At 64.2% G+C, this 56,399-nt stretch carries 50 protein-coding genes, 1 other RNA gene and 2 pseudogenes (3 of these 53 only partly in view); 26 read left to right on the top strand and 27 right to left on the bottom strand.

All coding sequences use genetic code 11. The features are described from left to right. Positions 1–124, bottom strand: partial view of a lytic murein transglycosylase gene (locus tag ACVIN2_RS16115; protein WP_456766292.1) — the beginning only. Its footprint begins 1,274 nt before the window's first position; the window shows 124 of its 1,398 coding nt (coding positions 1–124); its start codon is at positions 122–124; its stop codon lies beyond the left edge, outside the window. 203 nt (positions 125–327) lie between these two features. On the opposite strand from ACVIN2_RS16115, the gene ACVIN2_RS16110 reads away from it, so the two are divergent. Next, positions 328–1,203, top strand: coding sequence for a UTP--glucose-1-phosphate uridylyltransferase (locus tag ACVIN2_RS16110; RefSeq protein ID WP_007599884.1), 876 nt, complete (start codon positions 328–330; stop codon positions 1,201–1,203). Between the two features lie 106 nt (positions 1,204–1,309). On the opposite strand, the gene ACVIN2_RS16105 is transcribed toward ACVIN2_RS16110, so the two are convergent. Then, entirely contained in the window at positions 1,310–2,806 is a 1,497-nt protein-coding gene (locus ACVIN2_RS16105; RefSeq protein ID WP_456766291.1) for a sensor domain-containing diguanylate cyclase, read from the bottom strand. A 144-nt stretch (positions 2,807–2,950) separates the two neighbouring features. Here ACVIN2_RS16105 and ACVIN2_RS16100 point away from each other — a divergent pair, with 144 nt between their 5' ends. Then, positions 2,951–3,214 (top strand): DUF7662 domain-containing protein, encoded by a 264-nt coding sequence (locus tag ACVIN2_RS16100; RefSeq protein WP_456766290.1) that lies wholly within the window; start codon positions 2,951–2,953, stop codon positions 3,212–3,214. 174 nt (positions 3,215–3,388) lie between these two features. Here the strand turns inward: ACVIN2_RS16100 and ACVIN2_RS16095 are convergent, their stop codons facing one another. Both ACVIN2_RS16095 and ACVIN2_RS16090 read right to left on the bottom strand, forming a co-directional pair. Continuing rightward, positions 3,389–6,265, bottom strand: coding sequence for an EAL domain-containing protein (locus ACVIN2_RS16095; RefSeq protein WP_026232774.1), 2,877 nt, complete (start codon positions 6,263–6,265; stop codon positions 3,389–3,391). 154 nt (positions 6,266–6,419) lie between these two features. Next, entirely contained in the window at positions 6,420–7,418 is a 999-nt protein-coding gene (locus tag ACVIN2_RS16090; RefSeq protein WP_007605500.1) for an NAD(P)H-quinone oxidoreductase, read from the bottom strand. A 111-nt stretch (positions 7,419–7,529) separates the two neighbouring features. On the opposite strand from ACVIN2_RS16090, the gene ACVIN2_RS16085 reads away from it, so the two are divergent. Together ACVIN2_RS16085 and rcdA are read left to right on the top strand one after the other, a co-directional pair. Further along, on the top strand, positions 7,530–7,721 hold the full coding sequence (locus ACVIN2_RS16085) for a DUF1192 domain-containing protein (protein ID WP_007605502.1): 192 nt from the start codon (positions 7,530–7,532) through the stop codon (positions 7,719–7,721). Positions 7,722–8,278: 557 nt separating this feature from the next. After that, positions 8,279–8,788: a protease adaptor protein RcdA gene (gene rcdA / locus ACVIN2_RS16080; RefSeq protein WP_007599893.1), complete on the top strand. Its 510-nt coding sequence runs from the start codon at positions 8,279–8,281 to the stop codon at positions 8,786–8,788. Between the two features lie 167 nt (positions 8,789–8,955). Here rcdA and rpmE read toward each other — a convergent pair whose 3' ends face one another. Next, positions 8,956–9,183 (bottom strand): 50S ribosomal protein L31, encoded by a 228-nt coding sequence (gene rpmE, locus ACVIN2_RS16075; protein ID WP_007599895.1) that lies wholly within the window; start codon positions 9,181–9,183, stop codon positions 8,956–8,958. Between the two features lie 244 nt (positions 9,184–9,427). On the opposite strand from rpmE, the gene ACVIN2_RS16070 reads away from it, so the two are divergent. Both ACVIN2_RS16070 and ACVIN2_RS16065 read left to right on the top strand, forming a co-directional pair. Beyond that, a complete protein-coding gene (locus ACVIN2_RS16070; protein ID WP_456766289.1) occupies positions 9,428–11,254 on the top strand; it encodes an ABC transporter ATP-binding protein/permease in 1,827 nt (608 codons plus the stop codon). Positions 11,255–11,737: 483 nt separating this feature from the next. Then, positions 11,738–12,109: a nuclear transport factor 2 family protein gene (locus tag ACVIN2_RS16065; protein WP_456766288.1), complete on the top strand. Its 372-nt coding sequence runs from the start codon at positions 11,738–11,740 to the stop codon at positions 12,107–12,109. 118 nt (positions 12,110–12,227) lie between these two features. Here the strand turns inward: ACVIN2_RS16065 and ACVIN2_RS16060 are convergent, their stop codons facing one another. Beyond that, the gene (locus ACVIN2_RS16060) at positions 12,228–12,647 is read right to left on the bottom strand and encodes a nuclear transport factor 2 family protein (RefSeq protein WP_456766287.1); all 420 of its coding nucleotides are present in this window, start codon (positions 12,645–12,647) and stop codon (positions 12,228–12,230) included. 129 nt (positions 12,648–12,776) lie between these two features. Between ACVIN2_RS16060 and ACVIN2_RS16055 the strand changes: the two genes are divergently transcribed. Next, positions 12,777–13,346 carry a bifunctional transcriptional activator/DNA repair enzyme AdaA gene (locus ACVIN2_RS16055; protein WP_456766286.1) on the top strand — a complete coding sequence of 190 codons (570 nt, stop codon included), beginning with the start codon at positions 12,777–12,779 and terminating at the stop codon, positions 13,344–13,346. 166 nt (positions 13,347–13,512) lie between these two features. After that, the gene (locus ACVIN2_RS16050; RefSeq protein ID WP_456766285.1) at positions 13,513–15,504 is read left to right on the top strand and encodes a PAS domain S-box protein; all 1,992 of its coding nucleotides are present in this window, start codon (positions 13,513–13,515) and stop codon (positions 15,502–15,504) included. Between the two features lie 422 nt (positions 15,505–15,926). On the opposite strand, the gene ACVIN2_RS16045 is transcribed toward ACVIN2_RS16050, so the two are convergent. The 4 genes from ACVIN2_RS16045 to ACVIN2_RS16030 form a co-directional block, all read right to left on the bottom strand. Beyond that, positions 15,927–16,148 (bottom strand): hypothetical protein, encoded by a 222-nt coding sequence (locus ACVIN2_RS16045; protein WP_456766284.1) that lies wholly within the window; start codon positions 16,146–16,148, stop codon positions 15,927–15,929. A gap of 110 nt (positions 16,149–16,258) precedes the next feature. Beyond that, positions 16,259–16,708 carry a GNAT family N-acetyltransferase gene (locus tag ACVIN2_RS16040; protein ID WP_456766283.1) on the bottom strand — a complete coding sequence of 150 codons (450 nt, stop codon included), beginning with the start codon at positions 16,706–16,708 and terminating at the stop codon, positions 16,259–16,261. Next, positions 16,708–17,736, bottom strand: a complete 1,029-nt coding sequence (locus ACVIN2_RS16035) for a peptidoglycan -binding protein (RefSeq protein WP_456766282.1) — start codon at positions 17,734–17,736, stop codon at positions 16,708–16,710. The genes ACVIN2_RS16040 and ACVIN2_RS16035 overlap by 1 nt, the downstream gene beginning before the upstream one ends. Positions 17,737–17,740: 4 nt before the next feature. Continuing rightward, the gene (locus tag ACVIN2_RS16030) at positions 17,741–18,763 is read right to left on the bottom strand and encodes a flagellar motor protein MotA (RefSeq protein ID WP_456766281.1); all 1,023 of its coding nucleotides are present in this window, start codon (positions 18,761–18,763) and stop codon (positions 17,741–17,743) included. A gap of 219 nt (positions 18,764–18,982) precedes the next feature. On the opposite strand from ACVIN2_RS16030, the gene ACVIN2_RS16025 reads away from it, so the two are divergent. From ACVIN2_RS16025 to ACVIN2_RS16010, 4 genes are all read left to right on the top strand, one after another. Further along, positions 18,983–20,002 carry an SAM-dependent methyltransferase gene (locus ACVIN2_RS16025; protein WP_456766280.1) on the top strand — a complete coding sequence of 340 codons (1,020 nt, stop codon included), beginning with the start codon at positions 18,983–18,985 and terminating at the stop codon, positions 20,000–20,002. 231 nt (positions 20,003–20,233) lie between these two features. Then, on the top strand, positions 20,234–21,427 hold the full coding sequence (locus ACVIN2_RS16020) for an efflux RND transporter periplasmic adaptor subunit (protein ID WP_456766279.1): 1,194 nt from the start codon (positions 20,234–20,236) through the stop codon (positions 21,425–21,427). Positions 21,428–21,589: 162 nt separating this feature from the next. Continuing rightward, the gene (locus tag ACVIN2_RS16015; RefSeq protein WP_456766278.1) at positions 21,590–24,739 is read left to right on the top strand and encodes a multidrug efflux RND transporter permease subunit; all 3,150 of its coding nucleotides are present in this window, start codon (positions 21,590–21,592) and stop codon (positions 24,737–24,739) included. A 276-nt stretch (positions 24,740–25,015) separates the two neighbouring features. Next, positions 25,016–26,152, top strand: coding sequence for an AAA family ATPase (locus ACVIN2_RS16010; RefSeq protein ID WP_456766277.1), 1,137 nt, complete (start codon positions 25,016–25,018; stop codon positions 26,150–26,152). Positions 26,153–26,178: 26 nt separating this feature from the next. Here ACVIN2_RS16010 and ACVIN2_RS16005 read toward each other — a convergent pair whose 3' ends face one another. From ACVIN2_RS16005 to tkt, 9 genes are all read right to left on the bottom strand, one after another. Beyond that, positions 26,179–26,970: an inositol monophosphatase family protein gene (locus tag ACVIN2_RS16005; RefSeq protein WP_456766276.1), complete on the bottom strand. Its 792-nt coding sequence runs from the start codon at positions 26,968–26,970 to the stop codon at positions 26,179–26,181. 85 nt (positions 26,971–27,055) lie between these two features. Beyond that, the gene (locus tag ACVIN2_RS16000; RefSeq protein WP_456766275.1) at positions 27,056–28,150 is read right to left on the bottom strand and encodes a tetratricopeptide repeat protein; all 1,095 of its coding nucleotides are present in this window, start codon (positions 28,148–28,150) and stop codon (positions 27,056–27,058) included. Positions 28,151–28,158: 8 nt separating this feature from the next. Beyond that, a complete protein-coding gene (locus ACVIN2_RS15995; protein ID WP_456766274.1) occupies positions 28,159–28,833 on the bottom strand; it encodes a thiamine phosphate synthase in 675 nt (224 codons plus the stop codon). A gap of 3 nt (positions 28,834–28,836) precedes the next feature. After that, entirely contained in the window at positions 28,837–29,862 is a 1,026-nt protein-coding gene (locus ACVIN2_RS15990) for a class I fructose-bisphosphate aldolase (protein ID WP_456766273.1), read from the bottom strand. A 255-nt stretch (positions 29,863–30,117) separates the two neighbouring features. After that, positions 30,118–31,185 carry a class II fructose-bisphosphate aldolase gene (gene fba / locus ACVIN2_RS15985; RefSeq protein WP_456766272.1) on the bottom strand — a complete coding sequence of 356 codons (1,068 nt, stop codon included), beginning with the start codon at positions 31,183–31,185 and terminating at the stop codon, positions 30,118–30,120. A 67-nt stretch (positions 31,186–31,252) separates the two neighbouring features. Next, a complete protein-coding gene (locus ACVIN2_RS15980; RefSeq protein WP_456766271.1) occupies positions 31,253–32,449 on the bottom strand; it encodes a phosphoglycerate kinase in 1,197 nt (398 codons plus the stop codon). Further along, positions 32,446–32,604, bottom strand: a complete 159-nt coding sequence (locus ACVIN2_RS15975; RefSeq protein ID WP_247406375.1) for a hypothetical protein — start codon at positions 32,602–32,604, stop codon at positions 32,446–32,448. The genes ACVIN2_RS15980 and ACVIN2_RS15975 overlap by 4 nt, the downstream gene beginning before the upstream one ends. Before the next feature lie 33 nt (positions 32,605–32,637). Next, complete coding sequence (gene gap, locus ACVIN2_RS15970) at positions 32,638–33,645, bottom strand: type I glyceraldehyde-3-phosphate dehydrogenase (RefSeq protein ID WP_456766270.1); 1,008 nt, start codon at positions 33,643–33,645, stop codon at positions 32,638–32,640. Positions 33,646–33,791: 146 nt separating this feature from the next. Beyond that, positions 33,792–35,777 (bottom strand): transketolase, encoded by a 1,986-nt coding sequence (gene tkt, locus ACVIN2_RS15965; RefSeq protein ID WP_456766269.1) that lies wholly within the window; start codon positions 35,775–35,777, stop codon positions 33,792–33,794. A 378-nt stretch (positions 35,778–36,155) separates the two neighbouring features. Between tkt and ACVIN2_RS15960 the strand changes: the two genes are divergently transcribed. The 6 genes from ACVIN2_RS15960 (at position 36,156) to ACVIN2_RS15935 (ending at position 39,468) form a co-directional block, all read left to right on the top strand. Continuing rightward, positions 36,156–36,476: a DUF4164 domain-containing protein gene (locus tag ACVIN2_RS15960; RefSeq protein ID WP_026232773.1), complete on the top strand. Its 321-nt coding sequence runs from the start codon at positions 36,156–36,158 to the stop codon at positions 36,474–36,476. Further along, positions 36,473–36,856 carry a cell division protein ZapA gene (locus ACVIN2_RS15955; RefSeq protein WP_007599950.1) on the top strand — a complete coding sequence of 128 codons (384 nt, stop codon included), beginning with the start codon at positions 36,473–36,475 and terminating at the stop codon, positions 36,854–36,856. Before ACVIN2_RS15960 ends, ACVIN2_RS15955 begins: the two co-directional genes overlap by 4 nt. Before the next feature lie 48 nt (positions 36,857–36,904). Then, positions 36,905–37,064: non-coding RNA, 6S RNA (ssrS, locus tag ACVIN2_RS15950), on the top strand. 187 nt (positions 37,065–37,251) lie between these two features. Continuing rightward, positions 37,252–37,848: a 5-formyltetrahydrofolate cyclo-ligase gene (locus ACVIN2_RS15945; RefSeq protein ID WP_456766268.1), complete on the top strand. Its 597-nt coding sequence runs from the start codon at positions 37,252–37,254 to the stop codon at positions 37,846–37,848. After that, a complete protein-coding gene (locus ACVIN2_RS15940; protein WP_166517682.1) occupies positions 37,826–38,650 on the top strand; it encodes a TIGR00282 family metallophosphoesterase in 825 nt (274 codons plus the stop codon). The genes ACVIN2_RS15945 and ACVIN2_RS15940 overlap by 23 nt, the downstream gene beginning before the upstream one ends. 140 nt (positions 38,651–38,790) lie before the next feature. Continuing rightward, positions 38,791–39,468, top strand: a complete 678-nt coding sequence (locus tag ACVIN2_RS15935; protein WP_456766267.1) for a hypothetical protein — start codon at positions 38,791–38,793, stop codon at positions 39,466–39,468. 260 nt (positions 39,469–39,728) lie between these two features. On the opposite strand, the gene ACVIN2_RS15930 is transcribed toward ACVIN2_RS15935, so the two are convergent. The 5 genes from ACVIN2_RS15930 to ACVIN2_RS15910 all read right to left on the bottom strand — a co-directional run bounded on the left by ACVIN2_RS15930 (position 39,729) and on the right by ACVIN2_RS15910 (position 46,639). Next, positions 39,729–41,072 (bottom strand): c-type cytochrome, encoded by a 1,344-nt coding sequence (locus ACVIN2_RS15930; RefSeq protein WP_456766266.1) that lies wholly within the window; start codon positions 41,070–41,072, stop codon positions 39,729–39,731. Then, on the bottom strand, positions 41,069–43,246 hold the full coding sequence (locus ACVIN2_RS15925; protein WP_456766265.1) for a molybdopterin cofactor-binding domain-containing protein: 2,178 nt from the start codon (positions 43,244–43,246) through the stop codon (positions 41,069–41,071). Before ACVIN2_RS15925 ends, ACVIN2_RS15930 begins: the two co-directional genes overlap by 4 nt. A gap of 8 nt (positions 43,247–43,254) precedes the next feature. Next, the gene (locus ACVIN2_RS15920) at positions 43,255–43,719 is read right to left on the bottom strand and encodes a (2Fe-2S)-binding protein (protein WP_456766264.1); all 465 of its coding nucleotides are present in this window, start codon (positions 43,717–43,719) and stop codon (positions 43,255–43,257) included. A gap of 434 nt (positions 43,720–44,153) precedes the next feature. Next, on the bottom strand, positions 44,154–46,034 hold the full coding sequence (locus tag ACVIN2_RS15915; RefSeq protein WP_456766263.1) for a sensor histidine kinase: 1,881 nt from the start codon (positions 46,032–46,034) through the stop codon (positions 44,154–44,156). A gap of 269 nt (positions 46,035–46,303) precedes the next feature. Beyond that, positions 46,304–46,639: a hypothetical protein gene (locus ACVIN2_RS15910; protein WP_456766262.1), complete on the bottom strand. Its 336-nt coding sequence runs from the start codon at positions 46,637–46,639 to the stop codon at positions 46,304–46,306. Between the two features lie 179 nt (positions 46,640–46,818). Between ACVIN2_RS15910 and ACVIN2_RS15905 the strand changes: the two genes are divergently transcribed. Next, positions 46,819–47,082, top strand: a complete 264-nt coding sequence (locus ACVIN2_RS15905) for a hypothetical protein (protein ID WP_456766261.1) — start codon at positions 46,819–46,821, stop codon at positions 47,080–47,082. A gap of 1,096 nt (positions 47,083–48,178) precedes the next feature. Here ACVIN2_RS15905 and ACVIN2_RS15900 read toward each other — a convergent pair. Next, positions 48,179–49,603: a methyl-accepting chemotaxis protein gene (locus ACVIN2_RS15900; protein WP_456766260.1), complete on the bottom strand. Its 1,425-nt coding sequence runs from the start codon at positions 49,601–49,603 to the stop codon at positions 48,179–48,181. 109 nt (positions 49,604–49,712) lie between these two features. Then, positions 49,713–51,461 carry a methyl-accepting chemotaxis protein gene (locus ACVIN2_RS15895; protein WP_456766259.1) on the bottom strand — a complete coding sequence of 583 codons (1,749 nt, stop codon included), beginning with the start codon at positions 51,459–51,461 and terminating at the stop codon, positions 49,713–49,715. A gap of 206 nt (positions 51,462–51,667) precedes the next feature. Here ACVIN2_RS15895 and ACVIN2_RS15890 point away from each other — a divergent pair, with 206 nt between their 5' ends. The 7 genes and pseudogenes from ACVIN2_RS15890 to ACVIN2_RS15860 form a co-directional block, all read left to right on the top strand. Further along, positions 51,668–52,414: a YebC/PmpR family DNA-binding transcriptional regulator gene (locus tag ACVIN2_RS15890; protein WP_456766258.1), complete on the top strand. Its 747-nt coding sequence runs from the start codon at positions 51,668–51,670 to the stop codon at positions 52,412–52,414. 70 nt (positions 52,415–52,484) lie between these two features. Next, positions 52,485–53,012, top strand: a complete 528-nt coding sequence (gene ruvC / locus ACVIN2_RS15885) for a crossover junction endodeoxyribonuclease RuvC (protein WP_007599969.1) — start codon at positions 52,485–52,487, stop codon at positions 53,010–53,012. Beyond that, on the top strand, positions 53,009–53,626 hold the full coding sequence (gene ruvA, locus ACVIN2_RS15880) for a Holliday junction branch migration protein RuvA (RefSeq protein ID WP_456766257.1): 618 nt from the start codon (positions 53,009–53,011) through the stop codon (positions 53,624–53,626). Before ruvC ends, ruvA begins: the two co-directional genes overlap by 4 nt. Continuing rightward, the gene (locus tag ACVIN2_RS15875; RefSeq protein ID WP_456766256.1) at positions 53,623–54,153 is read left to right on the top strand and encodes a hypothetical protein; all 531 of its coding nucleotides are present in this window, start codon (positions 53,623–53,625) and stop codon (positions 54,151–54,153) included. Before ruvA ends, ACVIN2_RS15875 begins: the two co-directional genes overlap by 4 nt. Beyond that, positions 54,150–55,203, top strand: a pseudogene (gene ruvB, locus ACVIN2_RS15870) (Holliday junction branch migration DNA helicase RuvB). The gene ACVIN2_RS15875 and the pseudogene ruvB overlap by 4 nt, the downstream one beginning before the upstream one ends. Positions 55,204–55,332: 129 nt before the next feature. Next, complete coding sequence (locus tag ACVIN2_RS15865) at positions 55,333–56,250, top strand: metallophosphoesterase (protein WP_456766255.1); 918 nt, start codon at positions 55,333–55,335, stop codon at positions 56,248–56,250. Positions 56,251–56,319: 69 nt separating this feature from the next. Continuing rightward, a pseudogene (locus ACVIN2_RS15860) lies at positions 56,320–56,399 on the top strand (acyl-CoA thioester hydrolase); its annotated part runs 1 nt beyond the window's last position; the annotation flags it as partial. Continuing rightward, a protein-coding gene (locus ACVIN2_RS15855) for a recombinase family protein (protein WP_456766254.1) crosses the window boundary here: on the bottom strand, positions 56,382–56,399 show its final stretch. 1,686 nt of this gene lie beyond the right edge of the window; only the last 18 of its 1,704 coding nucleotides appear in the window; its start codon lies beyond the right edge, outside the window; its stop codon occupies positions 56,382–56,384. The pseudogene ACVIN2_RS15860 and the gene ACVIN2_RS15855 overlap by 19 nt on opposite strands.

Genomic DNA, 56,399 nt, shown 5'->3' with positions numbered 1-56,399 from the left:
GATTTGACAGACCGTTCTGAGCCTGCGCGCTGGCGGGAAGCGGGAACAGCAGGACGGCCGCAATCATCGTCGCACCGGTCACGGACCCGCCCCGTTTCGCCAGCCCTGCCATTGATTGCATCATGTCCACACCTGTCCGGCCAAAATCCGCCCTCAGGAGGCCTGGTTACGGTTGCCAACAGCTTAACAAAGGTGAAATTTTGATGGTGGCCTTTTTCTTAACTCTGTGAGGATGAGGCCCCACATCCGCCTTTGTTGGCGGCTGCAAACAAGCTAGCAAGATGCCATTGCTCCCTTCACGTGTTCCTCAGGTATTCGATCAATCCCATGAAAATCCGCAAAGCCGTATTTCCCGTTGCCGGCCTCGGCACCCGCGTCCTGCCCGCCACCAAGGCGATGCCGAAGGAAATGCTGACGATCGTCGACAAGCCGCTGATCCAGTACGTCTATGACGAGGCCCGGGAAGCCGGCATCGAGCACTTCATCTTCGTCACCGGCCGCAACAAAAGTGTCATCGAAGATCATTTCGACCGGATGTTCGAGCTCGATGCGACGCTGGCCGCGCGCGGCAAGAAGACCGAGCAGGACGTTCTGGCGCAGAACCAGCCGGAGGCCGGCGCTGTCAGCTTCACCCGCCAGCAGGCGCCGCTCGGCCTCGGTCACGCGGTCTGGTGCGCGCGCGACATCGTCGGTAACGAACCGTTCGCGGTGGTGCTGCCCGACGAACTCGTGCTCAATTCGCCCGGCTGCCTGAAGCAGATGATCGACACCGCCAGCAAGCTCGGCGAAAAATCCAACGTCATCGCGGTCGAGCCGGTGCCCGATCATCTGACCCATCAATACGGCATCTGTGGCGTCGGCAAACGCACCGGCAAGATGTTCGAGGTCGACGGCATGGTCGAGAAGCCGGCCAAGGGCACCGCGCCCTCCAACCTCTCGATCACCGGCCGCTACATCCTGCAGCCGGAGATCTTCAAGATTCTGGAGACCCAGGAGCGCGGCGCCGGCGGCGAGATCCAGCTCACCGACGCCATGATCGGCCTCGCCAGATCGCAAAAATTCTACGGCGTCGAGTTCGAGGGCGAGCGCCATGATTGCGGCTCCAAGCCCGGCTTCCTCCGCGCCAACATCGCCTACGGCCTGAAGCGGCCGGAGCTGCGTGACGGGCTCATTGCGGAGATGAAGAAATATCTGGGGCAGTAACGCTCCCCTCGTCATTGCGAGGAGCGAAGCGACGAAGCAATCCAGGCTGCCTCCGCGGAGACAGTCTGGATTGCTTCGCTTCGCTCGCAATGACGGAACGAACCCCTCACGCCACCAGCGACAGCTTCGGCAGGCTCGCGACCACCGACTGGTTGCGGCCGCCGGCTTTTGCGGCGTAGAGCGCCTTGTCGGCGGCGGCGACCAGCAGCGGCCAGTCCATGCCCGTGGTCGGAACGAGGCTCGCGATGCCGCAGGACACGGTCGAGCTCGTGTGGTCGTCGGACCAGCCCTGCACCTTGGCGCGGATCTTCTCGGCCACCGTGAGGGCGTCGGTGACCGAGGTGCCCGGCAGCAGCACGGCGAATTCCTCGCCGCCATAGCGCGCCGCGCAGTCGCCGGCGCGGCTCACCGAATCGGAAATGCAGATGGCGATGCCGACCAGCACCTGGTCGCCGGCCTGGTGGCCGAACGTGTCGTTGTAGGCCTTGAAGTGATCAGCATCGATCATCAAGAGCGCGATCGGCGTCTGCTGCCGCATCGCGCGGCGCCATTCGACGTCGATCACCTGGTCGAACTTGCGGCGGTTCTTCAGGCCGGTGAGCGCGTCGGTCGTCGCCATCTCTTCGAGCTTGCGCTCGGCCTCGGCGCGCCGGCCGATTTCGCGCGCGAGCACCAGGGTCGATGCCAGCATGAACAGGCTGAGCGCCAGGACCACGGCGCCGATGCGGTAGGCTTCCCTCTGCCAGAGCTCGAACACGGTGTTCAGTGGCTTGCCTGCCACCACGAATAGCGGGCTGGTCCCACCGCTGCGGACATAGAGCCGCGGCGTGCCGTCGATCGGCCCCTGTCCGGCGAATGCACTGCCGACCTTCAGATTTTCGGCCTTCCAGACCGGCCGGTTGGCCAGATTCGTGCCGATCACGTCGAGATCAAACGGCCGCCGCATCATGATGGTACGGTCGCGCCTCAGCACGGTGATGGTGTCGTCGGGATCGAGGCTCAGCCGCTCGAACAATTCGTGGAAATAGCTGAAGCGGATCGAGCCGGCGACGACGCCGAGGAAGCCGCCGTCGGTGTCGCTGATGCGCCGGCTCAGCACGATCGAATAAGCGCCGCGGAACAGCATGGGACGGCTGATGAAGAGGCCTGCGTCCGGATTGTCCCGATGGGCCTTGAAGTAATCCTCGTCGCCCCGGTTCACGACAACGGGATCGAGCGTCGAGGCGTCGATGGTCAGCCGGCCGTCGGCGTCGAACACCTGGATCGCGCCGAAATGCCTCGCCGTGGTCGAATGGTCGAACAGGATCAGGTGACGGATCGGCTTCGAGACCGTGGCGATTTCCGGCAGCAGCATATTGCTGGCGACCGCCTTGAGGGCCAGGTCGTAGATCTCGATGTTGCGGCTGACGTCGGACTCGATGGTCGTCGCCAGGTTTTCCAGCGTCTGGCGGGCGAGCGCCTCCTCGCCGCGGCGCATGTCCAGCATGACGTTGACGCAAATGGCGGAAAAGCCGATCACCGTCACCACGGACGAGATGATCAGCAGCTTCGCCGAAAGCCGCCATGGCCGCCGGGCCGTGACGTCGCGCCATCGAGACAACATCGTTTGCTCCCGACACCAGTGAATGCGCCCGAAAGCTTGAGTAGTGTTTAAGCCGGGACGGCGCTGCCGGAATGAGTTAAAAATTGGTTTCCGCGGCTCACGTTTTTGGGCAAAGCGGGGCTTCGACCAGCGAAGAGGACAGCGGTGAACGACTACGACGCGTTGCGCGATTATCTGATGCGGCAGAAGCAGGCGGAATTCGTGCTGACCTATGAACAGATCGAAGAGATCATCGGCGCGGCCCTGCCGCGCGCGGCGAATCGTGCCTCATGGTGGGACAGCCTGCGCAGCCCGGACATCCAGATGCCGCAGCGCGAAGCCTGCCTCGCCGCGGGTTTCAAGGCGATGCGGATGCCGGACGGCGAGAGCGTGCGGTTCACGAAGCTGAAGAGCGACCGGCGGCGTTGATATCGAGGAGAGGTTCGCTCTTTCCCTCTCCCCTTGTGGGAGAGGGTGGCTCGCCGCGTAGCGGCGAGACGGGTGAGGAGTCTCTATCCTCACGTCAGCATTTCGATTCGTAGAGACATCCCTCATCCGGCGCTTCGCGCCACCTTCTCCCACAAGGGGAGAAGGGGAGAAGGATCAGCTCGCCGCTTCCAGACGCACTTCCGTGAGCAGGCGCATCGCGGCGTCGGCATCCATGGGTTCGCCGAAGGCAAACCCTTGCGCGTATTCGCAGCCCATCTGGTAGAGCTCGACCGCGTCGGAATCGGTCTCGGCACCTTCGGCGACCACGTCCATGCCGAGGTCGTGCGCGAGCGCGATGATGGACTTCAGGATCACCGGGCGGGTGCCGCGGTTGGTGGTGCGCACGAAGGACTGGTCGATCTTGATGGTGTCGAACGGGAAGCGCTGCAGATAGGCCAGCGACGAATGGCCGGTGCCGAAATCGTCGAGCGACAGCCCGGTGCCGAGCTCGCGGATCCGCGTCAGCATCTGCGCCGCGTGCTCCGGATTCTCCATCACCAGCGATTCCGTCAGTTCCAGCTTCAGCGTGCCGCGCGCGACCGAGGAGCGCGACAGCACGGTGCGGATGTCGTGGATCAGATCGTGGCGCAGCAATTGCCGCGAGGAGACGTTGACGGATGCGAAGATCGGCTCGCGCGAGCGCATCGCGCGCTGCCAGATCGAGAGCTGCTTGGCGGTCTGGTCGAGCACGAACATGCCGAGGTCGATGATCAGGCCGGTCTCTTCGGCGATGGTGATGAATTCCGACGGCGCCATGCGTCCGAGCTTGGGATGATCCCAGCGCACCAGCGCCTCGAAGCCGGCGACGGAGCGGTCTTCGAGCCGAACGATCGGCTGATACAGGATCGTGAGCTCCTGTCGCTCGATGGCGCGGCGCAGCTCGCTCTCCAGCGTCAGCCGGTCGGTTTTTCGCGCGCGCATCGCGGACTTGTAAACGTCGATGCGGTCGCCGCCGATGCGCTTGGAGTGATACATCGCAAGCTCGGCGTCCTTGATGATCTCGTCCGTGAGCTGAACTTGCGGATCGGACAAGGCGAGGCCGATCGAGGCCGTGAGAAAGATCTCGCGTTCGTTGAAGGCGATCGGCGCGCGGATGGTCTTGCGGATGGTCTCGGCGAAGGCGGTGATGCGGGCGGGGTCCTGCTCCGAGAGCAGGATCAGGCCGAACTGGTCGCCGGCGAGCCGCGCCAGCGTATCCTGCGGCTTCAGGATGCGGGTGAGGCGGCGGGCCAGCGTCAGCAGGATGGAATCGCCGACCGCGATGCCGACGGAATCGTTGACCTGCTTGAAGCGGTCGAGGTCGATCACCATCAGCGTGGGCCGCAGCGTCGGCATGGTCTTGGCAAAGTGCGCGACGGCGCCGAGCCGGTCCATGAACAGCTTGCGGTTGGGCAGGCCGGTGAGATTGTCATGCACGGAATCGTGCAGCAGGCGCTCCTCGGCGTTGCGCAGCTCGGTGACGTCGGTGAGGGTACCGACCACGCGCGAGACCTCGCCGTCGGAGCCGACCACCGGGCGCGCCTTCAGCGCGAACCACATGAAGTGACCGTCCGGCGTGCGCAGGCGGAAATCCTGCACCAGGCGGCCGCGGCGCTGGTCGAGCACGCTGTCGAGCGCGGCGCGGAAACGGTCCTGGTCGAGCGGGTGCAGCACTTCCAACCAGGAGGCGGCCGGACCTTCCAGCGTGCCGCGCTTGAGGCCGAGCAGGGCCTCGGTCTCGGGGCTGGTGAAGACCTTGTCGGCGGACACGTCCCAGTCCCAGATTAAATCGCCGGAACCGGCCAGCGCCAGCGCGCGGCGCTCGATGTCGGAGACGACGCCGGTGGTGGCGCCACCGCCGGCGAACGCATGCTGCATCACCGTGAAGCCGATTAGCATCACGATCAGCACGAGGCCGCCGAGCAGCGCCGGGCCGACGATGTCGTTGGTGACGGAGCCCGCGACCGTCATGCCGGCCGCGACCACCCAGACCACCAGCAGGAACCAGGTCGGGATCAGCAGCACGGCGCGGTCGAAGCCGTGGGTGGAGAGATAGACGATCAGCGCGAAGCCGGCGAAGGCAATCAATACCAGCGATATGCGCGCGATGCCGGAGGCCACCGCAGGGTCGAACAGGGCCAGCGCAACCAGGGAGCCCAGGAACGCGAGCCAGCCCACCGTGATGTGCGAATAGCGCACGTGCCAGCGACTGAGATTGAGATAGGCGAACAGGAACACCAGCAGCGTCGCCGCCAGGATCGCCTCGCCCGCCGCGCGCCAGATGCGCTCGGCGTTGTTCGACATGTCGAGCACCTTGCCCCAGAAGCCGAAATCGACGCCGATATAGACCAGCACCGCCCAGGCCAGCGCCGCGGCGGCCGGGAACATGATGCTGCCCTTGACCACGAACAGGATGGTCAGCACCAGCGCCAGCAAGCCGGAGATGCCGATCACGATGCCCTGGTACAGCGTGAACGAGTTGACCTTGTCCTTGTAGGATTCCGGCTCCCACAGATAGAGCTGCGGCAGCTTGTCGGTGCGCAGCTCCGCGACGAAGGTGACGACGGCGCCGGGATCGAGGGTGACGCGGAAGACGTCGGCGGTCGGGCTCTCCTGCCGCTCCGGCCGGTCGCCGGTCGAGGGGGTGATGGTCGCGATGCGCGACAGCCCGAGGTCGGGCCACAGCAGCCCCGAGGAGACGATGCGGTAATGCGGGGCGACGATCAGGCGGTCGAGCTGGTCGTCGGTGTTGTTGGCGAGCGCGAACACCACCCAGTTCTGGCCGCCTTCGCGGGCGCGCACCTCGATGCGGCGGACAATGCCGTCGGTGCCGGGTGCGGTGGAGACCTGGATGCGGTCGGCGTCGCTGCGCTGATGCTCGAGCACGCCGGTGAGGTCGATCGCGGGCGCGTCACCGCGGACGCTGACAGCGTCGAGCGCGCGCGCCGGGAACGCGCAGACGAGAATCATGAGGCCCAGCGCTATGGGCGCGAGGCACCTGATCAGACGCAAGGTCAGTTCTCCGCGTTCGACGCAAACTGTTCGGTGCAGGCTCTTCGGTGCACGGCGTTTTCCGAACGGAATAAGGTGGTTCGGTGCGTCGCGATAGATGCCACGAAAGCAAGGAAAATCAAAGGGTTTCCGGCTTGACCTGTGGGCCGCTGGCCTAGACCTCCAACACAATTTTGCCAATATGTGCCGAGGTCTCCATCCGCCGGTGCGCGTCGGATGCCTTTTCCAGCGGGAAAGTGCTGTCCATCAGCGGCTTGACCCGGCCTTCGCGCAAAAGCGGCATCACTTTCGCCTCGATCGCGGCCACCATCGCCGCCTTGTCCGCATTACTACGGGGGCGCAAGGTCGAGCCGGTATGGGTCAGGCGCTTCACCATCACCTTGGCGATGTTGACGGTGACCTTGGGCCCGTTGAGGGTCGCGATCTGCACGATGCGGCCGTCGAGCGCGGCGGCGTCATAGTTGCGGTCGACATAGTCGCCGGCGACCATGTCGAGGATCAGATTGGCGCCGGCATTGTTCGTCTCCGCCTTGACCACGGCGACGAAGTCTTCCGTCTTGTAGTTGATGGCCCGATCGGCGCCGAGCTTGAGGCAGGCATCGATCTTGTCCTGCGATCCCACGGTGACGATCACTTTCGCGCCGAACGCCTTTGCGAGCTGGATCGCCATGGTGCCGATGCCGGAGGAGCCGCCATGGATCAGCAGCGTCTCGCCGGCCTTCAGCCCGCCGCGCTCGAACACGTTGTGCCAGACCGTCATCAGCGTTTCCGGCAGCGCACCGGCTTCCTTGATCGAGAGCGACGGCGGCACGCTCATCGCCTGACCGTCCTGGGCGATGCAGTACTGCGCATAGCCGCCTCCGGCGACCAGCGACATCACCTTGTCGCCGATCTTGTGCCGCTTGGCGTTGCTGCCGACGGCCACCACTTCGCCCGCGATTTCGAGGCCGGGCAGGTCGCTGGCGCCGGGCGGCGGCGGATAGGCGCCGGAGCGCTGCGCGACGTCGGGCCGGTTGACGCCGGCGGCCTGCACCTTGACCAGGATCTCGTCGGGGCCGGGCTGCGGCAGCGCCCGTTGTTCCGGCACCAGCACCTCCGGTCCGCCGGGTTTCGAGATGGCGACCACGGTCATTTGCGCGGGCAGCTTGTCCATGATGTGTCCTTGAGCAAAGGTGCGGGATGGAACGAGGCCATTGCTTAGCCAGCGCCGTGCAGGCTGGCAACCGCCTCAGCCGCTTGTGAGGCGAACGCAGGAGGAACCAGGATGGCGATGGAAGACGACGACCGCCCGCGCAAGAAGATCAGCCATGACATCGGACAGGATCTCTCACTCTTATCGGTGGAGGAACTGACCGAGCGCATCGCGCTGCTCAAGGGCGAGATCGCACGATTGGAAGAAGCCGCAACAAAGAAGCGCGCCTCGCGCGATGCGGCGAATAGCGTTTTCAAGAAGTAGGCGTCGCACCACCGCCGTCGTCCCGGCCTAGTGCGCAATTGCGCACGGGGGCCGGGACCCATAACCACAGGGCGTGGTTTGGCGACGACTCGGAGTTACGCCTTCGCGCGACGACTTTTCCCTGTGGCTATGGGCCCCGGCCCCCGTGCGCAATTGCGCACTAGGCCGGGGCGACGGAGAGAGTTTGTTCCGCGGGCCCACTCGGCCACTGACCGACATGGCTAACGAACCCTCAAAATAATCGCTCGTTTACTCGACATTAAGCTTTCGAGTTTATGACTAGGAACTGTCCTTGTTTGGACACCGAGTGGCTCCTGTCCACTCTGTTTGACGCCTCCCTGTTATCAACTTTCAAAGCCGCCGGTTTTCCGGCGGCTCTTTTTTTGCGCCGACGCCCCGCTTTTTTGCGTCTCGCCGCGGTTGGATTCCGGGCAAAGACCCGCGGAAACCATATCCACGCTTGTCACTGGACTCGGCGTCTCGCCCGCGCAATGATTTGTTCATCATAAGCCGGCGCCAAAGCCGGGCAGTCACAGTTGCGTAAAGGGGCGTTAACCATGGAACGTTTGCAAGCCGAGGGCGCTCTCGTCCAACTCAGCGAGCGGTTCACCAATTCTGCGGCGTTCGGCGTCCTGTTCCGCGAGGGCATGGACCTGGTCGAGGAGACCGCCGCCTATCTCGATGGCGCCGGCCGCACCGAGGCCAAGGCGCTCGATCGTGCCGTCAGCCTCACTTACGCGACCGAGAGCATGCGCCTGACCACCCGCCTGATGCAGCTCGCCTCGTGGCTGCTGCTGCACCGCGCGGTGAAGGAAGGCGAGATGACGCTCGGCCAGGCCAACCGCGAAAAGACCAAGGTCAAGCTCTCCGCCGCCGATCCCGGCTCGACCGACAGCATCGAGAAGCTGCCGTCGCAGCTCCAGGATTTGATCCATCGCTCGATGAGCCTCCAGACCCGCGTGCGCCGCCTGGACACCACCATCCACACCCCGCCGGTCGATCATTCCTCGATCGGCAACCCGCTGGTGCCGCATCTCAACGCGCTGAAGGCCGCGTTCGAGCGGTAAGCTCCCGTCATTGCGAGCGGAGCGAAGCAATCCAGGAATCCCTCCGCGGAGACAGTCTGGATTGCTTCGTCGCAAGAGCTCCTCGCAATGACGAGCATCCCCCCAAAACAAAAAAAACGCCCCCGGCTCTCCGGGGGCGTTTTTCGTCTCCAGCCGCGAGGGGCGGATCAATCCTTTTTGAGAAAGCCCGAAAACTTCTTCTGGAAGCGCGAGACGCGGCCGCCGCGATCCATCAGCTGGGCGTTGCCGCCGGTCCAGGCCGGGTGCGACTTGGGGTCGATGTCGAGGTTCAGCGTGTCGCCTTCCTTGCCCCAGGTGGAGCGGGTCAGGTACTCGGTTCCGTCGGTCATCACGACCTTAATCGTATGATAGTTCGGGTGAATTTCGGCTTTCATGGCAATTCCTCGGCGCCCCGGCGCCTCACTTGAGTGGCTATCGAATGACGGATTTGGCGCGGTCTATACCCCACGAGGCCCTGTAAAACAAGCCATTGCAGGGTCTTGGCGACGTCTTGGCAAGCCCTTTAGGGCCTTAGGCAGAGGACCGGGTGGCCCCCTAAGGGACATCCCGGATTTGCCACTCCCGCTCGCCCGGCCTATCTGGAGCGGAGCACCTCTCTTTGTCTTTTGGTCGGATCTCATGAGCGCAGTTGAACGGCTTGAAACCGGGCCCGCAGAAGCCCCGTCGATCGAGGCCGACCTGATCGAGGCGCCGGCGAAGAGCCGCGCGAAGCTGCGGCCGCTGCTGGCGCTCGCGCCCTATATCGCCCGCTATCGCGGCCGGGCGGCGCTGGCCTTCGTCGCGCTGACGATCGCGGCGCTGACCACCCTGCTGGTGCCGGTCGCGGTGCGCAGGATGATCGATTTCGGCCTGACGCCTGAGGGCATCGAGCTGATCAACAGCTACTTCTCGGTGATGATCGCGGTCGTCGCCGTGCTCGCACTCGCAAGCGCCGCGCGCTACTACCTCGTGATGACGATCGGCGAGCGCATCGTCGCCGATCTCAGGCGCGACGTCTTCGCCCATCTGCTCTCGCTGTCGCCGGCCTTCTTCGATTCTGCACGCAGCGGCGAGCTGGTGTCGCGCCTCACCGCCGACACCACCCAGATCAAATCCTCCGTCGGCGCCTCGGTCTCGATCGCGCTGCGCAATTTGATGATGTTCTTCGGCGCCGCGGCGATGATGGTGATCACCAGCCCGCGGCTGTCCGGCTTCGTGCTGCTCGCCATTCCCCTGATCGTGCTGCCGCTGGTCGCCTTCGGGCGCTGGGTGCGCCGTCTGTCGCGCAATGCGCAGGACACGCTGGCCGAGGCTTCCGCCTATGCGAGTGAGCTGGTCGGTGCGATCCGGACCGTGCAGGCCTATACCAGCGAGAGCCTCGCCGAGAAGCGTTTCGGCGGCGAGGTCGAGCAGGCCTATGAGGCCGCGCGCACCTCCACGCAGGCCCGTGCCGTACTCACCGCCATCATCATCTTCATCGTGTTCGCAAGCGTGGTCGCGATCCTCTGGATCGGCTCGCACGACGTGCTCACAGGTACCATCACGCCGGGCCGGCTCGGCCAGTTCGTGCTCTATGCGGCTTTCGCCGCGGCCGGCCTCGGCCAGCTCAGCGAGGTCTGGGGCGAGATCTCGGCGGCATCCGGCGCTGCCGAGCGCCTGTTCGAGATCCTGCATGTGCAGCCCGACATCACCGCGCCCACCTCGCCGCGCGCGCTGCCGGTGCCGGCGCGCGGCGAAGTCGGCTTCGATCGTGTCAGCTTCGCCTATCCGGCGCGGCGCGACGTCAATGTGCTCGATGCCGTGTCGTTCACCGTGCGCCCCGGCGAGAAGGTTGCGATCGTCGGTCCGTCCGGCGCCGGCAAGAGCACGATCTTTCATCTGCTGTTGCGCTTCTACGATCCGCGCAGCGGCGCGATCTCGCTCGACGGCGTGCCGGTCAAATCCGCCGATCCCCGTGAATTCCGTTCGCGCATCGCGCTGGTGCCGCAGGAATCCAACGTGTTCGCGGCCAGCGCCCGCGACAACATCCGCTTCGGCCGGCCCGATGCCACCGACGCCGAGGTCGAGCGCGCCGCCGAGCTCGCGCACGCCGCCGAGTTCATCCGCCGCCTGCCCGAAGGTTTCGACACCCCGCTCGGCGAGCGCGGCGTGACGCTGTCCGGCGGCCAGCGCCAGCGCATCGCGATCGCGCGTGCGATCCTGCGCGATGCGCCGCTGCTGTTGCTCGACGAAGCCACCTCCGCGCTCGATGCCGAAAGCGAGACGCTGGTGCAGACCGCGCTGGAAGAGCTGATGCGCCACCGCACCACGCTCGTCATCGCGCACCGCCTCGCCACCGTCCTGTCCTGCGACCGCATCCTGGTGATGGACCAGGGCCGGATTGTCGAGCAGGGCACGCATGCGGAGCTCGTGGCCGCGAACGGGCTTTATGCGCGGCTGGCGAGGCTGCAGTTCGAGGGGGCGTGAGGCGAGGGCAGTTCGGACTGCCGCTTCATTCACGATGTCATCGCCCGCGCAGGCGGGCGATCCAGTACTCCGAGACGGTCGTGATCAATCGAGAAGCTGCGGCGTACTGGATTCCCCGCCTTCGCGGGGAATGACAGCGGAGATTTGGCGAGAGCGTCGCACCACATGGTCTCCGTTCGTAGCCGGTCGATAGCGAATATTCGTCTATCTGATCGAGCGCCACGATCCGAATGGGCCGCATCACAAGGTTGGTCGGGCTGTTTCCTTCCCGGCTTTCGTCACGGAATTCTGGCCAAGCGCGCACAGCGTGAGCCCGGAACGAATTTTACCGAAGGTTGTTAGAGGCTCAAGTTATCTGATGTCGCTTCTATCCTGGCATGAGGCCCGACAGGAAGGGCACTTCGTCCAGCTTTAGCCTCCGAGCTCTTTGTTGATGAGTGGCGCTCGGCCTTTCGTTCGGTCAAACTCTAAAAGGAAAATGGCATGACGAAAAGCACGCTCGATCTGGCACGTGCCAGGCTAAAGGCATACGTCGATAAAGATCGCACAGCGATCGAAGCGCTTCTTGCGGACGACTATCACTTCTCAAGTCCAATCGACAATGAGTTGGATCGTGCGACTTATCTGCGCCGCTGCTGGCTCAACAGCGAAAAGACCAGCTCGTTCGATGAAGTCATCGCGAGCGACGATGGAAACCGAGCAGTCATTGTCTATGAGGCAGCTGCTGCTGGAGGTCACAGGTTTCGTAATTGTGAGGTAACCACCGCGCGCGGAGACAAGATCGTTCGGGTGGAAGTCTACTTTGGATGGGACATACCTCATAAAGCTCCGAAGGGCGGCTCCATCGAAAAATGATGGCGAGGGTCACGCTTAGCGGGATTGAGATCGAGGACGCGCTTTTTGCAAGGTCCCGACTGCGATAATCGCCATTGGCTTCCGCCGATAGACATCGGCTTGTGACCCAAAGCAATTTTCAAAGCGGCTCGAAGATCATCTGCCAGCCCTTTCGGGTGTCCATATATTCGCGAACCAGCTTGATGCGGTCGCTCGAAAGGACGAAGACGAAGCAATAGTCATTCTCGTAGGGCTTGCCTCCAGGAAGAGTAGCTCGCATCCGCTCCTCGACCACCACAGTGTCACCATCGGCATGAAGGCCCAGAAACGAGATCTCGACGCTCGAGAACAGATGATGCATTTCCGTGGCAATGAAGCGGGCGATTTGGTCCGGTCCAATCATGTGGTCGGTGTGCTTGAGAGCGACTGCGGTGGCGTTTCCGGCCGGCGCAATCCATTCGGCATCGGGAGTAAACAGCTCCGCGATCAAGCTGGCATCACGTGTTTTGAAAGTCTTCCAGGCATTGATGACGATCTCTTTAGGATTCGTGCTGTTCATTTTTCCTTCTCCAAGTGCTCAGCGGATCTGGGCTCTCTTATAAGAAGAGCGCATCGACATCGCTGGCCGGAATCGGACCTGATCATCTCAGGGCTGTTCTTTTGGCGGCGGTCTACGGTAAAATGAGTCATGCTCAGTTTTGAGGTATGCAACACCGCGCGCTTGCAGCGCGACCCGCGCTATGACGGCCGTTTCTACACGGCAGTCAGGACTACGCGAATCTACTGCCGCCCCGTTTGTCCGGTGAAGCAGCCGTTGACCCGTAACGTGGCCTACTATCAAACTGCGGCGGCTGCCGAAGCTGCGGGATACCGGCCTTGCCTGCGTTGCCGTCCGGAGACCGCGCCCTTCTGTGCTGCCTGGAATGGCACGCGCTCGACAGTCGCGCGCGCCTTGAAATTGATCGATGGTGGCGCGTTGGACAACGGTTCGGTTGCTGCACTCGCCGATCGGCTCGGGGTAAGCTCGCGCCACCTTGCGCGTCTGTTCGAGCGGTATGTCGGGGCCAACCCCCAGCAGGTAGCAAAGACCAGACGTGTACAGCGGGCGAAGCGCCTAATTGACGAGACAAATGATCAATTGGCCCAGATCGCCTACCAGGCCGGCTTTGGCAGCGTGCGCCGGTTCAACGCCGCCTTTCGCGAGCTCTACGGACGCTCTCCGTCCAGCATTCGCCACCGCCGCAAAGTATCCGCGTGAGACAGGCATCGCCAACGTTGGTCAGCTCGTGGCCTTGGCCGACATGCTCATCAGCTTTTTCTGAAGTCCGATAACCGCCTTACCGGACTCCAGTCCCACAAAGCGAAAGTCGTATTGCAAAGGGCGGCAGCCAGAGCGCGGAACGATGTAGTGACTTTGCAGTTGTATGTTGTCCCCCCTCATCGGAGCCGGCCATTTGCAGACCCCTCAGTCAAAACTTGACGGGATCGACGATACCGCCCGACTTCAACTGCTCATCGATGCGATCGTTGATTACGCCATTTACATGATCGACATAGACGGCACCGTCCGCAGCTGGAACTCCGGCGCGCAGCGGCTGAAGGGCTACACGCCGGACGAAATCATCGGCAAGTCGTTCGCGTCCTTCTATACGCCCGACGATCGCACCAAAGGGCTCCCGGAGCGCGCCTTGAGCGTCGCAGCGCAAGCAGGCCGCTTCAGCGCCGAGGGATGGAGAGTCCGCAAGGACGGAAGCCGTTTCTGGGCATCGGTCATCATCGATGCCGTCCGCAACGAGGCTGGTGAGCTGATCGGCTTCGCCAAGGTCACGCGAGACGTAACCGAGCGTCAGCAAGCCCATGAAGAGCTTCTCCACAGCGAGCGGCGCTACCGTCAGCTGATCGAGGCGGTGGTCGATTACGCGATCTTTCAGCTCGATCCGCTCGGCAACGTGACAACCTGGAATCCCGGTGCGGAGCGAATCAAGGGTTACGCGCCGCCGGAGATCATTGGCCGGCATTTCAGCGCTTTTTACACGCCCGAGGACATCGAACTCGGTGTGCCCAAGCGTGCGCTTTTAGAGGCGGCGGAGCATGGGCGATTTGAAGCGGAAGGGTGGCGCCTGCGAAAAGATGGCTCCCGCTTTTGGGCGTCGGTCATCATCGATCGTATTACGGACGAGGCCGGCAACATCGTCGGGTTTGCCAAGGTCACGCGCGACGTTACGGACCGGAAGCGCGCCGAGGACGAACTCAAACACGTTCAGGAGCAACTCGCCGCATCCCAAAAGCTGGAAGCGGTGGGGCAACTCAGCGGCGGAATCGCGCACGACTTCAACAATCTGCTGATGATCGTCCTTGGCAATCTCGAAACAGCTGAGCGGCACGCCAAGGCGCCCGGAGCCAATCTGAACCGGGCGCTCGCAAACGCGAAACGAGGCGCGCAGAGAGCCGCGGCGTTGACCAGTCGCTTGTTGGCATTTTCGCGACGACAGGCGCTCGATCCCAAGCCGATCAACGTGAACAACTACGTCAATGGTCTGCAGGAATTCCTCCAGCGTACGCTGGGGGAGAGCATCGAAGTCCAAACGGTCGGAAGTGCGGGTCTGTGGCAAATTGAAGCCGATGCCAATCATCTGGAGTCGGCCATCGTCAACCTGGCAATCAACGCTCGCGACGCCATGCCTGACGGTGGAAAGCTGACTCTGGAAGCTGCCAACATCGCCGCCGACGAGGATTACTGCCGTCTCAATCCGGAATTGGCGCCCGGTCAGTACGTCGCTATCTGCGTGACTGACACAGGCGTCGGAATGTCGCGGGACGTTCTCAATCACGCGTTTGAGCCCTTCTTCACCACGAAGGAGCCGGGCCACGGCACCGGGCTTGGGCTAAGTCAGGTCTATGGCTTCGTCAAACAATCCGGAGGCCACGCAAAAATCTATACCGAGGTGGGGCAAGGCACGACGATCAAGCTGTATTTCCCGCGCTTCACCGGCAGTGTCCGACATGAGGAAGTGGCACCTGAGGAGCTCGCCGAGGGTGAGATATTCGAGACCATTCTCGTGGTCGAGGATGATGAAGATCTGCGCGTCTATATTTCTGACGTCCTTCGTGATCTCAACTACCGTGTCCTCTCGGCCCGCAGCGCCCAAGCGGCCCTGACCATTCTCCTGCAGGACGAGTCGAAGGTGGATCTTCTTCTCACCGACGTGGTCATGCCGGGGATCAATGGTCGCGAACTTGGCAGGCGCGCGCACCAAATTCGACCGGAGCTGAAAATCCTGTACATGACCGGGTATTCGCGTAATGCCGTCGTGCACCAGGGAAGGCTTGATGAAGGCGTCAATCTGTTGGAGAAGCCGATTTCCCAAGCGAAGCTTGCACTGAGGGTGCGAGAGATTCTCGACCAGAACGAATGAACTAGGCCTCAGATCGAGCGTCTTGACGATTTGAAGAGGTTAGTTCCGCCACAGATGCGCGCGCAATCGCTGGCTTCCGGAATTTCGGATAGGGCAGCACCGCCCCTGAGCCGAGTGGATGGACCTTGCAGTTCCCCCGGATGTGGCGCCTAATCAGGTATCGCCGGCCAAAGGCTCGTCCGTAGGCGTCGGTGCCTGAGAGATGATTTGTGCTCCCGCCTCAACGGGAGTGCGCCTCATGGCCCAGCCATTCAGCAAGGAAACCCGCGAACTCCTGGAGCGGGCGCAGCGCGCGATCGATGCGTCGATCCGGCTTCGCGAAGACAGCCACCGCGCGATCCGCCAGGCCGAATTCTGGCAGTTCGATCTTGAACTCCGCTTGAGCCGAGAGCGCCTCGCGGCGAGTTGCGCGACAGCGCCGCTCATCGACACTTCGGCGACAGCGCCGGCACGTTCGGCCACGGCCAGTTTTTCCAGCTCCCGTCCTCTTCAACGCAGGCCGATGGCCCAAGGCCGTTCGTCGGAGCACTCGTCGTCTTGACCGGCGTGGCGAGGCGCTGGTCGACATAGCTCGTCGAGACATAGCCGGCGACGATGACGCCGAGCAGGACCGAAGATCCCTTGGCCAGATCGCTCAGTTTCATTGGTCATCTCCATCCGCTTGCCGGCGCATCTTTCGGCACAACGACTAGCCGACGTCCCGGGATCCCGACGTGACGGGGGTCACGCCCGCCAGAATCAAGGTCGCCAGAATCTAAGGTTGCCACATCATCTTCAGCACGGGCCGGCCCGAAGTCGGGTTCACCTCGTCGCCGGCATGCGCGAAACCGCTGCGCTCGTAGAAGCGGATGGCGCGGCTGTTGTCCTTGTTGACGAGCAGCGTCACGCCCGCAGGCGACAGGCGCTTGGCCTCATCCACCAGCAGCCGCGCCGCGTCCGACCCCCAATGCGCGGGATCGACCACGAGCTGGTCGAGATAGCCGTCGCCGTCGATGGTGACGAAGCCGGTGAGTACGCCGTCCTGTTCCGCCACCACGATCGAGGCCTTCGGCACCAGATCCTTGCGCCAGCGCTCGCGCCACCAGTCAAGCCGCGCGGCGAAGTCGATCTGCGGATAGGCCTGCTGCCAGGTGCGATGCCACAGGTCGATCGAGGCGGCCTCGTCCTCTGGAAGGTAGGGACGGAGGAGGAGAGCGGCGCTCACTACCGCTCCGTCAGCTTCAGCTCGATACGGCGGTTGCGCTTATAGGCTTCCTCGGTGTTGGCGGTGTCGAGCGGCTGGAATTCGCCAAAGCCGGCGGCGACGAGGCGCTGGGCCGGCACGCCGAGCGAGATCAGATATTGCACCACCGAGATCGAACGGGCGGCCGAGAGGTCCCAGTTCGACTTGAAGTTCGGCCCGTTGACCGGGCGCACGTCGGTGTGGCCGTCGACGCGCAGCACCCAGGGGATCTCGTTCGGGATCTTCTTGTCGAGGTCGATCAGCGCGGCCGCGAGCGTGTCGAGCTCGGCGCGGCCTTCGGGCAGCAGCACCGCCTGTCCGGTGTCGAAGAACACTTCGGACTGGAACACGAAGCGGTCACCGACGATGCGGATGTCGGGGCGGTTGCCGAGGATGGCGCGCAGGCGGCCGAAGAATTCCGAGCGGTAGCGCGACAATTCCTGCACGCGCTGCGCCAGGGCGACATTCAGGCGAGAGCCCAGATCGGCAATGCGATTTTGCGATTCCTTGTCGCGCTTCTCGGAGACGTCGAGCGCTTCTTCCAGCGCCGCCAATTGCCGCCGCAGCGCGCTGATCTGCTGGTTCAGCACCTCGATCTGCGCCAGCGCGCGGGCCGAAACCGCTTTCTCGGAGTCCAGTGCCTTGCCGAGCTCGGAGGTCTTGCCCTGCGCGTCGTTGCCGGCGGCGGCGAGCCCGTCATAGAGGCCCTTGATGCGGTCGCGCTCGCTCTCGGCCGAAGCGAGGCCGGCTTTCAGCGACGAGACCTGGTCGTCGAGCGTGAGCTTGCCGAGCTTCTCCAGCGACAGCAATTCGTTGAGCTGCGCGATCTTGGCGTTGAGCAGCTCCAGCGCCTTGTCCTTGCCGGTGACCTCCTGCGACAGGAAGAACTGCACCACCAGGAACACCGACAGCAGGAACACGATCGACAGCACCAGCGTCGACAGCGCGTCGACGAACCCGGGCCAGTAGTTGAAGGAGGTATCGCCGCGGCGGCCGCGCGCCAGTGCCATGTCGCTAGCCCTTCTCGGGCTGACGCGCGATGCGCTCCAGCAGGCGCCGGATCTCGCGGTTCTGCTCGCCCTGGCCGTCGGCCCATTCACGGATCATCTGCTGCTCGGTCCGCATATGCGAGACCAGCGCCTGGATGGCCTCGGCGAGGCTCGCCATCGCCGCGGAGGTGCCACGGCTGCCGCTGCCTTCCTCGAGCACGGTGCGCAAGCGCTCGACAACGGCCTGAAGCTCGCCGCTGGCAATGCCGCCGCCACCGCTGGCGGCGACAGCCACCTCGCCGCTGCCATATTCGCGCACGGTGGTGGCAAGCCAGTCTTCGAGGTCCGTGTAGAAACGGTTCTGCGCCTGGCTCGATTGCAGGTCGAGAAAGCCCAGGATTAGCGAGCCGGCGAGGCCGAACAGCGAGCTCGAGAACGAGATGCCCATGCCGCCGAGCGGGGCGGCCAGCCCCTCCTTCAGCGTGTCGAACAGGGCGCCGGAATCGCCCCCGACCTTGAGCCCGTCGATCACCTTGCCGACCGAGCCGACCGTCTCGATCAGGCCCCAGAAGGTGCCGAGCAGGCCGAGGAAGACCAGCAGGCCGGTCATGTAGCGGGAGATGTCGCGGGCCTCGTCGAGGCGGGTCGCGATCGAATCGAGCAGGTGCCGCATGGTGGTCTGGGTGATCGACATCCGCCCGGTGCGCTCGCCGCCGAGGATCATCGCCATCGGCGCCAGCAGCTTGGGGTGGCGGGCGGGCGCAAGGCCGGGATCGGCGATGCGGAAATTGTTGACCCAGGAGACTTCAGGGTAGAGCCGGATCACCTGGCGGAAGGCCAGGATGATGCCGATGAACAGCACGCCGCCGATCAGGGCATTGAGCCCGGGATTGGCGAAGAAGGCCTGGATGATCTGCTTGTAGAGCACCACCCCCACCAGGGCGCAGAGCACCAGGAAGACCAGCATCCGCACCAGGAAGACGCTGGGCGAGGATAGCTTGGTGTATTCGATGTCGAGGGAGGAGCGGGGCGAGGCGCCTGGCGGCATGGCCGGTATCATCCGTTAACTTGCTTGCGGGGCGCACTATGGCACAGCGCCAGCCCAAAAAAAGCGCCGGATGCGCCGATTTCGGGGAGAGCTGGGGAACCCAAAGCTGAAACCGGGCTTTGGTAAGGACGTACTTTCCAAATCGTCCGCATTCCACAGGTTCAAGTCGCACTTTTCCCCCTGCCGCCCAAGATCTGGCGCCCAAGACGGAGTCGTCGCATGAGCGTCGTGTCCGCAATCATCGGGACTGCCGAACGGGTGCCTTTGCCTGATGTCGTGATCCGCGCGGCGATCCAGCGCCTGTGCTCGCGCACGGTGACGCGCCTGTCCGCGCTGGGCGGGCCGGACGATGCCGCCTTCGCCGGGCGGATGATGCTGCGGCCGATCGCCGAGGACGCGGATGCCGGGCGCGACGGGGCGCCCGCTTCGTTCTTTGCGAAAGTGCTCGGTCCCAACCGCAAATATTCCTGCTGCTTCTACAAGACCGACGCGACCACCTTGCAAGAGGCCGAGGAGGAGGCGTTGCGCCAGGCCGCCGAGCATGCCGCTCTCGCCGATGGCCAGGCCATCCTCGAGCTCGGCTGCGGCTGGGGCTCGCTGTCGCTGTGGATGGCGCGGCAGTTTCCGCACGCCAAGGTCACGGCGGTGTCGAGCTCGCAGGCGCAGCGCGCCCATATCGAGGAAGAGGCGCGGCTGCGCGGTCTTCTTAATCTGCGCGTGGTCACCGCGGACATCAACGTGTTCGCGCCCGACGGCCAATTCGACCGCATCGTGTCGGTCGAGATGTTCGAGCGCGTGATGAACTGGCGCAAGCTGATGACGCGCCTGCGGTCATGGCTCGCGCCCGAGGGGCGGTTCTTCATGCACATCGTCGCCCATCGCTCCGGCTCTCACCTGTTCGACCGGGCCGATCGCGACGACTGGATCGCGCAGCGCGTCTCAACGGGCGGGCTGATGCCCAGCCATCACCTCGTCAGGCAATTCGACGATATCTTCACGGTCGAGAAAGAATGGTGCTGGAGCGGCACGCATTATCAGCGCACCGCCAACGACTGGCTCGCCAATTTCGACACGCATCGCGATGCGCTCGAAGCGGCCTTGCGCAACATCCATGGCGAGGAGACCGCCCTGCGGATGCGACGCTGGCGCTGGTTCTTTCTCGCGACCTCGGGCCTGTTCGGCTACGCCGACGGAACCGAGTGGGGCGTTAGCCACTACCGCATGAAGGCGGCGGGGTAATTGCGATGTTCCGTCGCAGCACGCGGTGATGGAACCGGACTCACAATCGGGTGAGGCGCAAAAAATGTCGTGAACCCAGCAGCTTAAACCGTGTGACATTGAGCCGCCCGCAACGTGCGTTGCGTCGCAGCAAGTCCCCTCTATTTTGGCGGCATCGGCTGCGCGGAATCACCCAGAACAGGGTCCCGCGGCGCGTGATCAGTTTTCAACAATATCGGGGCACTTAACTTCATGTCAGGACTTCGCGCGCGATCGGCATGCGTTGCAATGATGCTCGCGGCCTTTACGCCGCTGTTGGCAGGCTGCGACGAATCCAGCTCCGCCATTTCAGCCGCCCAGCCCAACGACCCCGACGTCAGCATCGTCATCGTCAAGCCGCAACCGCGCGCCGTGGTGCGCGAGCTGCCGGGCCGCATTGCGCCGACACGCGTCTCCGATGTGCGGCCGCGCGTCTCCGGCATCGTGGTCGAGCGCCTGTTCCGACAGGGCAGCGAGGTCAAGGCCGGCGATCCGCTGTACCGGATCGATCCCCGTCCGTTCGAGGTCGAGGTGATGGCCAACGACGCCGCGGTCGCCAAGGCCGAGGCCGCGCTGATGCAGTCCCAGCAGCAGGCCCGCCGCATCGCCACGCTCACAGCCCAGCGCGCCGCGCCCGAAGCCGAAAACGAGAAGGCGATCGCGGCCGAGCGTCAGGCTCACGCAGAGGTCGAGGGTCGCAAGGCCGACCTCGCGCGCGCCAAGCTCAATCTCGACTACGCCACCGTGCGGGCGCCGATCGACGGCGTCGTCGGTGCGGCCCTGGTCAGCGAGGGCGCGCTCGCGGTCCAGAACGAGACCAATCTGGCCACCATTCAGCAGCTCGATCCGATCTATGCGGACTTCACCCAGTCGGTGAACGAGCTCAACCAGCTCCGCCGCGCCTTCGAGAGCGGCGACCTTGAGCGCATCGCGCCCGATGCCGCCAAGGTGCATCTCGTGCTCGACGACAACACCCTCTACTCGCTCGACGGCAAGTTGCTGTTTTCGGATGCCAAGGTGGACGCCAATACCGGTCAGGTGACCTTGCGCGGTGAGTTCCGCAATCCCAAGCGCGAATTGCTGCCGGGCATGTATGTCCGCGTCCGCATCGACCAGGGCCTCGATAGCGACGCGATCGCCGTGCCGCAGCAGGCGATCCAGCGCAATGGCGGCGGCGGCAGCGAGGTGTTCGTCGTCAAGGACGACAACCACATCGCGGTGCAGCCGGTGCGCACCGGCTCGGTGCAGGACGGAATCTGGTTCGTCACCGAGGGCCTGAAGGCCGGCGACAAGGTCGTGGTCGAAGGCTTCCAGAAGTTCGCCGCCGGCGACAAGGTCAAGCCGCAATCCTGGTCGGAAGCGGATGCGACCGCCGACAACCGGCACGCCCAGAAGCTGATGCGGTAACGTTCGGGCGTCCCGACTGTCTTGATCCCTCATCCTGAGGAGCCCGCAAAGCGGGCGTCTCGAAGGATGGCCACGGGCGAGAGCCGGGCCTTCATGGTTCGAGACGCGCGTTCCGCGCTCCTCACCATGAGGGACCAGTGAAACAACGAGGTTAAAGCGGTAATGGCGAGCTTCTTCATCGACAGGCCGATCTTCGCCTGGGTTGTCGCGCTGTTCATCTGTCTGGTCGGCGCAATTTCGATTCCGCTGTTGCCGATCGCGCAATATCCGATCATCGCGCCGCCCTCGATCTCGATCTCGACCAGCTATCCCGGCGCCTCGCCCGAAAACCTCTACAACAGCGTCACGCGGCTGATCGAGGAGGAGCTCAACGGCGCCTCCGGCATCCTCAATTTCGAATCGACCAGCGACTCGCTCGGCCAGGTCGAGATCATCGCCAATTTCGTGCCGGGCACCGATACCAGCGCCGCCTCGGTCGAGGTGCAGAACCGCATCAAGCGCGTCGAGGCGCGGCTGCCGCGCGCCGTGATCCAGCAGGGCATCCTGATCGAGGAAGCCTCCAGCGCGGTGCTCCAGATCATCACGCTGAACTCGACCGACGGCAGCCTCGACGAGGTCGGGCTCGGCGACTTCATGATCCGCAACGTGCTCGGCGAAATCCGCCGCATCCCCGGCGTCGGCCGCGCCACGCTGTATTCGACCGAGCGCAGCCTGCGCGTCTGGGTCGATCCCGCAAAGCTGGTCGGCTATGGCCTGACCGCCGACGACGTCAACAAGGCCATTGCCGCGCAGAATGCGCAGGTCGCATCGGGCAGCATCGGCGCAGAGCCGTCGACCTCGACCCAGCGCACCTCCGCGCTGGTGCTGGTCAAGGGCCAGCTCTCGTCCCCGGACGAATTCGGCACCATCATCCTGCGCGCCAATGCCGACGGCTCGACCGTGCGGCTGCGCGACGTCGCGCGCATCGAGGTCGGCGGCCTCAGCTACCAGTTCAACACCCGTCTCGACGGCAAGCCGACCGCCGGCCTTTCCGTGCTGATGTCGCCGACCGGCAATGCGCTGGCGACCGCGAGCGCCGTCGAAGAGAAGATGAAGGAGCTGTCCCGCTTCTTCCCGGCCAATATCGGCTACGAGATTCCCTACAACATCACGCCCGTGGTCGAGGCCTCGATCAAGAAGGTGTTGTCGACGCTGGTCGAAGCCATCGTGCTGGTGTTCGTGGTGATGTTCCTGTTTCTGCAGAACATCCGCTACACCATCATTCCGACCATCGTGGTGCCGGTGGCGCTCTTGGGCGCCTGTACCACGCTGCTGCTCGCCGGCTACTCCATCAACATGCTCTCGATGTTCGGCATGGTGCTCGCGGTCGGCATCCTCGTCGACGATGCCATCGTTGTGGTCGAGAACGTCGAGCGCATCATGGCCGAGGAGGGGCTGCCGCCGAAGGAAGCGACGCGGAAAGCGATGTCGCAGATCACCGGCGCCATCATCGGCATCACGCTGGTCTTGATGGCGGTGTTCGTGCCGATGGCGTTCTTCCCGGGCTCGGTCGGCATCATCTACCGCCAGTTCTCCGTGACCATGGTCGCCGCGATCGGCTTCTCCGCCTTCCTGGCGCTGTCGCTGACGCCGGCGCTGTGTGCGACGCTGCTCAAGCCCGTCGCGGCCGGCCACGGTCACGCCAAGAAGGGCGTGTTCGGCTGGTTCAACCGCATCCTCGACGGCAGCAAGGAGGGCTATTCCCGCACCGTCGGCTTCTCGCTGAAGCGCACCGGCCGCTTGATGCTGGTCTATGTTGCGCTGCTCGCCGGCCTGTCCTGGGCCTTCGTCAATCTGCCCGGCGGCTTCCTGCCCGTCGACGACCAGGGTTTCGTCACCACCGACGTGCAGACGCCGTCGGATTCGTCCTATGGCCGGACCGAGGCGGTGATCGAGAAAGTGGAAAAATACCTGGCGCAGCGCCCGGGCGTCGACAACGTCACCTTCCTCACCGGCTTCAGCTTCTCCGGTCAGGGCATGAACACCGCGCAGGCCTTCATCACCCTGAAGGACTGGTCGGAGCGCGGGCCGAAGGATTCGGCAGCGGCGATCGTCACCGACATCAACCGCGATTTGTCGTCCTCGATCCGCGACGCCAAGATCTCCGCGCTGCAGCCGCCGCCGATCGACAATCTCGGCAACTCCTCGGGCTTCTCGTTCCGGCTCCAGGACCGCGGCCAGAAGGGCTATCCGGCCTTGATGCGCGCCGCCGATCAGTTGATCGCGGAGGCCAATGCGAGCGCTGTGCTTCAGAAGGTCTATGTCGAAGGCCTGCCCGAGGCCGGCGTGGTCAATCTCGTGATCGACCGCGAAAAGGCCGGCGCCTTCGGCGTCACCTTCGAGGACATCAACAACACCATTTCGACCAATCTCGGCTCGAACTACATCAACGACTTCCCGAACCGCGGCCGCATGCAGCGCGTCGTGGTGCAGGCCGATGCCCGCGACCGCATGCGGACCGAGGACATCCTCAACTACAACGTCAAGAACAGCCGCGGCCAGCTGGTGCCGTTCTCTTCCTTTGCCACCGTGGAATGGGCGCGCGGCCCGACGCAGATCACCGGCTTCAACTATTATCCGGCGGTGCGCATCTCGGGTGAGGCGAAACCCGGCTTCACCTCCGGCGATGCCATCGCCGAGATGGAACGGCTCGCCGGCAAGCTGCCGCGCGGCTTCGGCTATGAATGGACCGGGCAGTCGCTGCAGGAGAAGCTGTCGGGTTCGCAGGCGCCGTTCCTGCTCGGACTCTCGGTATTCGTGGTGTTCCTGTGCCTGGCCGCGCTTTACGAGAGCTGGACCATTCCGCTGGCGGTGCTGCTCACCGTGCCGCTCGGCATCGTCGGCGCCGTGGTCGCTGCAATGCTGCGCGGCCTGCCCAACGACGTCTATTTCACCGTCGGCCTGATCACCATCATCGGCCTTGCGGCCAAGGACGCGATTTTGATCATCGAGTTCGCCAAGGATCTGCGCAAAGAGGGCAAGCCGCTGGTGGACGCCACCATCGAGGCCTGCCGCCTGCGCTTCCGCCCGATCCTGATGACCGGCCTCGCCTTCATCTGCGGCGTGCTGCCGATGGCCATTGCACACGGCGCCGGCGGCGCCAGCCAGCAGGCACTCGGCAGCATCGTGATGGGCGGCATGATCGCGGTGGTGATTTTGGCGCTGCTGATGGTGCCGGTGTTCTTCGTCTCGGTGCAGCGCGTGCTGGGCGGAGATCGGGAGAAGGTGGCGAAGGGCGAGATGTACGGGCCGCCCGCGCCGGCCAAGCTGTAAGGTGAGGTGTCATGCCCCGCCTAGTGCGCAATTGCGCACGGGGGGCGGGGCATCCAGTACGCCGCGGCCTTTCCGTACCCAACAGACGTCTCTGGAATACTGGATCATCCGCCTTCGCGGATGATGACGGTCGGGTTTGCGCTGGTGAGAGTCGGCCATTGAACGCCCGATCGGTCGGCTTGATTTCCCGGAGGCCTCAATCCAGACTGCATCCCTGGATTGAAACAACCAATTCGCACCGCGCCGCGAATACACAGGCACCCGCCGAGAGCAGTCATGCGTCCGACCGACATTGCGATCTCGAACTATCGCTCCATTCGGCGGCTCTCCATACCCATCCACCCCCTATCGGTGTTTGTCGGCGAAAATGGCGTCGGCAAATCCAATCTCTACAAGTCCTTGTCGCTGTTGCGCGACGCGGCGACCGGTCAAATCACCCGCACGATCGCCGATGAAGGCGGATTGAATTCGGTCTGCTGGTCCGGCATTCGCAAAAAAGGCGAAGACGGGCGGCTGCGGCTGTCGGCCACATTCGACAGCATGAGCTATTTCATCGAGCTCGGGTTTCCGAGCCCGCTTCAGGCCGCGTTTTCCGGCGAGCCGATGATCAAGGCCGAAACGATCGAAACGACGCGCGGCAAACGCACGGTCAAGCTGATGGAGCGGGTCAATTCGCTCATCAGCGTCCGCGGCGAGAGCGGCGCCTGGATCGCTCACAAGGATGCGGTGCTGCCGTCAGAGACCGCGCTTGCGGCTTTTTCCGATGGCAAGCAGTGCCCGGAAATCGACCTGATCAGAAATGCGATGCTCGGCTGGCGATTCTATCATGATTTTCGCACTGATCCCGCGTCGCCGATACGAAAGCCTTGTCTCGCGATCGCAACGCCCTCGCTCAGCGCCGATGGCATCGATCTGGCTGCCACCCTGGCGACCCTCTATGTCATTCGGGAGGACGCCAACGACCTGCAGGACGCAATCCAGGATGCATTCCCGGGCGCCGAACTCCGCGCATGGGAAGAAAACGGCAGGTGTGAATTCGATCTGCAATTGCCGGATATGCCGCGGCCGTTCAGGGCTCATGAACTATCCGACGGGACACTGAAATACATTTGCCTGCTCGCGGTGTTCATGGGCTACCGGCTGCCGCCGTTCATCGCGCTGAACGAACCCGAGACCAGCCTGCATCCGTCGTTGCTGGCGCCGCTGGCCCGGCTCATCGCCAAGGCATCACGCCGCGCCGACATCTGGATCGTCACCCATTCCGAACAGTTGATGGACGCACTGCGAAGCGAGAGTTCGGTCCCGCTCCGCCGGGTGATCAAGTCGAAAGGCGCCACGGCCATCGAGGGCCTGACCATCGGCGGTGAATATCGCGACGAGGAAGATGATGAGGACGAGGACGACGATTCGTGAACGTCGTAAATCGAGCCGTCGTGCTGTTACGCCGGCTTCCGCAGAATCTTCACCAATTCCCCGTGCACGAACTCATTCCCGCACACGACATTGCCCGTCACCAGGGCGTCGCCCGGCGTGTCGATGTCGGTGACCGTGCCGCCCGCTTCGCGCAGCATGATTATGCCGGCGGCGACGTCCCAGGATTGCAAATTGCGTTCCCAGTAGCCGTCGAGGCGGCCGGCGGCGACGAAGGCCAGATCGAGCGAGGCGGCGCCGAAGCGGCGCAGGCCGGCGACGCGCTCCTGCATCGCGGTCATCTCGCGGCGGAATTCCTCGTGGTCGCCGCGGCCGATATGGGGCAGGCCGCAGGCCACCACGCATTCGTTGAGCTGGCGGCGGCCGGCCACGCGCAGGCGCTGGTCGTTGAGGAAGGCGCCCTTGCCGCGCTCGGCGATGTAGAGCTCGTCATTGGCGGGATTGTAGATCACGCCGGCGATGATCGTGCCTTCGCGCGACAGCCCGATCGAGATCGCGAATTGCGGGATGCCGTGCAGGAAGTTGGTGGTGCCGTCGAGCGGATCGACGATCCAGGTGTGGCTCTTGTCGGAGCCCTCGCGCGTGCCGCCTTCCTCGCCGATGAAGCCGTAGCCGGGCCGCGCCTTGGCGAGGTCCTGATAGAGGATCTCCTCGGCGCGCTTGTCGGCCAGCGAGACGAAATTCGCCGGTCCCTTCAGCGAGACCTGGAGATGCTCGATCTCACCGAGATCGCGCTTGAGGCTGCGGCCGGCGCGACGCGCGGCCTTGACCATGACGTTGATAGTTGCGGAATACAGCATGAGCTTCCGGTCTTGATCGGGGGAAATGGCGCGAAATCGCGCGTGTTTGAGGGATGGGGTGCCCTGCGAGGGGCCTAAGGTCAAGTCATTTGGTCCCGAGCCATTTCCTGGCGGCAGCCTCGGCCTTGGCCCGGTCCTCGGCCGGCAGATCGGAAAATTGCTTGTCCAGCTCCGGATCGCCCTTGCCGGCGGTCTTGGCCACCAGATGCCATTTGAAGCCCTCGACCTTGTCCACGGCCGTGCCCATGCCGTTGATCAGCACCCAGGCCAGCCGGTTCTGCGCGATCGCGCTGCCCTGGCGAGACGCCTTGCGGAGCAGGGCGACGGCCGCCGGCTGGTTCTTCGGCGTGCCGGTGCCGTTGAAGAGCGCGATGGCGTATTCGACCTCGGCATCGACATTGTCGGTCAGCGTGGCGACCTGGAGCAGACGCACCGCCCGTTCCAAATCCTTCGGCACGCCGGTGCCTTCCTTGTAGAAGGTCGCGAGCGCGTATTGCGCCTCCGGCAGGCCGGCATCAGCCGCCTGGCGCAGCAGCTCGGCGGAGCGCTTGACGTCCTGCGGCAGGGTCTGGCCGTCGAGATAGAGCAGCGCGAGGTTATAGGCCGCCTTGGGCTCGCCGAGCTTGGCGGCGGACGCCATCAGCTTGACCGCCTCGTTCTTGTCGACCGGGCCGCCGCGGCCGGACATCCTGAGCATGGCGAGCGCGAACATCGCCTCGCGGTCGCCGGCGTCGGAGGCGCGCTTGTACCATTGCAGCGCCTTGGCGTAGTCGCGCCGGATGCCCATGGCGTTGGAATAGAGCTCACCCAGCATGGTCATCGCCTTGGCATCGCCGGTCTCGGCACGAGCGGTGGCGAGTTCGAAGGCGGTCTTGTATTGACCGCGCTGATAGGCGCCGAACACCAGATCGACGTTGGGATTGTCGGCCGGCGGCGCCGGGATCACGGTCGCCGCCGGAGCAGGCTTTGAGGACGCTGAAGGCTTGGGGGAGGCTGAAGGTTTGGATGCCGGCGCCGCTTCCTTCTTCTTGGTGATGGTGTGCGGCGTGGCCTTCGGCTTGTCCTTGCTTTTCTCGGCCGAAGGGTTCGGCGTTGCCACGGGCGGCGTGATCTGGAGCTGCGCGGCCGCGGGCACTGTGAGCAGCAGCGTGGCCAGGATGGTGATGCGCGGGAGCTTCATGACGGGCGCTAGCCGTGCTCCTGTTCTGCAAGCGCGCTCGCATGAGCCTTCTTGATCGCAGCGTCGGCCTCGATCAGCGCCGCCTTGGGTCCGCGCGGATCGGTCCAGATGAAGTCGCCCACCAGCACGAAATCGGCGCCGCTGGCGGCGAATTCGTGGGCCTCCTCCAGCGAGATGGCAAAGCCGACGCAGGGCGGCTCGAACAGCTCGGCCCACCAGTCCAGCCGCTCGGCAATCGCCTGCGACGACGGCCGCTGGCCCTTTGCGTCGGGCTCGCCGAACAGCACGTAATCCGCGCCGATCTCGCCCGCATCCATCGAATGGTGCCGCGTCGTCAGCCCGCCGACGCCGGCGATGCGATCGGGCTTCAGCGATGGCAGCGCCTCTTTCAGCGCGGCAATGCCGGGCAGGTGCGCGCCGTCGGCGCCGCCGCGTGCGACGAGCTCAGGATGGCCGTCGACGAGCAGCGCGGCGCCCGCTTTCTGAACCGGCGGCGCGAGTGCCTTGATCCGGGAGATCATGGTGCGCTGATCGGTCACCTTCAGCCGCAACAGCACGGCCGCGACGTCGGCGGCGGCGAGCAGGCCGGGCAGCTCGGCCAGAAGCGAAGCGGGATCATCGACGACGGGCGTCGCGAGATAAAGGCGCGGCGCCGGGCGCGGCGGAGGAGATTTGTTCGACAAGATCTAGGCTGCTTTCTGTTCCAGGCTGCTTTGCCATTCGCCTTTGGAGGCGAGGCCATTCATGCGCGCGCGATGACTGAATGCGTTTTGTCCGGCTGCGACGTTCTCGGCCTTGCCCGACCATGCCTTCTGCGGCGCGGCCTGGAGGGCGCGACCATAGGAGAAAGTCAGGCCCCAAGGCAGCGGGCCGAGCTTGTGCATGGCGTTGAGATGCGCCGTTGCCTCTTCATCCGACTGACCGCCGGAGAGGAACGCGATGCCGGGCACCGCCGCGGGCACGCACGCCCTAAGCAGCCGTATCGTCTTCTCCGCGACCTCCTCGACGGAAGCCTGCTTGGCGGATTTCTTGCCGGAGATGGCCATGTTCGGCTTCAGCACCATGCCCTCGAGCGCGACGCGCTGCACGCGCAATTCCTGGAACGTCTTGTTGAGCACACGGCTCGTCACCTCATAGCAGCGATCGATGTCGTGATCGCCGTCCATCAGCACTTCGGGCTCGACGATCGGCACGATCTGCGCGGCCTGGCACAGCGCTGCATAACGCGCCAGTGCGTGGGCGTTGACGCTGATCGCGGTCATCGAGGGAATACCGCTGCCGATGTCGATCACCGCGCGCCATTTGGCGAAGCGCGCGCCGCGCTCGTAATATTTCTTCAAGCGCTCGGCGAGCTTGTCGAGCCCGACGGTGACGAGCTCTCCCGGGCACATCGGCAGGGGTTGCGTGCCCTCGTCGACCTTGATGCCGGGAATGGCGCCGCTACTCTCGATCAGCTTGACCAGGGGCGTGCCATCCTTTGCGTTCTGCCAGATCGTCTCGTCATAGAGGATGACGCCGGAGATGTGCTGGTTCATCGCGTCCTTCGAGCGGAACAGCATCTCGCGATAGTCGCGGCGGTTCTCCTCGGTCGATTCCACGCCGATCGCGTCGAAACGCTTCTTGATGGTGCCGGAGGATTCGTCGGCGGCAAGGATGCCCTTGCCGGGCGCGACCAGAGCGGTCGCGATCCTGTTGAGCTCAGTCAGATTCATCGAGATGTCCTCCCAAAACGATTCTGCCCTTGCCGGCGAAAATAGACCGTTCTCGAGCAAATGCCGAGTTAACGTTCGTCGCAGGGTAAGGGGGGAGGGCTTGTTCACCTCGCCCCGCTTGCTGGGAGAGGTCGGATCGCCCTTGCGATCCGGGTGAGGGGGTACAGGTCCCGCAGTCATCTCATCTGCGGAGAGAGCCCCTCACCCCAACCCTCTCCCCGCGAAGGGCAGGGAGAGGGGGAGGATAGAGCAGCTTCACGCCACCTTCGGGGCGAGCTCGCCCTTGGCGTAGCGCTTGGCCATCTCGGCCGTGGTCAGCACCTTCTTGATCTTGGAGGCTTGGCCTGCGGTATTGAATTCCTGGAGCCGCTGCTTGCACAGCTTGGTCATCGCTTCCATTGCGGGCTTCAGGTACTTGCGCGGGTCGAACTCTTCCGGATTGTCCTTGAGCACTTTCCGGATCTGGCCGGTCATCGCCATGCGGTTGTCGGTGTCGATGTTGATCTTGCGCACGCCGTTCTTGATGCCGCGCTGGATCTCGGCCACCGGCACGCCCCAGGTCGGCTTCATCTTGCCGCCATAGGCGTTGATGATGTCCTGGAGGTCCTGCGGCACCGACGAGGAACCGTGCATGACGAGATGCATGTTCGGCAGCTTGCGGTGGATCTCCTCGATCACGTTCATGGCGAGGATGTCGCCGTCGGGCTTGCGGGTAAATTTGTAGGCGCCGTGCGACGTCCCCATCGCGATCGCGAGCGCGTCGACCTGGGTCTCCTGGACGAACTTCACGGCCTCGTCCGGATTGGTGAGGAGCTGGTCGTGGCTGAGCTTGCCCTCGGCGCCGTGGCCGTCTTCCTTGTCGCCCATGCCGGTCTCGAGCGAGCCGAGCACGCCGAGCTCGCCCTCGACCGAGATGCCGCCGAGATGGGCCATGTCGGTCACGGTCTTGGTCACCCCGACATTGTAGCCCCAATCGCCGGGGGTCTTGCCGTCAGCCTTGAGCGAGCCGTCCATCATGACCGAGGTGAAGCCGGTCTGGATCGCGGTCATGCAGGTCGCCGGCTCGTTGCCGTGGTCGAGATGCACGCAGACCGGAATGTGCGGATAGATCTCGGTCACCGCGTCCATCATGTGCTTGAGCATGATGTCGTTGGCGTAGGAGCGCGCACCGCGCGAGGCCTGGATGATGACGGGCGCGTCGACCTGGTTGGCCGCGTCCATAATCGCCAGCGCCTGCTCCATGTTGTTGATGTTGAAGGCCGGGACGCCGTAATCGTTCTCCGCCGCATGGTCGAGCAATTGACGCAACGTGATCCGAGCCATCTGTGTTTTTCTCCCGTTTGGGCCTGCAAGGCCACTGCTTGAAGGCGGCTGACGACTTGCCGACCGATTACTTGATGCGCAGAACTTCGACGCCGGGCAGGGGCTTGCCTTCCATCCATTCAAGAAATGCGCCACCGGCGGTCGAGACATAGGTGAACTGACCGGCCACATGGGCCTGGTTGAGGGCCGCCACGGTGTCGCCGCCGCCCGCGATCGAGACCAGCTTCTTGGCCTTGGTGCGCTCGGCGGCGTGCTTGGCGGCGGACATCGTGCCGCGGTCGAACGGCTGCATCTCGAACGCACCGAGCGGTCCGTTCCAGACCAGCGTCGCCGCATCGTCGATCGCGGCATGAACACGCGCGATCGACTGCGGACCGACGTCGAGGATCATGCCGTCGGCCGGAATCGCGTCCAGCCCATAGGCGTGCGACGGCGCGTTGGCCGCGAAATGATAGGCGACGGTGGCGTCGACCGGCAGGATGATGGCGCAGTTGGCGGCTTCCGCCTTTTCCATGATGCGCAGCGCGGTCGCGGCGAGATCCTTCTCGGCCAGCGACTTGCCGATGCCGACGCCCTGGGCGTGCAGGAAGGTGTTGGCCATGCCGCCGCCGATCACGAGCGCGTCGACCTTGGTCACGAGGTTTTCGAGCAGGTCGATCTTGGTCGAGACCTTGGCGCCGCCGATGATCGCGATGACGGGCTTGGTCGGTGAGCCCAGCGCCTTCTCCAGCGCGACCAGTTCGGCCTGCATGGTGCGGCCGGCATAGGCGGGCAGCTTGTGGCCGAGGCCTTCGGTCGAGGCGTGGGCGCGGTGCGCGGCCGAGAACGCGTCATTGACCCAGATGTCGCCGAGTTTTGCGAGCTCCGCGACAAAGGCCGGATCGTTCTTCTCTTCCTCTTTGTGGAAGCGGGTGTTTTCCAGACAGAGGATGTCACCGTCGTTCAGCGCCGCCACGGCCTTGGCCGCGGGCTCGCCGATGCAGTCGTCGGCAAACGCGACGGGCTTCTTCACGACCTTCGACAATGCCTCGGCAACAGGCTTGAGCGAGTCCTTGGCATCGCGCCCTTTCGGCCGGCCGAAATGCGCGAGCAGGATGACCTTGCCGCCCTTGTCCGAGATTTCGGTGATGGTCGGCGCGACGCGCTCGAGCCGGGTCGCGTCGCTGACGCGCCCGTTCTCCATGGGCACGTTGAGATCGACGCGCAGCAGCACGCGCTTGCCCTTCACTTCGACGTCGTCGAGGGTGCGGAATTTGTTGGTCACGAGGGATCCCCTGAACCGCCTTGGGTAATGTTGGGCCAGTCCTCGATCTTCCGATCCGGATCGGGCTTGATCTTCGAGCCCGATCGCAAGAACAGGAACAACAGGCCGCCCATCAACGCCAAGAGGAGCGCGAGGGCGACGAGTTGCGAGGTCATGGCGTTCTCCGGCTGTGCCGTGACGCGTCTTGGTTAGATCATCTTCGACATCGCAACGGCGGTGTCCGCCATGCGATTCGAGAAGCCCCACTCGTTGTCGTACCAGGACATCACACGCACCAGCGTGCCGTTCTGCACCTTGGTCTGGTCCTCGTGGAACGTCGAGGAGTGCGGGTCGTGGTTGAAGTCGATCGAGACGTTCGGCGCGCTGGTGTAGCCGAGGATGCCCTTGAGCTGCTGCTCGGAGGCGCGCTTCATCGCCGCGTTGATTTCCTTGACGTCGGTGGCGCGCTTGGCGACGATCTTGAGGTCGACGACCGAGACGTTCGGAGTCGGCACGCGGATCGCGACGCCGTCGAGCTTGCCCTTCAGTTCCGGCAGCACGAGGCCGATCGCCTTGGCGGCGCCGGTCGAGGTCGGGATCATCGACATCGCAGCCGCGCGGCCGCGATAGAGATCCTTGTGCATGGTATCGAGCGTCGGCTGGTCGCCGGTATAGGCGTGGATCGTGGTCATGAAGCCGGTCTCGATGCCGACGAGGTCGTTCAGCACCTTGGCGATCGGCGCGAGACAGTTGGTGGTGCAGGAGCCGTTGGAGACGACCAGATGTTCCCGGGTCAGCGTGTCGTGGTTGACGCCGTAGACGATGGTGGCGTCGGCGCCGTCGGCGGGCGCAGAAACGAGAACGCGCTTGGCGCCGGCGGTCAGATGCGCGGAGGCCTTGTCCTTCGAAGTGAAAATGCCGGTGCATTCCATCGCGATGTCGATGCCGAGATCCTTCCAGGGCAGCTTCGAGGGATCGCGCTCGGCGGTCACCTTGATCTTGTTGCCGCCGAGGCTGATCGTGTCGCCATCGACGGTTACGGTGCCGGGGAAACGGCCATGGACGCTGTCGAAGCGAAGCAGATGCGCGTTGGTCTCGACCGGGCCGAGGTCGTTGATGCCGACGACCTCGATGTCCTTGCGGCCGGACTCGGCGATGGCCCGCAGGATGTTGCGGCCGATGCGGCCAAAACCGTTGATTCCGACGCGGACTGCCATGTTTCGTCTCCTTCAATGACCGTTGTCATCCCGCACAACGCGCTAGCGCGCCTGCGAGGGTTTTTTTAGGGCGGACGCCCGGTTCGGCCGGGCGGGGCTTGATCATATGAGAGTTAGGTAGTCCTTTTTTTTGGCAATCTCAACTCTCAGGAAACGCGTTTCAGAACGGCGTTAACCGCGGCCTCGGCGGTAATGCCAAAGTGCTGGAATACCTTGTTGAGAGGGGCGCTGGCGCCGAAGGAGTGCATGCCGATAAATTCGCCATCCTGGCCGATCACGGCGTCCCAGCCCCAGCGCACGGCGGCCTCGATCGCGACCTTGACCGGGGCGTTGCCGATGATCTCGTCGCGGCGTTCCTTTGGTTGCGCTAACAGGAGCTCGAGCGAGGGAACCGAAACCACCCGGGTCGGAATGCCGCGCTCGGCGAGCTGCTTCTGGGCGGCCACGGCCATCTCCACTTCGGAGCCGGAAGCAAACAGCGTCGCCTTGGCTTCGCCCTGGGCGGCCACCAGCTCGTAGGCACCGAACCGGCACGGGCTCTCGTTCGGCGCGGTGGTGCGCAGCTGTGGCAGGTTCTGCCGGGTCAGCGCCAGCACCGTCGGGCCGTCGATGCGGTTGAGCGCGAGCTCCCAGCACTCGGCAACCTCGATGGAATCGCACGGGCGGAACACGCGCATGTTGGGAATGGCGCGAAGTGCCGAGAGATGCTCGACCGGCTGGTGGGTCGGGCCGTCTTCGCCGAGGCCGATGGAATCATGGGTCATGACATAAACGACCCCGGTCCCCATCAACGCGGCGAGCCGCATCGCGGGCCGCGCATAATCCGTGAACACCAGGAATGTCGCGCCGTTCGGCGCAAAGCCGCCGTGCAGGAAGATGCCGTTCATCGCCGCGCACATGCCGTGCTCGCGGATGCCGTAATGGATGAAGCGGCCCTTCGGCGTCTTGGCCGAGAACGCGGTCGCCGACTTCGCCTTGTTGTTGTTGGAGCCGGTGAGGTCGGCCGAGCCCGCCAAAAATTCCATCGGCATCGCGCCGGCGATGACTTCGATCACGGCTTCGGAGGATTTGCGGGTCGCCGCATTCATCGGCTTTTCCAAGAGCTCCTTCTTGTAGCCTTTGAACGCCTTTGCCAGCGCTGCCGGCCGCTCGTGGCGGAGGCGACGCTCGAACTCGGCGCGCTTTCGGCTGCCGAGTTCACCGAGCCTTGCTTCCCATTCCTGTCGTGCCGCCGCGCCGCGGCTGCCGGCCGCGCGCCAGGCTTTCAGCACGTCGTCGGGCACCGAGAACGGCTCCAGCGAAATGCCGAGATTTTCCTTGGCGGCCTTGAGTTCGTCGGCGCCGAGCGCTTCGCCGTGGACCTTGTTGGTACCGGCCTTGTGCGGGGCGCCGAAGCCGATGGTGGTGCGGCACGCAATCAGCGTCGGCTTGTTTGATTTCTGCGCGCGCGTGATCGCGGCAGCGATTGCGGCCTGGTCGTGGCCGTCGATCTTTTCGGCGGCCCAGCCGCACGCCTTGAAGCGCTTCACCTGGTCGACGGAATCGGAGATCGAGGTGGGGCCGTCGATCGAGATGCCGTTGTCGTCGTAGAGCACGATCAGCTTGTTGAGCTTCCAGTGCCCGGCCATCGCGATCGCTTCCTGCGACACGCCTTCCATCAAATCGCCGTCGGAAGCGATCACGTAGGTATGGTGGTCGACGATCTTCTTGCCGAATTCGGCCGCGAGCATCTTCTCGGCGAGCGCCATGCCGACGGCGGTGGAAATGCCCTGGCCGAGCGGACCGGTGGTGGTCTCGATGCCCTTGGTGTGGCCATGCTCGGGATGTCCGGGGGTCAGCGATCCCAACTGGCGAAAATCCTTGAGCTGGTCGATCGTCATCTCGGGACTGCCGATCAGATACAGCAGCGAATAGATCAGCATCGAGCCGTGCCCGGCCGAGAGCACGAAGCGGTCCCGGTCCGGCCAGTCCAGCGCGGCGACGTCGAATTTCAGGAATTGCGTGAACAGCACGGTCGCCATGTCGGCGGCGCCCATCGGCAGGCCCGGATGACCCGATTTCGCCTTCTCGACGCCGTCCATGGCAAGGCCGCGGATCGCATTGGCCATACGGTTGTGATCGACCTGCGTCATGTCTGAAAATCCGTCTGAAATGAGGCGCTTGTGGCTGGATTTGGCCGCGCCGGAAGGAGCCTTTCGGCCGCTGGGGTCGCGGCTGGGATAGCATCTCGGTTCCGACAGGCCAAGGCAATCAAACGCCGGTTTGGCCGTAAAAGTTGCTTACAGCATGATCCGGAAAAGTGGAGGCCGGTTTTCCGGCCAGATCATGCCCGGCAGGGACTGATAGATCGGGATGAAGCCCATCCCGATCTATCAGTGCATAGTTTCGTGGCGGCGTTGCGCTCCGCTAGCTTGCCACGTAAATTTCTGCTTCTAACCGCTTGCCGAACCGAGTCTTTTGCCGGACGGCAAGCCCCCCGGGGATAGGCCACAGGTTCCGCCGCTGACTGCATGAACGATCGCGTATCCAACAGCTCTGCCATGACCGAGTCCTCGGCCGTCGAGATCGAGATCGCGACCCGCAGGCTCATGGCGGCGCTCGACTCGCTCGAAAGCGCGGTGGAGCGGCGGCGCGATGCCGATCGCGACGAGAACGAGCTCGCGGCGCGAATCCAGGCGCTGGGCGCGGACCGCTCGCGGCTTGCCGACGAGCTCGACGGCGCGCTGGTGAAGGCGCGCAAGCTCGAGCGCTCCAGCCGCGAGATCTCCGATCGGCTGGATTCCGCGATCGTCACGATACGCTCGGTGCTCGATACCGGAGAGGATGGATGAGCCACATCAACGTCACCATCAACGGCCGGCAATACCGCATGGCCTGCGAGGAAGGCCAGGAGGTGCGGCTGCTCAAGCTCGCCGAGAGCCTGGAGACGCGGATCCAGTCGCTGCGCGGAAAGTTCGGCGAGATCGGTGATGCCAGGCTCACCGTGATGGCGGCGCTGACCGTCTGCGACGAATTGGTCGATGCCGGCAACCGCATCCGCACCATGGAGCAGGAGCTGACCGAATTGCGGGATTTCCGCAACGCCGCTGTGGAGCGCGCTCGGCTGACCCAGACCGCGGTCGTGAACGCACTGAACTCTGCGGCCGAGCGCATCGAGAAGTCGACCCAGGTCCTGAACCGCACCGTCGGCAACGGGATCGCCATCGGCTGACCCTTCACCGGGCTGGCGATTCGTCAGCATCGTTGTTACATTGCCCGAGCGGGGCTGCGACGCGCGTCAGGAGCCATTATCCCCGGGGCCTTATCGATCCTTTAGGGAACTGTCCCTGGCCGGGCCCGTGGGCTCGGACATATGGTGCCCACCTACTTTCGTAGGGAACTCCGGGATCGAGTGCTTCAACGGCGTTCGCGGCTTCGCACTTTTGTTTGCTTGCTTTGTGCTTGTTGGAGCGATTGCGGCCGGTTCAACAGGTCATGCCCCGGCTTGACCGGGGCATCGAGTACGCCGCGGCTTTTGTGTGAATCACCACGGCCTCTGGAATACTGGATCACCCGCCCCAGTGCGCAAGGCGCACAAGGCGGGTGATGACGGCGGAGCAAGCGCGCATGACCAACACCAAAGCCGAACTCCGTGCCAAAGCCCTCGCGGCGCGCGATGCGCTGAGCGAAAAGAAACGCACCGCCGCCGCCGCCAAGCTCGCCAAGCGCGGGCTGCCGTTTCAGCTCCTGCCTGGCAGCATCGTATCCGGCTATTCGCCGATCCGCAGCGAGATCGATCCGATGCCGCTGCTGAAGAAGCTGGCCGAGCAGGGCGCCAGGCTCGCGCTGCCTTGCGTCACCGCACGCGGCCAGGCGCTGATCTTCCGCATCTTCCATCCGAACGATCGCCTGATGCTCGGCCCGCTCGGCATTCCCGAGCCGTCGCCTGGGGCCGCCGAAGTCATTCCCGACATCATGCTGACGCCGCTCGCTGCCTTCGATCGTCTCGGCCATCGCATCGGCTATGGCGCGGGGCATTACGACCACACCTTCGCGCATCTGCGAAAAGCCAAGAATATCGTCGGCATCGGGCTCGCTTTTGCAGCGCAGGAGATCAAGGCGGTTCCGGCACTAGCCCACGACGTGGCGCTGGATTATGTGCTAACGGAATCCGACGTATTCGATTTCCGGAGTTCTGAAGTTGCGCATTCTGTTCGTGGGTGATGTCGTCGGCCGTGCCGGGCGCAATGCCATCGCCGAATATCTGCCCGGCATGGTCAAGGACTGGTCGCTCGATTTCGTCGTCGTCAACGGCGAGAATTCCGCCGGTGGCTTCGGCATCACGGAAGCGATCTATCAGGAGTTTCTCGACGCCGGCGCCGACGCGGTGACCCTCGGCAATCACTCCTGGGACCAGCGCGAAGCTCTCGTGTTCATCGAGCGCGCCGAGCGTTTGGTGCGGCCGGCGAACTATCCGCGCGGCACGCCCGGCCGCGGCGCCGCGTTGGTCGAGACCAAGAACGGCAAGCATGCGCTCGTCGTCAACGCTTTGGGCCGCGTCTTCATGACCCCGTTCGACGATCCCTTCGCAGCGCTGGAGCGCGAGCTCGGCGCCTGCCCGCTCGGCATCGCCGCGGACGCCATCGTCGTCGACTTCCATTGCGAGGCGACCAGCGAGAAGCAGGGCATCGGCTTCTTCTGCGACGGCCGCGCCAGCCTCGTCGTCGGCACCCACACCCACGTGCCGACCGCCGACCACCAGATCCTGTCAGGCGGCACCGCCTACATGACCGATGCCGGCATGACCGGCGACTACGATTCCATCATCGGCATGCAGAAGGAGGAGCCGCTGCGGAGGTTCACCTCCGGGATCCCCTCAGGCCGCTTCGAGCCGGCGGCGGGCGCAGCGACGCTCAGCGGCGTGGCCGTGGAGACCGATGACGCGACGGGGCTAGCACTGCGGATCGCACCGGTGCGCGCCGGCGGCCGGCTGGAGCCGACGACGCCGAAATTCTGGTTGAGCTGAACGGCGGCGCTACACTATCGGTGCCGTAGGGTGGGCAAAGGCGCAGTTGCGCCGTGCCCACGACCTTTTTCGATCGTTAAAGGTGGTGGGCACGCTTCGCTTTGCCCACCCTACGATACTGAGTTTTCCGGAGAGCCGTGGTGCCAAGGATTGCCGTCATCCTGCTGTTGCTGCTGTTTTCGAATGGTGCGCTCGCGCAGACACTGAGCAAGCCACGACCGGCGACGCGGGGGACCGTGTCTCCTGCCGATATCGCGGAACGGTTAGAGAAGTCCGCCAACGAGACGGCCCGAATAGTGCCAAACGCCGCACGGGGCGCGGCGGTCGATTTCGCTTGGCCGATGACTGCGGAAGAGTACGCCGCGACTGCAAAGCATGTGCTCGTGCTTGTGAGCGTCGTGACCCAAGATGCTGCGGAGCTTCCCCTGCGCCGCGTGCACATCAGGGCCGGCGGCAGGGATATCGAGCTGGTTCGCTTGAGCCATCAGTTCGTCGGCGTCGCAAAGAGCTCCAGGACCTTTTCGGTGCTTGGTCCCCATCGCGAAGACGGGTTCTATCTGGCACCGGCCGGCGCAATTATGACGGAGGGTTACCTGCAGGCCGACTTCGCGACGCGCCGAAGCGACTTCAACCTGTACAAATTGCCGGGCACAGCGCCGGACTTCATTCGGTCGGACAAAAATCCCGAACCGCCGCCTGACAGTAAGCCAGATTTGGCGGCAGTCAGGGCGATGATCTTGCGAGAGTACAAGGGCTTTAAGCCTCCGACATTCGAGCGGGCGATGTTGCTGTTCTCGGACAGGTTGGCCGGTCTTTAGCCAGAGTTGTTGACTTGGCTGATAGCTCCAACTTTGCCGTCGTCCCGGCGAAGGCCGGGACCCCTACCGCGTGATCTATCCGTTGCACGCAGCCGGAGTACCGAACGACGAATCTTCGCCAAACGGCTCCCTCTGGTTATGGGTCCCGGCCTCCGCCGGGACGACATCGAATTCTGGTCGAGTTGAAGAACAACTCCACACACTCAGTGTCGTCCTGGCTTTCGCCAGGACGACATCGCTTCTGATTTGCGTCGTCTGCGCTACTCCGCCGTCTGCTCCCGCAACTCCGCCACGTCCTTCGCCGTCAGCTTCGATCCCTTCGCCCCGAACCGTGCCGTGACATAGTTCGCCACCGCCGCAATCTCGTCGTCGCTATAGGCGTTGCCGAACGCGGGCATAGACAGCGCGCCGACGGGCGTGTGGCGCTTGGTGCCCGACAGCACGATCTGCGCGACGTTGGTGGCGGCGGGGTCGTTGACGGCCCAGGTGCCGGTCAGCGTCGCCATCGGCGAGACCGGGCTCTCGCCGCTCCAGCCGTGGCAGCTGGCGCAGGCGCTGGCGAACATCTTCTTGCCACGCGCGTCCGCAGTGACGCCGTCCTTGTGCGAGGCGGGCGCAACCGGCGCGGTGGTTGCGGGCAGGTCGGGCGAGGGCTGCGGCGGCACGCTGCGCAAGTAGGCGACGATGCTGCTTATGTCCTCAGGCGCGAACTGACTAAAACTGTGGTCGACCGCTTCACCCATCGGACCCGAGGCCGAGCCGTGGCCCGGCGCGTGGCCGAGCGAGAGATACGAGATAAGGTCCTCGTCACGCCAGCTACCGACGCCGGTGGCCTTGTCGGAGGAGATGTTGAAGGCGCGCCAGCCCGCCGTGATCGCGCCTGCGAACTTCTTGCGGTTGTCCAGCGCAAAGCCGAGATTGCGCGGCGTGTGGCATTCGCCGCAATGCGCCAGCGCTTCCACGAGATAGGCGCCGCGATTCCACTCCGGGCTCTTCGACGTATCGGGCGCGAAGCGCGTGTCAGGATTGAACACGGCCGACCAGAACATCATGGCCCAGCGCTGGTTGAACGGGAACGACAGCGTGTTCTCCGGCGGCTTCGCGCGCACCGCAGGCAGGCTGAACAGATAGGCCTTCACCGCCAGCACGTCCTCGTCGGTCATGTAGGTGTAGGACGTGTAGGGCATCGCCGGATAGAGCCGGGCGCCGTCATGGCGCTTGCCGCGCTGGACCGCGTTGAGAAAATCCTGGTCGCTGTAATTGCCGATGCCGGTGTCCTTGTCCGGCGTGATGTTGGTGGAATAGAGCGTGCCGAATGGCAGCTTGAAGCCGAGCCCGCCGGAATAGTCCTTCTCGCCCGGCTTGGTGTGGCAAACCATGCAGTCGGCCGCCTTCGCGAGGTATTCGCCGCGTTCGACCAGGCTCGCCTTTTCCAGCCTGGCCGGCACGCCGGCCGGCTTGCCGGCGCGGTAGTCCGCCAGCGCCACCTTCGGGCCGCCGGCGAAGTCGAGCGGGCCGGGCCCGCGGATGATCCAGACGCCTGATACCACCACGACAATGGCGATCACGACGATGCCGGTAAGGAGACGCATCTTGCCGCTCATGCCTTTTTCCCCGCAGCCAGCAGTTTCCGATCGATCGGCAGGCGCCGCAGCGCGACGCCGGTTGCCGCGTAAATGGCGTTGCGCAGCGCCGGCGGTCCGGCATTGACGCCGGCCTCACCGATGCCGCCGGGCGCCTCGCCGCTCTTGACCACGATCACCTCGATCTTCGGCATCTCGTTGATGCGCATCATGCGGTAGTCGTGGAAATTCGATTGCTGCACGCGGCCCTTCTCGATGGTGATCTCGCCATAGAGCGCGGCGGTGAGGCCGAACACCAGGCCACCCTCGATCTGCGCCTTCACCGTATCGGGGTTGACCGCGATGCCGGTGTCGACCACCGAAGTGATGCGGCGGAGCATGATCTCGCCGATATCGTCGATCTCCGCTTCCACCACGGTGGCGAGGAAGCTTGCAAACGACGGCTGCACGCAGATGCCGCGACCGACGCGCGGTGGCAGCGGTTGGCCCCAGCCGGATTTCTCGGCGGCGAGATTGAGCACCGCGAGCATGCGCGGATTCTTGGTCAGCATGGAGCGGCGGAATTCGACGGGGTCCTTGCCGGCCTTGCGCGCGAGCTCGTCCATCGCGCATTCGACCGCGAACACGTTGTTGTTCGGACCAACGCCGCGCCAGAAGCCGGTGGGCACCGCCGGCGGTTCGGCGCGGACATATTCGACATGGAAGTTGGCGAAGTCGTAGGGCGCATCCACGGCGGCATCGACCGCGTCGATATCGATGCCTTTCTGGAACGCCGGCGGCAGCCAGCGCGCCAGCACGGCGGAGCCGGCGACCTTGTACTTCCAGGCCGCGACCTTGCCGTCGACCAGCGATGCCGTGACCTGGTCGCGATAGACCGGGCGGTAGACGTCGTGCTGGATGTCCTCCTCACGGGTCCATATCACCTTGACGGGATAGTCGACCTGCTTTGCGATCTTCACGGCGGCCACCACCATGTCCGGCTCGAGCTTGCGGCCGAAGCCGCCGCCGAGCAGATGCTGGTTGACGATCACCTTGTCGACCGGGAGGCCCGCGGCCTTCGCTGCCTCCGACTGCACGCGCGTCATGATCTGCGTGCCGGTCCAGATCTCGCAGGCATCAGGCCTGACGTGAACGGTGGCGTTGATCGGCTCCATCGAGGCATGCGCCAGGAACGGCAGTTCGAAGCTCGCCTCGAACTTGTCCCCGCTCGCGAGCCCCTTGGCGATGTCGCCGACCGATTTCGCGACCACGCCGTCCTTCGCGCTGGCGGCGCGGAGATGCTGCCAGATATCCGCCGTGCTGAGCTTCGCGTTCGGTCCCTCGTTCCACTCGATCTCGAGCGCATCGAGGCCCTTCTTCGCGGCCCACATGTGGTCGCCGATCACGGCGACCGTGTCCTCGAGCACCACGATTTTGCGCACGCCCGGGATTTTTGTCGCCGCGCTGTCGTCGACCTTGCCGACCTTGCCGCCAAAGACCGGGCAATTGGCGATCGCGGCGATCTTCATGCCGGGCAGGATCGCGTCGATGCCGTAGACGGCCTTGCCATTGACCTTGTCCGGCGTGTCGAGCCGCTTCAGGGGCTGGCCGATGATGACGAAGTCCTTGGGATCCTTGACCGAAACATCCTTCGGCGGCGTCTGGCCCTGTGCGGCCAGTGCCAGTTCGCCATAGCCGAGCTTGCGGCCGCTTGCGGGATGCACGACCTCGCCTTTCGACGCGGTGCAGCTTGCAGGCTCGACCTGCCATTGCGCCGCTGCGGCCTGCACCAGCATCGCGCGCGCACTCGCGCCGGCTGCGCGCAACGGTTTCCACCAGGCGCGGATCGAGGTCGAGCCACCCGTGGCCTGCAAGCCGAACGCGGGATTGGCGTAGAGCTTGTCGTTGGGCGGCGCATGCAGCACGGCGACCTTTGCCCAATCGGCGTCGAGCTCTTCGGCCAGGATCATCGCAATCGAAGTATAGACCCCCTGGCCCATCTCGACCTGCGGCATCATCAGTACGGTGCGGCCGGTCTCGTCGATGCGGATGAAGGCGTTAGGCGCGAACTTGCCGTCGGTGGTGTCACGCGGCTGCTCCGGCTCGTTGACGGCGGCGCGCAGCGGCAGGTGGAAGGCGAGCAGGAAGCCGGTGGCGAGACCGCCGGTCAGCAGCGCACGGCGGGAGACGTCAGGAAGAGTCTTGTCGGTGATCATGGCGGACCTCACGACTGACGGCCGGAGGCGGCCTGCTTGATGGCCTCGCGGATGCGCACATAGGTGCCGCAGCGGCAGATGTTGCCGGCCATCGCGGCGTCGATGTCGGAATCGTCAGGGCTGGGCGTTGCCGCCAGCAACGCCGCGGCCGACATGATCTGCCCGGACTGGCAGTAGCCGCACTGGACCACTTCGGCATCGAGCCAGGCCTTCTGCACCTTTGCGCCGGCCGGTGTGCTGCCGACATGCTCGATCGTCGTGATGGCGCGGTTCGCGACCGCGCTGACCGGCAAGACGCAGGAGCGCACCGCCTTGCCGTCGACGTGGACGGTGCAGGCGCCGCACTGCGCGATGCCGCAGCCGAACTTGGTGCCGGTCATCCCGAGGACGTCGCGCAGGACCCACAGCAGCGGCATGTCAGGTGGCGCGTCGAACGATTTCGTTTCGCCGTTGATGGTGAGAACAGTTGCCATATGCATCCCCTTGCTCGCTCGATCGCTTGCGGCGATCTAGTCAGCGAATTTGCGCGCACAATAATCATATCGATGCGAAACGATGAAGCGTCGACATTTCCGGCAATGCATATTTGCGCAGCGAGCGCGTCAGGCCATGACGTTCACGAATTTGTGCGGCGATCGCTGCGGTGATTTTGGGCTAATTGATATGATAAGCGTCATTTTCTGACCTTTTTCTTCACATGCGCCGATCATCGCCGCAGATGATCGTGCGAATGCGCAAAATCATGCGATGACGAAAGTCGTGCGATTGTGGAAGTCAGACGGCGGCGCGATCAATTGCGGCGACTCATTGTTGTGCCCTCTCCCCTTGTGGGAGAGGGCAGCGACGCCGGTAGACGCAGGCTCACTCGGGTGAGGGGTCTGTCTCCGCGTATGGGCGCCGCTTTGGATCAACCGACAAAGGGAAGCCTGATCGTGAACGAGGCACCGCCGCGCTCCCGATTACTCGCCGATATGACCCCGTTGTGCGCTTCGACAATGGTGCGCGCAATGGACAAGCCCATGCCCATGCCTTCCGCCTTGCTGGTGTAAAACGGCTCGAAAACCTGTTTCAACTTGTCTTCTGCAATGCCGGGTCCGCGATCTGACACGGATAGCTCGGCAAATTGATCGGCGCGCGCAGTCCGGATGCTGATAGAGCGGCTTTCGTCAGACGTGTCCTTCATAGCCTCGACCCCGTTCAGCACAAGGTTCAAAATGACTTGTTGAAGCTGAATGCGGTCGCCGAGGATCGGTAGCGCGTCGGACGTGATCACGTTGACCATTTCGAATTTTCGGCTGACGGTTAGCGCGGAAAGAAATCTGACCGTCTCTTGCACAACCTCATTGAGGTCCAATTGCTTCAATTCGAACGGTGCCTTTTTCAGGAGGCTGCGCATCCTGCGAATGACCTCGGTGGCACGCCGGTCATCCTGTAAAATATCGTTCACAATTTCCCTGAGTTCAACAATATCAGAAAGTGCGGCGATATCGGGACGCTGCGATTGCAGGATCGCGGCGGCGGTTTCGGCGTTCGTCAGAATAGACCCAAGCGGCTGGTTGATCTCGTGAGCAATCGAGGCGGTCAGTTCGCCAGCGGTCGAGAAGCGGTTGACGTGGGCCAGTTCAGTCATGCGCTGTCGCGACTGTACTTCGGCGAATTGACGCCGACGATGCTCAAATAACAAAAGCGCGATCAGTCCCGCTTGCGCGAGGACAAGCGCGATAGTGAATGTGATTTGCCACCAATATCGCTCCCACAAATTGGGCTCCCGGAAGTAAACCGTGCTGTCAGGCGGCAGTCTGCTTTGGGGAATTCCCCAGCGCTGCAGTTGTCGCCAGTCAAACATAGGCGCGGCCAGCGGGACAAAGGTCGGCTTGATGTCGGCGACATTTTCGCCGTTGAGGATGCGAAGCGCGACTTCCGCCGCCTGCTTGCTTTGTCTGGCGACAACCTGCATTGGTCCACCGACGATGCCCTCTCCAAAAAAACTTTCGTCGTGAAAAAAGATGGGCGCATTGGCTACGCCATAAAATCGGGCAAACGCGGTGTTGCCCTCATGCGCCACTCCCGCCGCATCGACATTCAATCCAATCCAGAAAATCGCACTGTGCGGCGGAAGGTTGGCCGCATCCTTGAGCATGTCTTCGAACGAGAGCTCGTTGTACCATCGAAAATGGACACGATCCGCGAACCGCGCGGTGGACTTGGCGACCTCGTTACGCCACCAGGTTTCGCTCGGCGAAGCACCGACTACGATGGCAATCGTCGTTGTTTGAGGTAGGACCTGCAGGATATTTTCAAAGAAAACACGATCGTCGTTCGTGATTGCCACGACGGCGTCGTACTTGGTCAATTTATCGAAGTCGACGCGGCGTCGCTCTACCAGAGTGTACAGCATCGGCGTAGTTGGAAAGAGGTGCGCCTGCACGAAATTGGCAGCAGGCGCACCGATCGCGACGATCAGGTCGGGCGGCTGGTCTAGATTGAGGGAACGAAGATACTCGACAAAGGGGGCGTCTGACTTGTCGCTGCTTCGCCGGGCATTCAGCAGCGATTGGTCTTGAAATTCAATGGATGCCCGTCGGCTCAGCTCGGCGCGAAGGGCTTCCGAATAATCAGTCCAAGGTCTGAACCTGAGACCGAATGAATGCAGCATCAGTACTCGTTTTGCCTCTGGATCAGCTGCCGGACTTTGGCCTGTCGTCGCGATCAACAATGCGATTGTCAACGCAGCGGTGAGGCTCCGCACGCGACAGGTTCGCCATGAGCGAGGCAGCCAGAAAAGCATCGCACCCCGAGCCCCGATCCAAGTGGAGTACCGTATCTGCTCGATCAGATTATCAACAAGTGGAGACAAGGGGAAACTACGGGGCGATTCTGACACAAACAGGTCCGCAAGAGTTCATAGCGAGGCGTCGCGCGGTCCCCGCGATAGGCCACGTGGCCCAGAGTACCTGCAGACCGAGGACGCTGGGGCGGCGCCATCGTCGGACGGTCACCGCCAGCGCTTGCTCGCGCGCGCAGAGGGCCAACCGCGCTATCGCGCGTTGCCACGGATCAATAGGCGCAAATATAGTTTCCGTAAGCATCGTAGCAACTGCGGCGGTACGCAGCAGTGCCAAGGGCAGCCGCGCCGACCGCTGCCGCTCCTACACCGTAGCCCCGATAGCCATAGCCGCGATAGCCACCACGGTAGCCGTAGCCCCGGTAGCCTGCGCCGCGCACTGCGACAGCGCCGCCGCCCCGCGGTCCTCGAACTGCGACCGCACCGCCGCGATAACCGCCGCCACCCCGATAGGCACCTCCGCCGCGCCGAGCCTCGGCATCATCGGGAATCAAGCAGGCGGTGAGCAAAACGAAAGCGGCAAGAGAAGCAAGAATGAAGCGGAGCATGACAGAAACCCTTCCATGAATTCCTTAAGCCCCGCTCGCGAGATTGCGGCTCTCTCCGCGCGCGAGGTTGATGTAGATCAATCGATCCCGCGCATTGCGACGCCTACGCTATGTTCAGCCGCACCTGAGGCGGCTTCCGTCACCTTTCGGTGACGCAAGTGCGAAGAGGGAGGTCCGCCATGCATCCGAGGAAGCTTCTTTCGATCAAGTCAGTGACGGTGGCGGGCATCGCCGCCAGCGGCCTGCTTGGGCTTGCAACCCTGTCACTCAGTCCAACCCCAGCCAAGGCAGTGATTTACTGCCAGTACGTAGAATATCCGGCGGGTTGCGTTGCTCGGGCAGGCGTCGTGCTCAGGCCGCGCCCGGTGGCGCGCGCCGCAGTCCGCCACAACGCCGGTGGCAATGCGAATGGTGGCGTCAATCGCGTTGGAGCCGGGCGGTAAAGGCCGGTTTCGCAAGCCAGCAAGAAGCCGTCATCGTTTCGTCCCGGTGGCGGCTTTTCTTGGTCTGGCAGGGATAGGCACTAGTACCGCCGGGGCGGCATTAGGGCATGAAACACACTTGGTACGTCACTTTTGAAGTGCCGCCGGACGGCACACTGTCAAGGCGGCGACATCCGCGTCTAACGAACACGTTTGAAAGCGAAGCGGCAGCTAAGGATTTTGCGCGAACCAAATTTAACGACGGACTGATCGTCACTGCAGGGACTATCATCCCTCACTTTCCGAGAGTGGCGATCCCATCGACCGAAATCCCAACGTGGCTTGAAGCACCGAACCAAGTTGATCCAGATCAATAAGGAGGCCACCGACGCTGGTGACATGCTCTGACGGGGCAGCAACCGGGAGCCTGAACATGAATGTACGTTCGGAGCCGAAACAGGTCTGTCGTCGCAACGCACTCACCTTCCTTGGATACGCAGGGGTGTTTGGGCTTGTGGCTTCGTCCTCAATTTTTGCGACCTCAGCGGCTGTTGCTCAAACCACCGCGCCAGCCGCCGCGCCTGCCACGCCGCCAGCAGACGCGCCTAAGTCGGGTACGGAACGCCGCCAGGAGCGGCGCAGCGGGCGAACAGAGCGGCGGCAGGAGCGCCGCGCCGGCCGCACGGAGCGGCGGCAAGCACGGCGTACAGGACGCGACGAGCGACGGGACGCTCGCGACGGCACCCCGGCCGCCACGACGACCAACGAGCAAAAGAAGTAGTCCGTTCATTGCCAAGCACAGCTACCGGGCCACCTCAGCGTAGGCCCGGAAAGCCGTACGGCGCGCGGCAGCGCCGTCCACGAAAGCGGGGCGGGGCTATCGAAATCGGCTTCTCTCGTAAGGGGAGAAGAGGAGGCGATGGAGGATTTCGGAATAATAGCATACTACGCCTGTTTTGCCCGACGGCGCAAGCGCTTCAGAGGCGCCTGAATCGACCGATCATCAGGCGCTTAAGCCATTGATTCCGCTCGCCCCGGCTACTGTGCATGGGGTTGTTTTCGAGGTTTTTGATTCAGGCGGCCATGCGTCGCCGCCGCAAGCGCGTTGCGACGACCGTCAGCTCTGCCGAAAGCCCATCCGGAAGGCGCCCCAGTGCTTGCCGCGGATCATGATCGGCGAGGACAGGTCCTTCATCAGCACGAACTGCCCGCCGCCCATGTCGCGGCGATAGGTCTGGAGCAGGAACGGCTTGGTGTTGGCCGCGACCTTCTGCACCGCGCGATCGGTGAACAGGCGGCGGTTGCGGCAATTGGCGTTATTCCAGACCGGGTCCTTGCCCTGCGGCAGGCGGTAGTTCGGGTTGTGGGTCGGCAGATAGCCGCCCTTGGCCCAGGCGACGCAGAACACGATGCGGGGATCGGACTTCTGAATCGGATCCTGGATCGCGGGCAGCACGCGGTCGGTGAAGTCGACATAGTCAGTGTTGTATTGTTTGGGATCGGTGCCGGGGATTTCCCGGTAGTTCTGGTCCATGAACTGGTCGAGCGTGATCTCGCCGCGGCCGATGGCGGCTTCGAACTCGTCGGAGATCCGCTTGGCGGTCTCGACGACGGCGCGGATCAGCGGCGCATCGGATGTCTCGACGCCGCTGTCGGCGATCAATGCGATCAGGCCTTCGGACGTGTCGAGCAATTTGGTCACGCGCTGATCGGCGTTCTTGAGATCGCGCGAGGAGAGGTCGACGCCCTTGGCGAGCTCGTTGAGCTCGCTGATGACGGTGTCGCAGTGTCCGAGATTGGAAGTCGCCGCGCGCGTGACGCTGCCGATCTCCGCCTCCACGGAGGCGAAGCCTTGCTGGACCCGCGAGATGATGCCGGAGATGCGCTGGGCGCCTTCGCCGGCCGTCTTCGCACGCTGCGAGGCATCGCTGCTCTCCCCGATCAGGCCTTCGATCTGGCCGTCGAGATCGCGCACGGTGTCGGAGATCTGGTGCGTGGCCTGGCGGGTGGCTTCCGCGAGGTTCTTGACCTCGCTTGCGACCACCGCGAAGCCGCGGCCGGCATTGCCGGCACGTGCCGCCTCGATGGTGGCGTTGAGCGCGAGCAGGTTGGTCTGCTTCGCGATCGCCTCGATCGAGCCGGACACTTTTGCCACTTGTGCCAGCGCGGAGCCGACGGCGCTCAAGCGCGCCTCGATCCGCTCCACCGCTGCAACGAGCTCGGAGATGTGGCTCACCGCGGCATCGACTGCGCCGCGCGACTGCGCGATCTCGCCGACCGCCGCTGACGTGGTCGTTTGCACCGCCTGCGACGCATTGGCGATATCGTGGTTGGCCGACACCATCGTCTCGGCGGTTTCCTGGAGATGATGAAACCGTTCCGATTGGTTCGCGACCCGGCTTGCGACTTCCTGGACGTTGCCGGCGATGTCAGCGAGTTCCACGCCGAGGCCGCCGATGCGGTCGGCGAGCTGATCGATCAGCCGTTCGGCAAGCGTTCGGTTGGAGCCGGTGTCCAGTACTGCAAGTTGTACGACGGACATGTCTTGAGAGTCCTCCAGTCAGAGCCGTTCGCCGGCTCTCCGCGGCATTCCCATTCCAATTCCGGTCTTAAGAGGTGATTCGCGCGTTGGCGTCTTGCCTGAGCGCGCACTAGAGCTTGTAGGCCGTCCTGAATCCGCCCCAGTGCCGGCCCTGCACGCGGATCGGAACATCGATCTCGCGCATCATCACCGTATTTCCGTTGCCCATGTCGCGCGCATAGCTCTGCACGAAATACGAGCGCAGGTTGCGCGCCGCAGCCAACCCCGCCGGATCGTTGAACATCCGCCGGTTGCGGCTGTTGGCCGTGTTCCAGGCGGCATCGCCCGGCCGCTGCGGATGCGAATAGATCCTGTTGTGCACCGGCAGGAAGCCGTTGCGATCGACCATGGCGCAGAACGCCATGCGCGGGTCCTTTGCCAGAAAGGCTTCCTGGAACGCCGGCAGCGCGCGGTCGGCCCAGTCCAGATATTTGGTGCGGTACTGCTGCGGATTGGTTCCGGCGATTTCGCTATAATCGGTGTCGAAGAGGTCGTCGATCTTCACCTCGCCGCGTGCAACCGCCTGCTCGAAGATTCCGGTCAGCGCGTTACCCGCCTCCATGGCACGGGTGACGAACTCGGTGTTTTCCTCGTGGATCGACCAGAGCCTGTCCTCGATCTTCTCGCGGAGCGCGGCATCGGGATTGACGAAGTGCGTGCGCGCGCCGGCCTTGGACTGCTCGACCACGCGCAGGCGGCAGGCGCCGACGCCTTCGAGGGTGCCTTCGATCATGGCTTGCGACGCCAGGCGGCCCGCGTCGGCGCCGCCGATCAGCACGCCGTCCATCGCTATCTCGTAGACCGGCAGCACGCCGCGGGCGGTTTCGAGCTTGAGATGGCAGGGCAGCCGTTCGGTCTTGCGGCGATCGTCGTGCTCGCTCTGGCGCAGCAGCACGGCACAGCGAGATTTCAATTTCTGTGCGAAGGCGGTTACGGCCTTGCCGGCGCTCGCGACGTTCTCGCCGTGGCTCTCGGCCGCCTTGGTCGCAGCATCGATCTCGGCTGCGCTTTCGCCGACCGAGATGATGAACTCCGAGGCGCTTGTCGCGTTGCCGGAGACTTCGCTAGTGGTGGCGTTCTGTTCGGCGACCGCGCCGTTGACGGTCTCGAAGACCGGGCGGATGGCCTCGATCGCCTGCGAGATGCGGTGCACCGCATCCGCGGAGCCGGCAGCGTCGCGCTGCAGCGCGTCGATCTTTTTGGTGATCTCCTCCGTCGCGCCCTGGGTCTGCACCGCGAGTGCCTTGACCTCGGTGGCGACGACCGCAAAGCCTCTTCCCGCAGCGCCCGCGCGCGCGGCCTCGATGGTCGAGTTGAGCGCGAGCAGCGTCGTCTGCCGCGCGATCTGTGCGATCAGATTGACCACGTTGCCGATGGCGGCCGAGGATTCGCGCAGGCGATCGACGTTGGCGCGGGCTTCCTGTGCCGCGGCGCTGGCGTCGTCGGCGAGCTTGCCGGCCTCGCGAACCTGGGCTCCGATGCCCAGCGCCGACTGGGTGAACTTGTCGGCGGCATGGGCGAAGGTGGAGGCGTTCGATTGCGCGGCGTTGGTCCGGCCGGTGAGGGCGTCGGTACGGTCGCGAATGGCGGCAAGCGTCGTCGCAGTCGCCTCGGCGCCGCCGGCCACCGAATTGGCGGCACGCTCGAGCTGGCGAATCATGGCGCCCAGCTCGAGTTCCAGCAGTTCCAGGATTTCCTTGGCCGAATCGCTTTCGACGGCCGCGGCAGGCTCGGAATGGGCCACCGGCTGCGCAGCCTGCGGGGCAGCCGCAGTTGCAGCCATGTCCGGCAGACGCTTCCGAAATAGTCCGAACGCCATCAGGTCTCTCTTGTCGGGGGACGGTCAGACGCTATTTTCGCAGCCTGGAATGAAATCAGGGTTAACGATGCCTGACATCTAGGCACGGGCCCATACGGTGTTACCTTAAAGTCGTAGAGCCTCTTTCTTTCCAGGGGAGTGGCGGCCTATAAGGCCGCGCTTCACACGCTCACCTTGGCGCACGATTCCCCTAGAGAAGATCACGCATGGCCGGACATTCCCAATTCAAGAACATCATGCACCGCAAGGGGCGGCAGGATGCCCAGAAGTCGAAACTGTTCGGCAAGCTGGCGCGGGAAATCACCGTCGCGGCCAAGCTGGGGACGCCCGACCCCAACATGAACCCGCGCCTGCGTGCGGCCATCACCGCGGCGCGCCAGGAGAACATGCCGAAGGACAATATCGAGCGCGCGGTCAAGAAGGCGCTCGGCAGCGACGGCGAGAATTATGACGAGATCCGCTACGAGGGTTACGGGCCCGGCGGCGTTGCCGTCATCGTCGAGGCGCTGACCGACAACCGCAACCGCGCGGCTTCCGACATCCGCTCCTTCTTCACCAAGTCCGGCGGCAATCTCGGCGAAACCGGCTCGGTGTCCTTCATGTTCGACCGCACCGGCATCGTCGAATACGACCGCAGCGTCGCCTCCGACGATGCGGTGCTGGATGCCGCGATCGAGGCCGGCGCCGACGACGTGATCTCGAGCGAAAGCGGCCACGAGATCTACGCCTCGACCGAAGGCTATCGCGACGTCGCCAAGGCGCTGGAAGCCAAGTTCGGCGAGCCGCGCAAGGCCGCGCTGATCTGGAAGCCGCAGAACACGGTCGCGGTCGACGACGAGACCGGCGAGAAGCTGCTCAAGCTGATGGACTTGCTCAACGAGCACGACGACGTCCAGCACGTCTACGCCAATTTCGAGGTCTCGGACGCGCTGCTGGCGAAGATGGGCGGGTAGGGGCCACTTCCCCTGTTACTTCCGTTCTGTTTCTGTTTCCCCCACGGCGGCCAGCCGCTATCACTGACCCATGACGACGCTCCCGATTCGTGGCCCCGTTCGCATCATCGGCATCGACCCCGGCCTGCGCCGCACCGGCTGGGGCGTGATCGAGGCCGAGGGCAACCGGCTGATCTATGTCGCCTGTGGTTCGGTGGAACCGCCGGACGATTTGCCGCTGGCGAGCCGTTTGCTCGCGATCCATGAGGGGCTCGCCGCCGTCCTGTCCGGTCACAAGCCGATGGAAGCCGCGGTCGAACAGACTTTCGTCAACAAGGACGGCGTCGCGACGCTGAAGCTTGGCCAGGCCCGCGGCGTCGCCATGCTCGCGCCCGCGATGTTCGGCATCAGCGTTGCCGAATACGCGCCGAACCAGGTGAAGAAGACGGTGGTCGGCGCCGGCCACGCCGACAAGCAGCAGATCGCGATGATGCTCAAGATCTTGCTGCCCAAGGCCGATCCGCCGTCCGCCGACGCCGCCGACGCGCTCGCCATCGCCATCACCCATGCCCATCATCGCCAGAGCACCGCGCTCCGGCTGAAGGTGGCAGGCTTATGATCGGCAAGCTCAAGGGCCTGATCGATTCCTACGGCGAGGATTTCGTCATCCTCGACGTCGGCGGTGTCGGTTATCAGGTGCATTGCTCGACGCGCACGCTGCAGCATCTGCCCTCGCCGGGCGAGGCCGCCGTGCTGTCGATCGAGACCTATGTTCGTGAGGATCAGATCAAACTGTTCGGCTTCCGTAGCGACCAGGAGCGCGAATGGTTTCGCCTGCTCCAGACCGTGCAGGGCGTCGGCGCCAAGGTCGCGCTCGCCGTGCTCGGTACGCTGCAGCCGTCCGACCTCGCCAACGCGATCGCGTTGCGCGACAAGGCCGCGGTGGCGCGCACGCCTGGTGTCGGCCCCAAAGTCGCGGAGCGCATCGTCACCGAACTGAAGGACAAGGCGCCGGCCTTCGCCAATGTCGATCCGGCGGTCGTGCACCTCGCCGGTGCCGTCGACGACCAGCGCGCGCCGCGACCCGTGGCGGACGCGATCTCCGCGTTGGTCAATCTCGGCTACGGCCAGCCGCAGGCGGCGGCCGCGATCGCATCGGCCGCGCGCAGCGCGGGCGCGAGCGCCGAGACTGCGCAGCTCATCCGGCTGGGCCTGAAGGAGCTGTCGAAGTGAGTGCGGCCCGCGCCAATCCCGTCGCCGTTCTTTTTCGTCGCCTTTCGCGCGTGGCCGGTATCGTCGTGATCTTCTCCATTGTGGGGCCGCTGACGGTCGCGGCGCTGGTTTCGGTGATGGTGACGATGCTCGGTGCCGCGGTGCTGCAGATGTTTCTTGCGCTCCTCGAGCTGGAGGCGCTGCGCACCCTGGTTTCGGTCGCGATCGTGCTGCTGGCCATCGCCACGATTCTCGCCTCGTTCCTTCCTGCAGTCGCCGCCGGCTTGCTATTCGCGCTGGCCGCGGTCTACGCCGACCTCAACATGATCTGGATGGCGTGGCTCGCCGCAGCCGTGGCCGCCGCCGGCTTCGTCGGGTTTGGTATGTTCGTTGTGCCCGCCGAAACCTCGGCGGTGATCTTGCCGAGCGTCCGTTCCGCGCCTGAGGCGCTGAAGCTTTCCGCCATGCTCGCCATCGTTGCTGTCATCCCGGCCAGCCTGTGCTGGTGGCTCGCGAAACCGCTGCACCGTGTTATCCTGCCCGCATGAGCACTCCCCCCCGCATGGTCACGCCCGAGCGCCGCAGCGATGATGTCGGCGACACTGCGCTGCGCCCGCAATCGCTGTCGGACTTCGTCGGCCAGCAGCAGGCGCGCAAGAATCTGTCCATCTTCATCGAGGCGGCGCGCAAGCGCGGTGAGGCGCTGGATCACGTGTTGTTCGTCGGTCCCCCCGGCCTCGGCAAGACCACGCTGGCGCAGATCGTGGCCAAGGAGCTCGGCGTCGGCTTTCGCGCCACGTCAGGCCCGGTGATCGCCAAGGCCGGCGATCTCGCGGCACTCCTCACCAATCTCGAAGAGCGCGATGTGCTGTTCATCGACGAGATCCATCGCCTCAGCCCTGCGGTGGAAGAGGTGCTCTATCCCGCGATGGAGGATTTCCAGCTCGACCTCATCATCGGCGAGGGCCCGGCGGCGCGCTCGGTCAAGATCGAGTTGTCGAAATTCACTCTCGTCGGCGCCACCACGCGCGCCGGCCTGCTCACCAATCCCTTGCGTGACCGCTTCGGCATTCCGATCCGGTTGAATTTCTACACGATCGAAGAGCTTGAGAGCATCGTCACCCGTGGCGCCCGCGTGCTCAACGTCGGCATGAGCGCGGATGGCGCCAACGAGATCGCGCGACGCGCGCGCGGCACGCCACGTATCGCCGGCCGGCTGTTGCGCCGCGTGCGCGATTTTGCCTCGGCGGCCGATGCCGACCGGATCGATCGCAAGATTGCCGACCACGCGCTGAGCGCGCTCGAGGTCGACGCCGCCGGCCTCGATGCGATGGACCGCCGCTACCTCACCACCATCGCGCAGAACTATGGCGGCGGCCCGGTCGGCGTCGAGACGATGGCCGCCGCACTGTCCGAGCCGCGCGACGCGATCGAGGACATCATCGAGCCCTATCTGATCCAGTGTGGCTATCTGCAGCGCACCCCCGCGCGGCCGCCTGCTCACCTCGCACGCCTTCCGCCATCTCGGCATCAACGAGCCCTCGCGCGATGCGGCGGCACAGTTCGGCCTGTTCGGCACCGACGAGAGCGACGACTGATCCGCGCAAGTGCAGCCTGGTCGGGCCGTCATGAATTTCCGGTCATCTCGTGCAGAGGGTCTGCACAAACGCACCCCATTTCCGCTCCAATAGGGTCGCATCAGCAAACTGCATCACGATCGGGCTGCCATGATCACGCGCCGTCATTTCTTCCGTTCCATCGGCGGCCTGTCCGCCCTCGGCGTCTCGACCGCGGCCTATGGCGTCGGCGTCGAGCCGATGCTGCGGCTTCGGGTCACCCGCTATCATCCAACCCCGCGGCAATGGCCGGCGGATTTCCCGCTGAAGATCGCCGTGATCGCCGACATCCATGCCTGCGATCCCTGGATGTCGCTGGAGCGAATCGAAGCCATCGTCGATCGCACCAATGCGCTGAACGCGGATATGATCGTGCTGCTCGGCGACTATGTCGCGGGCCTGCACCAAGTCACGCGCATCATTCCGGCGAACGAATGGGCCAAGGTGCTGGCCGGCCTGAAAGCGCCACTCGGCGTCCATGCCGTCATGGGCAACCACGACTATTGGGCGGACAGGACCGTGCAGCAGGTGGGGCACGGGCCGACGGTTGCGCATCGCGCGCTGGAGGCAGCCGGCATTCCCGTCTACGAGAACGACGTCGTGCGGCTCACCAAGGACGGCCGCGCGTTCTGGCTCGCCGGCCTCGGCGATCAGCTCGCCTTTCTGCCGGCGCGGCGCTTCCGGAGCACGGGGCGCTTCGGCGCCGACGATCTCAACGCGACGCTTGCCAAGGTCACCGACGATGCGCCGATCATCCTGCTCGCGCATGAGCCCAATATCGCGCCGCGCGTGCCCGCCCGCGTCGCGCTGCAACTGTCCGGCCACACCCATGGCGGCCAGGTCCGCCTGCTCGGCTGGTCGCCGGCGGTTCCGCCGCAGCACGGCCTCCGGCTCGCCTACGGTCATGTCCGGCTGAAATGCGACGTCATCATCTCTGGCGGCCTCGGTTGCAGCATCATGCCGCTCCGCGTCGGTGTGCCGCCGGAGATCGTCGAGGTAACGCTGGGGCGGGGGCCGGTGGTCGTCTAGCCACGCTTGCGCAGCCGGCCGTTTTTGCGCAAAACGGGCTGGCTACCGAAATGCGAAGAGGCTCGTGACGTGACAGCTCATCTCGACGGCGAGATCCGCGACGGCCGCCACCATATGCAGGTTCGCGTCTACTACGAGGACACGGATTT

Source organism: Bradyrhizobium sp. USDA 3650 (assembly GCF_054057395.1).
This window is presented reverse-complemented; position numbering and strand designations above follow the sequence as displayed.

What these genes read in the sequence shown, in the direction of transcription:
- ACVIN2_RS16110 (WP_007599884.1), top strand. Translation starts at nt 328, where the DNA reads ATGAAAATCCGCAAAGCCGTATTTCCCGTTGCCGGCCTCGGCACCCGC.
- ACVIN2_RS16105 (WP_456766291.1), bottom strand. Translation starts at nt 2,806, where the DNA reads ATGTTGTCTCGATGGCGCGACGTCACGGCCCGGCGGCCATGGCGGCTT.
- ACVIN2_RS16090 (WP_007605500.1), bottom strand. Translation starts at nt 7,418, where the DNA reads ATGGACAAGCTGCCCGCGCAAATGACCGTGGTCGCCATCTCGAAACCC.
- ACVIN2_RS16085 (WP_007605502.1), top strand. Translation starts at nt 7,530, where the DNA reads ATGGCGATGGAAGACGACGACCGCCCGCGCAAGAAGATCAGCCATGAC.
- rcdA (WP_007599893.1), top strand. Translation starts at nt 8,279, where the DNA reads ATGGAACGTTTGCAAGCCGAGGGCGCTCTCGTCCAACTCAGCGAGCGG.
- rpmE (WP_007599895.1), bottom strand. Translation starts at nt 9,183, where the DNA reads ATGAAAGCCGAAATTCACCCGAACTATCATACGATTAAGGTCGTGATG.
- ACVIN2_RS16070 (WP_456766289.1), top strand. Translation starts at nt 9,428, where the DNA reads ATGAGCGCAGTTGAACGGCTTGAAACCGGGCCCGCAGAAGCCCCGTCG.
- ACVIN2_RS16065 (WP_456766288.1), top strand. Translation starts at nt 11,738, where the DNA reads ATGACGAAAAGCACGCTCGATCTGGCACGTGCCAGGCTAAAGGCATAC.
- ACVIN2_RS16060 (WP_456766287.1), bottom strand. Translation starts at nt 12,647, where the DNA reads ATGAACAGCACGAATCCTAAAGAGATCGTCATCAATGCCTGGAAGACT.
- ACVIN2_RS16055 (WP_456766286.1), top strand. Translation starts at nt 12,777, where the DNA reads ATGCTCAGTTTTGAGGTATGCAACACCGCGCGCTTGCAGCGCGACCCG.
- ACVIN2_RS16050 (WP_456766285.1), top strand. Translation starts at nt 13,513, where the DNA reads ATGTTGTCCCCCCTCATCGGAGCCGGCCATTTGCAGACCCCTCAGTCA.
- ACVIN2_RS16045 (WP_456766284.1), bottom strand. Translation starts at nt 16,148, where the DNA reads ATGAAACTGAGCGATCTGGCCAAGGGATCTTCGGTCCTGCTCGGCGTC.
- ACVIN2_RS16035 (WP_456766282.1), bottom strand. Translation starts at nt 17,736, where the DNA reads ATGGCACTGGCGCGCGGCCGCCGCGGCGATACCTCCTTCAACTACTGG.
- ACVIN2_RS16030 (WP_456766281.1), bottom strand. Translation starts at nt 18,763, where the DNA reads ATGCCGCCAGGCGCCTCGCCCCGCTCCTCCCTCGACATCGAATACACC.
- ACVIN2_RS16025 (WP_456766280.1), top strand. Translation starts at nt 18,983, where the DNA reads ATGAGCGTCGTGTCCGCAATCATCGGGACTGCCGAACGGGTGCCTTTG.
- ACVIN2_RS16020 (WP_456766279.1), top strand. Translation starts at nt 20,234, where the DNA reads ATGTCAGGACTTCGCGCGCGATCGGCATGCGTTGCAATGATGCTCGCG.
- ACVIN2_RS16015 (WP_456766278.1), top strand. Translation starts at nt 21,590, where the DNA reads ATGGCGAGCTTCTTCATCGACAGGCCGATCTTCGCCTGGGTTGTCGCG.
- ACVIN2_RS16010 (WP_456766277.1), top strand. Translation starts at nt 25,016, where the DNA reads ATGCGTCCGACCGACATTGCGATCTCGAACTATCGCTCCATTCGGCGG.
- ACVIN2_RS16005 (WP_456766276.1), bottom strand. Translation starts at nt 26,970, where the DNA reads ATGCTGTATTCCGCAACTATCAACGTCATGGTCAAGGCCGCGCGTCGC.
- ACVIN2_RS16000 (WP_456766275.1), bottom strand. Translation starts at nt 28,150, where the DNA reads ATGAAGCTCCCGCGCATCACCATCCTGGCCACGCTGCTGCTCACAGTG.
- ACVIN2_RS15990 (WP_456766273.1), bottom strand. Translation starts at nt 29,862, where the DNA reads ATGAATCTGACTGAGCTCAACAGGATCGCGACCGCTCTGGTCGCGCCC.
- fba (WP_456766272.1), bottom strand. Translation starts at nt 31,185, where the DNA reads ATGGCTCGGATCACGTTGCGTCAATTGCTCGACCATGCGGCGGAGAAC.
- ACVIN2_RS15975 (WP_247406375.1), bottom strand. Translation starts at nt 32,604, where the DNA reads ATGACCTCGCAACTCGTCGCCCTCGCGCTCCTCTTGGCGTTGATGGGC.
- gap (WP_456766270.1), bottom strand. Translation starts at nt 33,645, where the DNA reads ATGGCAGTCCGCGTCGGAATCAACGGTTTTGGCCGCATCGGCCGCAAC.
- tkt (WP_456766269.1), bottom strand. Translation starts at nt 35,777, where the DNA reads ATGACGCAGGTCGATCACAACCGTATGGCCAATGCGATCCGCGGCCTT.
- ACVIN2_RS15960 (WP_026232773.1), top strand. Translation starts at nt 36,156, where the DNA reads ATGAACGATCGCGTATCCAACAGCTCTGCCATGACCGAGTCCTCGGCC.
- ACVIN2_RS15955 (WP_007599950.1), top strand. Translation starts at nt 36,473, where the DNA reads ATGAGCCACATCAACGTCACCATCAACGGCCGGCAATACCGCATGGCC.
- ACVIN2_RS15945 (WP_456766268.1), top strand. Translation starts at nt 37,252, where the DNA reads ATGACCAACACCAAAGCCGAACTCCGTGCCAAAGCCCTCGCGGCGCGC.
- ACVIN2_RS15930 (WP_456766266.1), bottom strand. Translation starts at nt 41,072, where the DNA reads ATGAGCGGCAAGATGCGTCTCCTTACCGGCATCGTCGTGATCGCCATT.
- ACVIN2_RS15925 (WP_456766265.1), bottom strand. Translation starts at nt 43,246, where the DNA reads ATGATCACCGACAAGACTCTTCCTGACGTCTCCCGCCGTGCGCTGCTG.
- ACVIN2_RS15920 (WP_456766264.1), bottom strand. Translation starts at nt 43,719, where the DNA reads ATGGCAACTGTTCTCACCATCAACGGCGAAACGAAATCGTTCGACGCG.
- ACVIN2_RS15915 (WP_456766263.1), bottom strand. Translation starts at nt 46,034, where the DNA reads ATGCTTTTCTGGCTGCCTCGCTCATGGCGAACCTGTCGCGTGCGGAGC.
- ACVIN2_RS15910 (WP_456766262.1), bottom strand. Translation starts at nt 46,639, where the DNA reads ATGCTCCGCTTCATTCTTGCTTCTCTTGCCGCTTTCGTTTTGCTCACC.
- ACVIN2_RS15905 (WP_456766261.1), top strand. Translation starts at nt 46,819, where the DNA reads ATGCATCCGAGGAAGCTTCTTTCGATCAAGTCAGTGACGGTGGCGGGC.
- ACVIN2_RS15900 (WP_456766260.1), bottom strand. Translation starts at nt 49,603, where the DNA reads ATGTCCGTCGTACAACTTGCAGTACTGGACACCGGCTCCAACCGAACG.
- ACVIN2_RS15895 (WP_456766259.1), bottom strand. Translation starts at nt 51,461, where the DNA reads ATGGCGTTCGGACTATTTCGGAAGCGTCTGCCGGACATGGCTGCAACT.
- ACVIN2_RS15890 (WP_456766258.1), top strand. Translation starts at nt 51,668, where the DNA reads ATGGCCGGACATTCCCAATTCAAGAACATCATGCACCGCAAGGGGCGG.
- ruvC (WP_007599969.1), top strand. Translation starts at nt 52,485, where the DNA reads ATGACGACGCTCCCGATTCGTGGCCCCGTTCGCATCATCGGCATCGAC.
- ruvA (WP_456766257.1), top strand. Translation starts at nt 53,009, where the DNA reads ATGATCGGCAAGCTCAAGGGCCTGATCGATTCCTACGGCGAGGATTTC.
- ACVIN2_RS15865 (WP_456766255.1), top strand. Translation starts at nt 55,333, where the DNA reads ATGATCACGCGCCGTCATTTCTTCCGTTCCATCGGCGGCCTGTCCGCC.